General features: G+C 72.9%; 59 protein-coding genes and 1 pseudogene (2 of these 60 only partly in view). 41 read left to right on the top strand and 19 right to left on the bottom strand.

From position 1 onward, the window contains the following. The 10 genes and pseudogenes from IG86_RS0111820 to IG86_RS0111775 form a co-directional block, all read left to right on the top strand. A protein-coding gene (locus tag IG86_RS0111820) for an ABC transporter ATP-binding protein (RefSeq protein ID WP_030830898.1) crosses the window boundary here: on the top strand, positions 1-235 show its 3' portion. The gene continues 749 nt to the left of window position 1, outside the view; 235 of the gene's 984 nt are visible here — the last part of the coding sequence; its start codon lies off the left edge, out of view; the stop codon is at positions 233-235. Beyond that, positions 228-1204, top strand: a pseudogene (locus IG86_RS38600) (ABC transporter ATP-binding protein). Before IG86_RS0111820 ends, IG86_RS38600 begins: the two are co-directional and overlap by 8 nt. A 360-nt stretch (positions 1205-1564) precedes the next feature. Further along, positions 1565-1759 carry a hypothetical protein gene (locus IG86_RS0111810; RefSeq protein ID WP_030036986.1) on the top strand — a complete coding sequence of 65 codons (195 nt, stop codon included), beginning with the start codon at positions 1565-1567 and terminating at the stop codon, positions 1757-1759. Between the two features lie 85 nt (positions 1760-1844). Beyond that, positions 1845-2741 carry an N-acetyl-1-D-myo-inositol-2-amino-2-deoxy-alpha-D-glucopyranoside deacetylase gene (gene mshB / locus IG86_RS0111805; protein WP_030830904.1) on the top strand — a complete coding sequence of 299 codons (897 nt, stop codon included), beginning with the start codon at positions 1845-1847 and terminating at the stop codon, positions 2739-2741. Further along, positions 2738-3121 carry a DUF6113 family protein gene (locus IG86_RS0111800; RefSeq protein ID WP_030830907.1) on the top strand — a complete coding sequence of 128 codons (384 nt, stop codon included), beginning with the start codon at positions 2738-2740 and terminating at the stop codon, positions 3119-3121. The genes mshB and IG86_RS0111800 overlap by 4 nt, the downstream gene beginning before the upstream one ends. A 205-nt stretch (positions 3122-3326) precedes the next feature. Next, positions 3327-5303, top strand: a complete 1977-nt coding sequence (locus tag IG86_RS43550; RefSeq protein ID WP_030896641.1) for a hypothetical protein — start codon at positions 3327-3329, stop codon at positions 5301-5303. Positions 5304-5437: 134 nt separating this feature from the next. Continuing rightward, the gene (locus tag IG86_RS0111790; RefSeq protein ID WP_030830913.1) at positions 5438-6376 is read left to right on the top strand and encodes an ABC transporter ATP-binding protein; all 939 of its coding nucleotides are present in this window, start codon (positions 5438-5440) and stop codon (positions 6374-6376) included. Next, the gene (locus tag IG86_RS0111785; protein ID WP_030830916.1) at positions 6373-7113 is read left to right on the top strand and encodes an ABC transporter permease; all 741 of its coding nucleotides are present in this window, start codon (positions 6373-6375) and stop codon (positions 7111-7113) included. The genes IG86_RS0111790 and IG86_RS0111785 overlap by 4 nt, the downstream gene beginning before the upstream one ends. 4 nt (positions 7114-7117) lie before the next feature. Beyond that, positions 7118-8287, top strand: coding sequence for a sensor histidine kinase (locus IG86_RS0111780; protein WP_030830920.1), 1170 nt, complete (start codon positions 7118-7120; stop codon positions 8285-8287). Then, positions 8284-8901 carry a response regulator transcription factor gene (locus IG86_RS0111775; RefSeq protein WP_030830923.1) on the top strand — a complete coding sequence of 206 codons (618 nt, stop codon included), beginning with the start codon at positions 8284-8286 and terminating at the stop codon, positions 8899-8901. The genes IG86_RS0111780 and IG86_RS0111775 overlap by 4 nt, the downstream gene beginning before the upstream one ends. A 491-nt stretch (positions 8902-9392) precedes the next feature. Here IG86_RS0111775 and IG86_RS0111770 read toward each other — a convergent pair whose 3' ends face one another. Both IG86_RS0111770 and IG86_RS0111765 read right to left on the bottom strand, forming a co-directional pair. Beyond that, a complete protein-coding gene (locus tag IG86_RS0111770) occupies positions 9393-10286 on the bottom strand; it encodes a transglutaminase family protein (protein WP_173429243.1) in 894 nt (297 codons plus the stop codon). Next, positions 10184-11170 (bottom strand): GNAT family N-acetyltransferase, encoded by a 987-nt coding sequence (locus tag IG86_RS0111765; protein ID WP_030830929.1) that lies wholly within the window; start codon positions 11168-11170, stop codon positions 10184-10186. Before IG86_RS0111765 ends, IG86_RS0111770 begins: the two co-directional genes overlap by 103 nt. 117 nt (positions 11171-11287) lie before the next feature. Here IG86_RS0111765 and fdxA point away from each other — a divergent pair, with 117 nt between their 5' ends. Continuing rightward, positions 11288-11617 (top strand): ferredoxin, encoded by a 330-nt coding sequence (fdxA, locus tag IG86_RS0111760; protein WP_030027294.1) that lies wholly within the window; start codon positions 11288-11290, stop codon positions 11615-11617. Positions 11618-11724: 107 nt separating this feature from the next. After that, the gene (gene dapC / locus IG86_RS0111755; RefSeq protein WP_030896635.1) at positions 11725-12822 is read left to right on the top strand and encodes a succinyldiaminopimelate transaminase; all 1098 of its coding nucleotides are present in this window, start codon (positions 11725-11727) and stop codon (positions 12820-12822) included. 68 nt (positions 12823-12890) lie between these two features. Here the strand turns inward: dapC and IG86_RS40515 are convergent, their stop codons facing one another. Continuing rightward, entirely contained in the window at positions 12891-13256 is a 366-nt protein-coding gene (locus IG86_RS40515) for a hypothetical protein (protein ID WP_030660067.1), read from the bottom strand. 296 nt (positions 13257-13552) lie between these two features. Then, on the bottom strand, positions 13553-14542 hold the full coding sequence (locus IG86_RS0111745) for a hypothetical protein (RefSeq protein WP_030830935.1): 990 nt from the start codon (positions 14540-14542) through the stop codon (positions 13553-13555). Between the two features lie 78 nt (positions 14543-14620). Between IG86_RS0111745 and dapE the strand changes: the two genes are divergently transcribed. Beyond that, positions 14621-15700 carry a succinyl-diaminopimelate desuccinylase gene (gene dapE, locus IG86_RS0111740; RefSeq protein WP_030830938.1) on the top strand — a complete coding sequence of 360 codons (1080 nt, stop codon included), beginning with the start codon at positions 14621-14623 and terminating at the stop codon, positions 15698-15700. A 64-nt stretch (positions 15701-15764) separates the two neighbouring features. After that, positions 15765-16532, top strand: coding sequence for an LOG family protein (locus IG86_RS0111735; protein ID WP_030830941.1), 768 nt, complete (start codon positions 15765-15767; stop codon positions 16530-16532). Positions 16533-16570: 38 nt separating this feature from the next. On the opposite strand, the gene folP is transcribed toward IG86_RS0111735, so the two are convergent. Next, a complete protein-coding gene (folP, locus tag IG86_RS0111730; protein ID WP_030830944.1) occupies positions 16571-17431 on the bottom strand; it encodes a dihydropteroate synthase in 861 nt (286 codons plus the stop codon). A 76-nt stretch (positions 17432-17507) separates the two neighbouring features. Between folP and IG86_RS0111725 the strand changes: the two genes are divergently transcribed. Beyond that, positions 17508-17864, top strand: coding sequence for a DivIVA domain-containing protein (locus IG86_RS0111725; RefSeq protein ID WP_030830947.1), 357 nt, complete (start codon positions 17508-17510; stop codon positions 17862-17864). A gap of 8 nt (positions 17865-17872) precedes the next feature. Then, positions 17873-18439: a DNA-3-methyladenine glycosylase I gene (locus tag IG86_RS0111720; protein ID WP_199814457.1), complete on the top strand. Its 567-nt coding sequence runs from the start codon at positions 17873-17875 to the stop codon at positions 18437-18439. Between the two features lie 24 nt (positions 18440-18463). On the opposite strand, the gene chcB is transcribed toward IG86_RS0111720, so the two are convergent. Next, positions 18464-19267, bottom strand: a complete 804-nt coding sequence (gene chcB, locus IG86_RS0111715) for a 2-cyclohexenylcarbonyl CoA isomerase (protein WP_030896630.1) — start codon at positions 19265-19267, stop codon at positions 18464-18466. A 333-nt stretch (positions 19268-19600) separates the two neighbouring features. Here chcB and IG86_RS41070 point away from each other — a divergent pair, with 333 nt between their 5' ends. Both IG86_RS41070 and IG86_RS0111705 read left to right on the top strand, forming a co-directional pair. Continuing rightward, on the top strand, positions 19601-19768 hold the full coding sequence (locus IG86_RS41070; protein ID WP_003966491.1) for a DUF3117 domain-containing protein: 168 nt from the start codon (positions 19601-19603) through the stop codon (positions 19766-19768). Between the two features lie 83 nt (positions 19769-19851). Then, positions 19852-20505, top strand: coding sequence for a hypothetical protein (locus IG86_RS0111705; RefSeq protein WP_244305830.1), 654 nt, complete (start codon positions 19852-19854; stop codon positions 20503-20505). 27 nt (positions 20506-20532) lie between these two features. On the opposite strand, the gene IG86_RS0111700 is transcribed toward IG86_RS0111705, so the two are convergent. Beyond that, positions 20533-21195 carry an O-methyltransferase gene (locus tag IG86_RS0111700; protein ID WP_030032218.1) on the bottom strand — a complete coding sequence of 221 codons (663 nt, stop codon included), beginning with the start codon at positions 21193-21195 and terminating at the stop codon, positions 20533-20535. Positions 21196-21372: 177 nt separating this feature from the next. Between IG86_RS0111700 and sigE the strand changes: the two genes are divergently transcribed. From sigE to IG86_RS0111675, 5 genes are all read left to right on the top strand, one after another. Next, entirely contained in the window at positions 21373-22152 is a 780-nt protein-coding gene (gene sigE, locus IG86_RS0111695; RefSeq protein WP_078848251.1) for an RNA polymerase sigma factor SigE, read from the top strand. Further along, positions 22149-22814 carry a zf-HC2 domain-containing protein gene (locus tag IG86_RS0111690; RefSeq protein WP_030896622.1) on the top strand — a complete coding sequence of 222 codons (666 nt, stop codon included), beginning with the start codon at positions 22149-22151 and terminating at the stop codon, positions 22812-22814. The genes sigE and IG86_RS0111690 overlap by 4 nt, the downstream gene beginning before the upstream one ends. 54 nt (positions 22815-22868) lie before the next feature. After that, positions 22869-24248, top strand: a complete 1380-nt coding sequence (locus tag IG86_RS0111685) for a S1C family serine protease (RefSeq protein ID WP_037942276.1) — start codon at positions 22869-22871, stop codon at positions 24246-24248. 118 nt (positions 24249-24366) lie between these two features. Then, on the top strand, positions 24367-24801 hold the full coding sequence (locus IG86_RS0111680) for a sec-independent translocase (RefSeq protein WP_030896617.1): 435 nt from the start codon (positions 24367-24369) through the stop codon (positions 24799-24801). A 137-nt stretch (positions 24802-24938) separates the two neighbouring features. Further along, the gene (locus IG86_RS0111675) at positions 24939-25691 is read left to right on the top strand and encodes a hypothetical protein (protein WP_234316063.1); all 753 of its coding nucleotides are present in this window, start codon (positions 24939-24941) and stop codon (positions 25689-25691) included. 81 nt (positions 25692-25772) lie between these two features. Here the strand turns inward: IG86_RS0111675 and IG86_RS0111670 are convergent, their stop codons facing one another. The 3 genes from IG86_RS0111670 to IG86_RS0111660 all read right to left on the bottom strand — a co-directional run bounded on the left by IG86_RS0111670 (position 25773) and on the right by IG86_RS0111660 (position 28926). Then, the gene (locus IG86_RS0111670) at positions 25773-26933 is read right to left on the bottom strand and encodes an Mrp/NBP35 family ATP-binding protein (RefSeq protein ID WP_045936628.1); all 1161 of its coding nucleotides are present in this window, start codon (positions 26931-26933) and stop codon (positions 25773-25775) included. Positions 26934-26975: 42 nt separating this feature from the next. Next, positions 26976-27569 carry a DUF1003 domain-containing protein gene (locus IG86_RS0111665; protein WP_045936632.1) on the bottom strand — a complete coding sequence of 198 codons (594 nt, stop codon included), beginning with the start codon at positions 27567-27569 and terminating at the stop codon, positions 26976-26978. Between the two features lie 85 nt (positions 27570-27654). Further along, positions 27655-28926 carry a magnesium transporter MgtE N-terminal domain-containing protein gene (locus IG86_RS0111660; RefSeq protein ID WP_030830981.1) on the bottom strand — a complete coding sequence of 424 codons (1272 nt, stop codon included), beginning with the start codon at positions 28924-28926 and terminating at the stop codon, positions 27655-27657. A 187-nt stretch (positions 28927-29113) separates the two neighbouring features. Here IG86_RS0111660 and IG86_RS0111655 point away from each other — a divergent pair, with 187 nt between their 5' ends. Next, positions 29114-29905, top strand: a complete 792-nt coding sequence (locus IG86_RS0111655) for a hypothetical protein (RefSeq protein WP_045936629.1) — start codon at positions 29114-29116, stop codon at positions 29903-29905. Between the two features lie 436 nt (positions 29906-30341). On the opposite strand, the gene IG86_RS0111650 is transcribed toward IG86_RS0111655, so the two are convergent. Next, complete coding sequence (locus IG86_RS0111650; RefSeq protein WP_030830987.1) at positions 30342-30857, bottom strand: hypothetical protein; 516 nt, start codon at positions 30855-30857, stop codon at positions 30342-30344. A gap of 43 nt (positions 30858-30900) precedes the next feature. Beyond that, positions 30901-32016, bottom strand: a complete 1116-nt coding sequence (locus IG86_RS0111645) for a magnesium and cobalt transport protein CorA (protein ID WP_030830990.1) — start codon at positions 32014-32016, stop codon at positions 30901-30903. Between the two features lie 376 nt (positions 32017-32392). Here IG86_RS0111645 and IG86_RS0111640 point away from each other — a divergent pair, with 376 nt between their 5' ends. From IG86_RS0111640 to IG86_RS0111625, 4 genes are all read left to right on the top strand, one after another. Beyond that, entirely contained in the window at positions 32393-32977 is a 585-nt protein-coding gene (locus tag IG86_RS0111640; RefSeq protein WP_030660105.1) for a suppressor of fused domain protein, read from the top strand. 60 nt (positions 32978-33037) lie between these two features. Further along, complete coding sequence (locus IG86_RS0111635; RefSeq protein WP_030830993.1) at positions 33038-33682, top strand: DUF6758 family protein; 645 nt, start codon at positions 33038-33040, stop codon at positions 33680-33682. A 102-nt stretch (positions 33683-33784) separates the two neighbouring features. Further along, positions 33785-34648 carry a PHP domain-containing protein gene (locus IG86_RS0111630; RefSeq protein WP_030830997.1) on the top strand — a complete coding sequence of 288 codons (864 nt, stop codon included), beginning with the start codon at positions 33785-33787 and terminating at the stop codon, positions 34646-34648. Between the two features lie 75 nt (positions 34649-34723). Then, positions 34724-35329, top strand: a complete 606-nt coding sequence (locus IG86_RS0111625) for a MarC family protein (protein ID WP_030830999.1) — start codon at positions 34724-34726, stop codon at positions 35327-35329. 87 nt (positions 35330-35416) lie between these two features. Here the strand turns inward: IG86_RS0111625 and IG86_RS43545 are convergent, their stop codons facing one another. The 3 genes from IG86_RS43545 to IG86_RS0111610 all read right to left on the bottom strand — a co-directional run bounded on the left by IG86_RS43545 (position 35417) and on the right by IG86_RS0111610 (position 38632). Then, positions 35417-35569 carry a hypothetical protein gene (locus IG86_RS43545; RefSeq protein ID WP_167344722.1) on the bottom strand — a complete coding sequence of 51 codons (153 nt, stop codon included), beginning with the start codon at positions 35567-35569 and terminating at the stop codon, positions 35417-35419. A 96-nt stretch (positions 35570-35665) separates the two neighbouring features. Next, entirely contained in the window at positions 35666-36523 is an 858-nt protein-coding gene (locus IG86_RS0111615) for an alpha/beta fold hydrolase (RefSeq protein WP_030896611.1), read from the bottom strand. A gap of 102 nt (positions 36524-36625) precedes the next feature. Continuing rightward, positions 36626-38632, bottom strand: a complete 2007-nt coding sequence (locus IG86_RS0111610; RefSeq protein WP_244305829.1) for a DEAD/DEAH box helicase — start codon at positions 38630-38632, stop codon at positions 36626-36628. 471 nt (positions 38633-39103) lie between these two features. Between IG86_RS0111610 and IG86_RS0111605 the strand changes: the two genes are divergently transcribed. Beyond that, a complete protein-coding gene (locus IG86_RS0111605) occupies positions 39104-39862 on the top strand; it encodes a ferritin-like fold-containing protein (protein ID WP_030831009.1) in 759 nt (252 codons plus the stop codon). A gap of 101 nt (positions 39863-39963) precedes the next feature. On the opposite strand, the gene IG86_RS0111600 is transcribed toward IG86_RS0111605, so the two are convergent. The 4 genes from IG86_RS0111600 to IG86_RS0111585 form a co-directional block, all read right to left on the bottom strand. Further along, positions 39964-40266 carry a hypothetical protein gene (locus IG86_RS0111600; protein ID WP_030831013.1) on the bottom strand — a complete coding sequence of 101 codons (303 nt, stop codon included), beginning with the start codon at positions 40264-40266 and terminating at the stop codon, positions 39964-39966. A gap of 119 nt (positions 40267-40385) precedes the next feature. Further along, the gene (locus IG86_RS0111595) at positions 40386-40613 is read right to left on the bottom strand and encodes a DUF3107 domain-containing protein (RefSeq protein WP_030831015.1); all 228 of its coding nucleotides are present in this window, start codon (positions 40611-40613) and stop codon (positions 40386-40388) included. 135 nt (positions 40614-40748) lie between these two features. After that, on the bottom strand, positions 40749-41387 hold the full coding sequence (locus IG86_RS0111590) for a TetR/AcrR family transcriptional regulator (RefSeq protein WP_030660116.1): 639 nt from the start codon (positions 41385-41387) through the stop codon (positions 40749-40751). 147 nt (positions 41388-41534) lie between these two features. Further along, a complete protein-coding gene (locus tag IG86_RS0111585; RefSeq protein WP_030831017.1) occupies positions 41535-41750 on the bottom strand; it encodes a hypothetical protein in 216 nt (71 codons plus the stop codon). Positions 41751-41891: 141 nt separating this feature from the next. Here IG86_RS0111585 and IG86_RS0111580 point away from each other — a divergent pair, with 141 nt between their 5' ends. The 12 genes from IG86_RS0111580 to moeZ all read left to right on the top strand — a co-directional run. Further along, positions 41892-42887, top strand: a complete 996-nt coding sequence (locus IG86_RS0111580) for an alpha/beta fold hydrolase (RefSeq protein ID WP_030831019.1) — start codon at positions 41892-41894, stop codon at positions 42885-42887. A 6-nt stretch (positions 42888-42893) separates the two neighbouring features. Beyond that, a complete protein-coding gene (locus tag IG86_RS0111575; protein WP_030896605.1) occupies positions 42894-44348 on the top strand; it encodes a DUF3152 domain-containing protein in 1455 nt (484 codons plus the stop codon). A gap of 69 nt (positions 44349-44417) precedes the next feature. Then, positions 44418-44513, top strand: coding sequence for an Ms4533A family Cys-rich leader peptide (locus tag IG86_RS45305; RefSeq protein WP_312847296.1), 96 nt, complete (start codon positions 44418-44420; stop codon positions 44511-44513). A 184-nt stretch (positions 44514-44697) separates the two neighbouring features. Continuing rightward, complete coding sequence (locus IG86_RS0111565; protein ID WP_030831022.1) at positions 44698-46437, top strand: ABC transporter substrate-binding protein; 1740 nt, start codon at positions 44698-44700, stop codon at positions 46435-46437. Next, positions 46434-47417, top strand: a complete 984-nt coding sequence (locus tag IG86_RS0111560) for an ABC transporter permease (protein WP_030896603.1) — start codon at positions 46434-46436, stop codon at positions 47415-47417. The genes IG86_RS0111565 and IG86_RS0111560 overlap by 4 nt, the downstream gene beginning before the upstream one ends. Further along, positions 47414-48406 (top strand): ABC transporter permease, encoded by a 993-nt coding sequence (locus IG86_RS0111555; RefSeq protein ID WP_030896602.1) that lies wholly within the window; start codon positions 47414-47416, stop codon positions 48404-48406. Before IG86_RS0111560 ends, IG86_RS0111555 begins: the two co-directional genes overlap by 4 nt. Then, positions 48403-50052, top strand: a complete 1650-nt coding sequence (locus IG86_RS0111550; protein ID WP_030831029.1) for a dipeptide ABC transporter ATP-binding protein — start codon at positions 48403-48405, stop codon at positions 50050-50052. The genes IG86_RS0111555 and IG86_RS0111550 overlap by 4 nt, the downstream gene beginning before the upstream one ends. A 192-nt stretch (positions 50053-50244) precedes the next feature. Then, positions 50245-51867, top strand: a complete 1623-nt coding sequence (pelF, locus tag IG86_RS0111545) for a GT4 family glycosyltransferase PelF (protein WP_030896600.1) — start codon at positions 50245-50247, stop codon at positions 51865-51867. Further along, a complete protein-coding gene (locus IG86_RS0111540; protein ID WP_030896597.1) occupies positions 51864-52763 on the top strand; it encodes a hypothetical protein in 900 nt (299 codons plus the stop codon). Before pelF ends, IG86_RS0111540 begins: the two co-directional genes overlap by 4 nt. Positions 52764-52890: 127 nt before the next feature. Further along, a complete protein-coding gene (locus IG86_RS0111535; RefSeq protein WP_030896595.1) occupies positions 52891-53904 on the top strand; it encodes an NAD-dependent epimerase/dehydratase in 1014 nt (337 codons plus the stop codon). Further along, a complete protein-coding gene (locus tag IG86_RS0111530) occupies positions 53892-54647 on the top strand; it encodes a spherulation-specific family 4 protein (RefSeq protein ID WP_030831041.1) in 756 nt (251 codons plus the stop codon). The genes IG86_RS0111535 and IG86_RS0111530 overlap by 13 nt, the downstream gene beginning before the upstream one ends. A 63-nt stretch (positions 54648-54710) precedes the next feature. Then, positions 54711-55857 carry the 5' portion of an adenylyltransferase/sulfurtransferase MoeZ gene (gene moeZ / locus IG86_RS0111525; RefSeq protein ID WP_030831043.1) on the top strand. 32 nt of this gene lie beyond the right edge of the window, so only the first 1147 of its 1179 coding nucleotides appear in the window; its start codon is at positions 54711-54713; the stop codon falls past the right edge of the window.

Here is a 55857-nt window from a genome sequence, read left to right as displayed (position 1 = left end):
GCGCGGCCTGCTGGACTCCATCCCGCGCCTGGACCAGAAGGGCCAGGAGCTGTATGCGATCAAGGGCCTGCCGCCCAACCTGCTGCGCATCCCGCCCGGCTGCGCCTTCAACCCGCGCTGCCCGATGGCGCAGGACGTCTGCCGCAGCGACGTCCCGCCGCTGTACCCGGTGACGGAGTCGCCCGTGCCGCGGTCCAGCGCATGCCACTTCTGGAAGGAGTGCCTCCATGGCTGAGCCCCTCCTCGAAGTGAAGGACCTGGCCAAGCACTACCCGCTCACCCAGGGCATCCTCTTCAAGAGGCAGGTCGGGGCGGTCAAGGCCGTCGACGGGGTCTCCTTCGACCTGCACGCCGGCGAGACGCTGGGCATCGTGGGCGAGTCCGGCTGCGGCAAGTCCGCGCGCTGAAGGCCGTGCGCCGCAACATCCAGATGGTGTTCCAGGACCCGTACACCTCGCTCAACCCGCGCATGACGGTCGGCGACATCATCGGGGAGCCGTACGAGATCCACCCCGAGGTGGCCCCCAAGGGCTCGCGCCGCGGGCGCGTCCAGGAGCTGCTGGACGTCGTCGGTCTGAACCCGGAGTACATCAACCGCTACCCGCACCAGTTCTCCGGCGGCCAGCGCCAGCGCATCGGCATCGCCCGCGGCCTCGCCCTCCAGCCCGAGATCATCGTCGCCGACGAGCCGGTCTCCGCCCTGGACGTCTCCGTCCAGGCGCAGGTCGTCAACCTGCTGGAGAAGCTCCAGGACGAGTTCGGGCTGTCCTACGTGTTCATCGCGCACGACCTCTCGATCGTCCGGCACATCTCCGACCGGGTCGGCGTCATGTACCTCGGCCGGATCGTCGAGATCGGCACCGACAGCCAGATCTACGAGCACCCGACCCACCCGTACACGCAGGCGCTGCTTTCGGCCGTGCCGGTCCCCGACCCGCAGGCCCGCGCCCACCGCGAGCGGATCATCCTCTCCGGCGACGTCCCGTCCCCGGCCAACCCGCCGTCGGGCTGCCGCTTCCGCACCCGCTGCTGGAAGGCCCAGGACCGCTGCGCGACGGAGGTCCCGCTGCTCGCGGTCCCGGAGGTCTTCCCCTCCGGTCCGGCGGCGCATCCTTCGGCGTGTCACTTCGCGGCGGAGAAGCGGGTGGTCCCGCACGTGCCGCCGGACGAGACCGACCGGCCCGGGGGACTGCACAAGGACTGAGACGCGCACCCCACCGACCGATGATTTCCGGCCACCCGCCGCGTTCCGCTTGCGGGCACTGACCCGCCACGTCAACTCGGTTTACCTACAGGCAACTTGACCGTTTCTGCCCCGAGATCTGGGGCATGCAGGCTGGGTGCAGTGCGGCCGTGCGGGTGCCGACAGCCGGCCGGGGGGCGTAAACGCCCCCCGGCCGGCCTTTGCGTGACCCCGACCGTGCGCGGCATGCGCCCCTTGTGCTGCCGGATTTCGATCGATGCGCTGGCACGGATAGTTATGATCCGTAGCGCACGGTGGGTATGACTCTCGCCGAGCACGAATGCGCGTACCGATGTCCGCTCGACGTGGAGGTGAAACGCCGTGGCACTCTCGATCTCTGCCGTGGTGCTGCTGGCGATCATCGTCTTCCTGCTGGTCCGCCGCGCGGGCCTGAAGGCGGGACACGCGGTGGTCTGTGTGCTCCTCGGCTTCTACCTGGCGAGTTCCACCATCGCCCCGACCCTCAGCCAGCTCACCTCGAACGTGGCGAGCATGATCAGCGGCATCAAGTTCTGACGGGCGTCCCGGCGGCCGCCGCCGGGGCCCGCCGGGCGGGGCGGGCAGGCCGGGTCCGGCGCGGGGCACCCCCTACGCTAGGCCCATGAACGGTCTTCCCGCCCGTCGTCTGCTCTTCGTGCACGCGCACCCGGACGACGAGTCGATCAACAACGGCGTCACCATGGCCAAGTACGCGGCCCAGGGCGCCCACGTCGCGTTGGTGACCTGCACCCTGGGCGAGGAGGGTGAGGTCATCCCGCCCGCCCTCGGCCACCTGACGGCCGACCGCGACGACACCCTCGGCGCCCACCGCATCGGCGAGCTCGCCGCGGCCATGGCCGAACTCGGCGTCCACGACCACCGGTTCCTCGGCGGCCCCGGCCGCTACCGCGACTCCGGGATGATGGGCGCCCCGCAGAACCGCCGCCCGGAGGCCTTCTGGTCCGCCGACGTGGACGAGGCCGCCGCGTACCTCGTGGAGGTGATCCGGGAGCTGCGCCCGCAGGTGCTCGTCACCTACGACCCCGACGGCGGCTACGGGCATCCGGACCACATCCAGGCCCACCGGGTCGCCATGCGCGCCGCCGAACTGGCCGCGGAGAAGGCCTACCGGCGCGACCTCGGGGATCCCCACACCATCGGGAAGATCTACTGGAACCGCGTCCCGCTCTCGGTGGTCGAGGAGGGCTTCGCCCGGCTGAGCGCCGCCGGGGACGGGGTGTCCTTCCCCGGGCTGGCCTCGCCCCAGGACGTACCGGGGGTCGTCGGCGACGAGCGGATCACCGCCGAGATCGACGCCGACGAGGCCCTCGTGGCGGCCAAGACGGCCGCTATGCGGGCCCACGCCACCCAGATCGCCGTGGACGGGCCGTTCTTCGCCCTCTCCAACGACCTGGCGCAGCCGCTGTTCGCCCGTGAGTACTACGAACTGGTCGAGGGCCGGCCGGGCGTCGCGGCGGGCGAGCGCGAACACGACCTCTTCGCGGGGGTGGACGCGTGACCGGCACCCTGACGGCGGGCCGGATCGCCGGCTGCCTGGGCCTGCTGGTGCTGGGCGCGCTGACCGGCGCGGCCGGCTGGCTGGTCGTCGACCTGTGGTTCCCCGGTGGGCTGCTGCTCGCGCTGCTGGCGCTCTTCGGGCTGTTCCTCGGCGGCCGGCTCGCCCTCGGGACCGGCCTCGGGGTGGGCGGCGGCGCGGTCGGCTGGTTCCTCGCCTACGTGATGCTCAGCCTCCCGCGCCCCGAGGGGGACTTCGTCCTCAGTTCGTCCGGAATCGGGATGTACGCCTACCTTTTGGGTGGAACGGTGCTCGCTGTGATGTGCGCCACGATCACCCTTCCCGCCGATCGGCCGGTTTCGGCCTCCCGGCCCGTCAAGTGACGTGGTGTCGGACCTCGTAGAGAGTCCGGCCGACCGGTGGAGGCGGGGCCTCTCGTGGCGCTTCAGGGGGGTTTGACGGGCCCCAAAGGGAACCCCTGATTCCCGGCAGTCAGTTGCGCGCGGGCGGCGGCCAGTATGGTGGACGGGCCGCCGAGCTGCCCGCGCACGGTATGACGGGCGGCGGAGCCAACCGGGAGAACCTGCCTTGAGTCGTGAAACCGACAGTTCGTCCTCCGGGCCCAAGGGGCACGGTGGAGCCGCTTACCCCTCGGGTACGCCGCCGTACGGAACCGGCCAGTACCCGTCCACGACTGTGCCCGGGCCCGGCGCGGCGACCGCCCCGGAGGAGAACCCTGTGACCTCGAATCCGTCCACGCCCGAATCCGACGGGCCCAAGACCGAGACCACCCTGACGACCCGGATCCGGATCAACATCCCGGGTTCGCGGCCGATCCCCCCGGTGGTCGTGCGCAAGTCCATGGGCACCAACACCGCCGCGTCCGGAGGCGGGGCACCGACCCCGCCCGAGCCGGCGCCCGGGCAGCAGGCCGAGCCCCCGCTCCCGCAGCGGCCGGGTCCCCGCCCGACCCGTGTCGAGGCCGCACCGGAGCCGGAGACGGCCCCGGCCGAGGAAGCCGCCAGCAACTGGTTCGCGCCCCGCAAGCCGCCCACCCCCGCGCCCGCGCCCGCGGCGCCCGCCGCCGCGCAGATGCCGCCGGCCGCCCCGGCGCCGCCGCTCGCCAAGCGGGTGCCCGGCGCGACGCCGACGCCGGCGCCGCCCACGACCGGCGGCGGCTTCGCGCCCCCGCCGCACACGCAGGCACCGCCCGCGCCGGACGCCGCGTACGCGCCGCCGCGCACCACCGCGCCGCCGCCCGTCGCCGACTACGGCACGGGCTACGCCCCGCAGCAGGCGCCCGCCCCGGCGGCCCCGATGCCCGGCGGCCCCGGCGTCGGCACGACCCAGGGCTTCCCCGCGTACGGGACCGACCACGGCGACGGCGGCCCGTCCACCGAGGCGTTCCCCGTCTACGACAGCCAGGCCGACGGCCCCGCAGGCCCCACCGGCGGCCCCGGCTTCGGCTCCCGTCCCGCCGGCGGCGGCCCGTCCGCCGCGCAGGCCGCGGGCTGGCCCGGTCCGGACCTGGACGGCCCGCTGCCGACCCCCGTACCGGCCCCCGCGCCGGCCGCCCCCCGCCCCACGCCGCCCGCGGACAAGAAGACCGCCGCGAAGCCCGCCAAGAAGGGCCGCTCCAAGCTGGTCCTCATCGGCGGCGGCATCGTGGCGCTCGTCGGCGTCGCCTACGGCGCCGGGCTGCTCCTGAACCACTCCGACGTCCCCAAGGGCACCACCGTCCTCGGCGTCGACATCAGCGGCAGCCGCGACGAGGCCGTCTCGAAGCTCCAGACGGCCTTCGGCACCCGCGCCGCGGCCCCGATCCAGCTGACCGTCGGCGGCAAGCCGGTCGAGCTGAAGCCCGACAAGGCCGGCCTGACCCTGGACAGCCAGACCACGGTCCGCAACGCCGCGGGCAGCGACTACAACCCCGTGACGGTCATCGGCTCGCTCCTCGGCAACGAGCGGGTCGCCGACGCCGTGATGCCCGTCGACGAGGAGAAGCTCACGGTCGCGCTCCAGGAACTCGCCGGCACGGCGGGCTCCGTCACCGAGGGCACCATCACCTTCGACACCGGCAAGGCCGTCGCCGTTCCCGGCAAGGCGGGCACCACCCTGGACGTGGACGGTTCCGTCGACCTCGTCACCAAGGCCTTCCGCGATCAGGTCGGCACCGGCAAGGCGGCCGTCCTGCAGCTGCCCACCGTCAGCAAGGAACCGTCGATCAACCAGGCCGAACTGGACCGGGCGATGAAGGAGTTCGCGGAGCCCGCGATGTCCGCCAACGCCACCGTCAAGGCCGGCACCAAGTCCATCGCCTTCGGCAAGCTGTCGCTCCCCAAGATCCTCAGCATGCAGGCCGTGGACGGCCGCCTCACCGAGAAGTTCGACCTGGAGGCGCTCAAGGCGACCTACGGGAACACCTTCGACGGGGTCATGATCACCCGCGGTACCGGCGCCAAGACGGCGGTCACCCCGCAGGACGTCGTCGGCGCGCTCGCCAAGGCCCTGCGCGGCGAGACCCCGGCCGAGCGGACCGTGGTCATCGACACCAACCCCAGCTGAGACACGGCATCGACGGTGCCCCCGCCCGGGATCCGGGCGGGGGCACCGTCATGTCCGCCGCATGACATCCGTCATGCGGCACGCACGACGCCCGACACTGCCGCGCGGCACCCCCTACGGGCGAACCTCTTCCCATGACGACGACGACCGCGGCACGCGCCGCGCAACCCACCACCGACCCGGCGGTGAGCTTCGAGAACGTGACCAAGAGCTACGGCACGGTCCGGGCGGTCGACGGCCTCTCCCTCGCGCTCCACCCGGGCGAGACCGTCGCACTCCTCGGCCCCAACGGCGCCGGGAAGTCCTCCACCCTCGACCTCCTCCTCGGCCTGCGCCCCGCCGACTCCGGTTCGGTCCGGCTCTTCGGCACCACCCCGCGCGAGGCCGTCGCCGCCGGCCGGGTCGGCGCGATGCTCCAGAGCGGCGGCCTCATGGAGGACGTGACCGTACGGGAGATCGTCGCCCTCGGCTGCGCCCTGCACCCCCGGCCGTACCCGGTCGACGAGGTGCTGACCCGTGCCTCACTCACCGACATCGCCGGCCGCAAGGTCAACAAGCTCTCCGGCGGCCAGGAGCAGCGCGTCCGCTTCGCGCTGGCCACCGCCGGCCACTGCGACCTGATCGTGCTCGACGAGCCGACCACCGGCATGGACGTGACCTCCCGCCAGGCCTTCTGGGCCACCATGCGGGACCAGGCGGACCAGGGACGCACCGTCCTGTTCGCCACGCACTACCTGGAGGAGGCCGACGCCGTCGCCGACCGGGTGCTGGTGCTCCACCAGGGCCGGCTGCTCGCGGACGGCACGGCCGCCGAGATCAAGGCCAGGGCGGGCGCCCGGAAGATCGCCTTCGACCTGGACGGCGCCGATCCGGTGGACGAGCAACTCTTGCGCGCACTGCCCGGCCTGACCCGCTTCGAGCGCCACGGCGCCACCGTGCGGCTCCAGTCCGCCGACGCCGACGAGACCGTCCACGCCCTGTTCGCGCTCGGCATCCGCCCCCGCAACCTGGAGGTCGCGGGCCTCGGCCTGGAACAGGCCTTCATCGCCCTCACCGAGGAGGCCTCGAAGTGAACGTCCTGGTCAAGCTGGAGATCACCCGCGCCCTGCGCAACAAGAAGTACCTCTTCTTCACCGTCCTCTACCCGGCCGCCCTCTTCCTGATGCTGGGCGGCACCCTCGACGGCACCACCAAGGTCATGGGCACCGAACTGACCATGCCCGCCTTCTACATGGTCGCCATGGCCTCCTTCGGCGCCCTGACGGCCGTCCTGATGGGCAACAGCGAACGCATCGCCAAGGAGCGGGAGCAGGGCTGGGTCCGCCAGCTGCGGCTGACCGCGCTGCCCGGCCGCGGCTACGTGCTCGCCAAGACCGCCAGCGCCGGGGTGCTCTCCCTGCCGGCGATCCTGGCCGTCTTCGCGGTGGCGGCCGCCGTGAAGGACGTACGCTTCGACGCCTGGCAGTGGTTCGCCCTCGTCGGCGCCATCTGGGCCGGCAGCCTCGTCTTCGCCGCGCTCGGCGTGGCCATCGGATACCTGGCGAGCGGGGACACCGTCCGGCCCGTCACGATGCTGTTCTACTTCGGCCTGTCCATCCTCGGCGGCCTGTGGATGCCCACCGCGAACTTCCCGCAGTGGCTCCAGGACATCTGCGCATGGCTGCCCACCCATGCCTACGCGGCCCTCGGCCAGGCCATCGAGCTGGGGAACGCACCGCACGCCAGGGACGTGGCGATCCTCGCCGTGTACTTCGTACTGTTCACGGGTGCCGCCGCCTGGCTGTACCGCAAGGACTCACTGAAGGCGTGAAACCGTGGCACTGACGAAGGAAGCCGGGAACGGAGCGGGCCGGGCCGACCTCGCATCGGAGAACAACCGCCACAAGACGGCCCGGGTCGTGTGGACCGGCATCTGGCTCTTCTACCTCAGCGCCCCCGTCACCGATCTGATCGGCGGCGGACACAGCACCGGCGCCCGGGTGCTCGGTGCCCTGGGCCTCGCGGCCTTCGTCGCCTGGTACCTGGTCCTCGTCCTGCGCACCGCCCGCGAGACGGACACCCGCAGGATGCTGCTCGCACTGTCCCTGCTCGCCGCCGAGGCGACGGTCCTCTCCCTGGCCCTGGGGCGCGAATGGCTGGTCCTCTTCGTCTACGTGGCCATCGCCTCCGGAGCCGCCCTGCCCGGTGAGATCTCCCGCTGGACGGTCCCGGGCACCACGGCGCTGCTGGCCGCCACCGCCAACGCGGTTCCCGACGGCGACGCCTACCTGGCGGGGCTGCTGATCCCGGCCCTGATGGGCGGCTTCGCGATGATCGGAGTCCGCGCCATGATCCGCACCACCATCGAACTGCGGCAGGCCCGAGCCACCGTCGCCGAACTCGCGGCCAACGAGGAACGCCTGCGCATGGCCCGCGACCTGCACGACCTGCTGGGGCACTCGCTGTCGCTGATCACGCTGAAGAGCGAACTGGCGGGCCGGATGCTGCCCGACCACCCCGACCGCGCGGCCCAGCAGGTGGCGGACATCGAGCAGGTCAGCCGGCAGGCGATGGTCGACGTACGGGAAGCCGTGAGCGGCTACCGGCGGCCCACCCTGCCCGGCGAACTCGCGGGGGCGCGTACCGCGCTGGCCGCGGCCGGCGTGGTCGCGGACCTCCCCGCGGAGCCCTCCGGGGAACTCCCGGAGGAGGCGGAGTCCGCCCTCGCCTGGTCCCTGCGCGAGGCCGTGACCAACGTGGTCCGGCACAGCGGTGCCCGGCACTGCCGGGTCACCCTGCGGACGCGCCAGACGCTGGACGGGCCCGTACTGGAGCTGACCGTCTCGGACGACGGCTCGGGCGGCCACAGCACCCCCGGCAACGGCCTGACGGGCCTGACGGAACGTCTGACCGCGGTCGGCGGCACCCTGTCGGCCGGCCCCACGGGCCGGACCGGCTTCGCCCTCACCGCCCGCGTCCCCGTCGACCTAGGATCACCCTCATGACCGCACGCCCCATCCGGATCCTGCTGGCGGAGGACCAGTCGATGGTCCGCGAGGCCCTCGCCGCCCTGCTCGGCCTGGAACCCGACATCGAGGTGCTGGCCCAGGTGGCCCGCGGCGACGAGGTGGTGGCGGCTGCCCGCGCGCACGACGTCAACGTCGCACTGCTGGACATAGAGATGCCCGGCATGACGGGCATCGAGGCGGCGGCCGCCCTGCGCACCGAGCTGCCGGACCTGCGGATCGTCATCCTGACCACCTTCGGCCGGCCCGGCTACCTCCGCGGCGCCATGGAGGCGGGAGCCTCGGCCTTCCTGGTCAAGGACGCCCCGGCCGCGCAGCTGGCGGCGGCCGTGCGCAAGGTCCTGCGGGGCGAGCGCGTCATCGACCCCACGCTGGCCGCGGCGGCCCTGGCCGAGGGCGCGAACCCGCTGACGGACCGCGAACGGGAGGTCCTGCGCCAGGCGGAGACGGGCGCGACCAACTCCGAGCTGGCAGCCCGGCTCCACCTCTCCCAGGGCACCGTCCGCAACTACCTCTCGACGGCGATCCAGAAACTGGCGGCGCGCAACCGTGCCGAGGCGGTGCGCGTGGCCCGCGAGAAGGGCTGGCTCTGACCCCCCCCGCACCGCCGCCGCTGCTCTGCCCCGGACCCGGGTCCTCAAGCGCCGGACGGGCTGAATTGCAGCGCGGGCCGGTCCGGCTGGTTCCGGCGGGGCCGGGGTGCATGCCGCGGGCATACGTGCAGGTCGCGGAACGCACCGCCGCCGCTGCTCTGCCCCGGACCCGGGTCCTCAAGCGCCGGACGGGCTGCGCGAGCCGGTCCGGCCGGTTCCGGCGGGGCCGGGTGTATGTCGGGGCGATCCCCGCAGGGCGCCGAACGCACCGCCGCCGTACCTGCCGACCCTGAGCACCGTTCGGCGCCCGAGGAGACGCCCCGGCGTGCGCCCGGCCCCGCCGGAACCCCCTGGCGGGCCTCCGCCCCGGCGGAATGCCCTGGGCGTGCGCCCGGCCCCGGCGGAACCCCCTGGCGGGGCCCCGCCCCGGCGGAATCCCCGCGCATGCCCGCCCCGGCGGGTGCGGCTGCGTGCAGCAGGCGCGGGACCGGTCAGTTCAGGAGGGCGCGGGCCGAGACGGCCTCGGCGCGGATGCGGGCCGCCGCGTCGTCGTCCACCGCCGCGACGACGTCGGCGTACGCGTCGAGTTCGGCCGCCCCCTCCCGGAAGGAGCCCCGCTCCACCAGCAGCCGCGCCCGCTCGTACCGCAGCGACGCCGGATGCGACGGCAGCAGCAGCGACAGCTCCAGCGCCCACAGCGCCACCCCCGACTGCTCGGGGCGGGTGGCGGCCCACGCACGGATGTTGGTCAGGATCCGCAGCACGATGTCCAGCGTCCTGGCCGGCGTGCGCGGCCCCGACGCCAGCTCCGCCGGCCCGGCGCCCAGGGAGGCGCCGCCCGCGAACGGGTCCACCACCACGCCCTCCTCCGGGTCGCCGAAGCCCACCACGAAGTGCCCCGGCAGCCCCAGCCCGTACACCGGCGCGCCCGCCCGCCGGGCGACCTCCAGCCACACCACCGACAGCAGGATCGGCAGGCCGCGCCGGCGCCTCAGCACCTCGTGCAGCAGCGAGGACGACAGCCGTTCGTAGTCCGCCGGGGTGCCGTGGAAACCGAGGCGCCCGCCCAGCAGTTCCGTCACCGCCGAGGCCCACGCCCGCCCGCCCCGCAGACCGTACGGCAGCATCCCGGCCAGCCGGTCCAGCTCGATCTGCGCCCAGTCCATGGCACGTTCGTCCAGCTCCGGATCCGCCTCCGCCGCCAGCAGCAGGCACATCACCGCCAGGTCGGGCCGCTCCGAGCGGGCCTGCGCCGCGAACTGCTCCCGCCGGGCCGACGTGCTCACCGGGCCGCCCGGAAGTGGTGGTAGGCGTGGTGCGTCGCGAAGCCCAGCCCGTCGTACAGCGCCAGCGCCGCCGCGTTGTCCGTCTCGACCTGCAGCCACGCCGCCGACGCGCCCTCCTCCAGCGCGCGCCGCGCCAGGGCGGCCATCACCGCCGTGGCGAGCCCCTCCCGCCGGTGGGCGGGATCGACCGTCACCGCCGCGAAGCCGGCCCACCGGCCGTCCACCACGCACCGTCCGATCGCCCGCCCCCCGGGCAGCGAGGCGAACCACACCGACGGGCCCTGCACCAGGACCCGCCGGGCCACGTCCGGGTCGGAGACCCTTCCGTAGCGCCCGAGCCACTCCTCGTCCGGGGCACGGGTCAGAGTCACGGAGCCGCTCGCGGGCGCGTCCACGTCGCCCACCGGGGCCAGCGCCCCGATCCGTACCTCGGCCGACGCCTCGGACACCCAGCCCCGGCGCTCCAGCTCCGCGCACAGCAGCTCCTGCGTGCCGGCGGCCCCCGTGGCGGCCTGCACATAGGCCGGAAGTCCTCGCTCCGCATACCAGGAGGTCACTCGCGCGAGTGCATCGTCGAGCGGTATGCCCGGGTCGCCCGCCGGCAGCACGGAGTTGGCCCGCCGGGTGAACCCGGCGGAAGCGCGCAGCGTCCAGCCGCCCAGGGGCTCGCTCTCCAGCGGCTGCCAGGCCCGCGCCGAGACCCTCGTCAGCTCCTCGAAGGAGGCCGCCGGACCCCGCCGCCGGGCCGGCGCCGCGGGCACGACCTTGCCCGCCACCAGCGAGGATTCCGGGATGCGGACGGACTGTCCGTTCTTCTTTGTGATCAGCAGCACACCCTGGTCCCAGGATGTGAGAACACCGACCGTGTCCGTGAACTCGGGTGATCCGCTCAGTCCGGTCTCCACCCGTCGTACAGAGACACGTTTACCCACGTCAGCCGGGGTGATTCGGACCTCCAGCAGTCCTCCGGCAGTGATTTCCACAGCTCTGTCCGCCCCTCCTGTTCGGATCGTGCCCGGGAACGGAGATACTAGGTGCGGGCATCGACGACGCCGCGCTCCCGCGCGATATGGAAAGCCCTACCGAGGAGGAACGAGAGCGTGACCTACGTCATCGCGGAGCCTTGTGTCGACGTCAAGGACAAGGCATGCATCGAAGAGTGCCCCGTCGACTGCATCTACGAGGGCCAGCGGTCCCTGTACATCCACCCGGACGAGTGCGTCGACTGTGGTGCGTGTGAGCCGGTCTGCCCGGTCGAGGCCATCTTCTACGAGGACGACACTCCGGAAGAGTGGAAGGACTACTACAAGGCGAACGTCGAGTTCTTCGACGAGCTCGGTTCGCCCGGTGGTGCCTCCAAGCTGGGCCTGATCGAGCGCGACCACCCCTTCGTCGCGGGTCTGCCCGCCGGCATCAACGGCGAGCACTGACCCTTCGCGGCAGAAGCGCCACTCGGTCCCGTACGGCCTGCCCGCCGCACGGGACCGCGGTGTTTTCCGACCCGTCCCACCAGCACTCAGAGAGAGCAGAGACCACCGTGGCCGCAGTATCCGACCGTCTTCCCGCCTTCCCCTGGGACAAGCTGGAGCCGTACAAGAAGACGGCGGCGGCCCACCCGGACGGCATCGTCGACCTGTCCGTCGGCACGCCCGTGGACCCGGTCCCGGAGCTGATCCGGCAGGCCCTGATCGACGCCGCCGATTCCCCCGGCTACCCGACGGTGTGGGGCACCGCGGCCCTGCGCGACGCCATCACGGGCTGGCTGCGCGGCCGGCTCGGCGCGAGCGCGGCCGAGCACCGCAACGTCCTGCCGGTCGTCGGCTCGAAGGAGCTGGTGGCCTGGCTGCCGACCCAGCTGGGCCTGGGCGCCGGTGACCAGGTCGCCTACCCCCGGCTCGCCTACCCGACGTACGAGGTCGGGGCGCGGCTGTGCGGCGCGGAGCCGGTGGTCTACGACGACCCGACCGCCGATCTCGACCCGGCGCGCGTGAAGCTGCTGTGGCTCAACTCCCCGTCCAACCCCACCGGCAAGGTCCTCGCGAAGGACGAGCTCGTCCGGATCGTGGCCTGGGCGCGGGAACACGGGATCCTGCTCTTCAGCGACGAGTGCTACCTGGAGCTGGGCTGGGAGGCCGAGCCCGTCTCCGTCCTCCACGACGACGTGTGCGGCGGCTCGTACGAGGGGATCGTCGCGGTCCACTCCCTGTCCAAGCGCTCCAACCTGGCGGGGTACCGGGCGGCCTTCGTCGCCGGTGACGCGGACGTGCTCCGGGAACTGCTGGAGATCCGCAAGCACGGCGGCATGATGACCCCCGCCCCGGTCCAGGCGGCCACGGTGGCGGCGCTCGGCGACGACCGGCACGTGGCGGAGCAGCGCGAGCGCTACGCGGCCCGCCGGACGGCGCTCCGCGCGGCCCTGGAGGCGCACGGCTTCCGGGTCGAGCACAGCGAGGCGAGCCTCTACCTGTGGGTGACCCGCGACGAGCCCTGCTGGGACACCGTCGCGCACCTCGCGGAGCTGGGCATCTTGGTCGCGCCCGGCGACTTCTACGGCGAGGCGGGCGCCCGCTTCGTGCGCGTCGCCCTGACCGCCACCGACGAGCGCGTCGAGGCGGCGGTCAAGCGCCTCGGCTGACCCGGCCCGTGACAGCCCGAGGGGGCCGGGAGTGTGCAACTCCCGGCCCCCTCGGTGTTTCCCGGATGTCAGCCCTGCAGCGCGCCGCCGGGCAGTCCCGCCGGCAGGACACCGCCCACGGGCAGTGCGGAGACCGGCAGCTCCTGGGTCGTGGGCAGACCGCCGAGCAGGCCGCCCGCCTGGCCGGCCAGGTCGGACGCGGGGGCCGGCAGGGTCTTGGCCGCGGCACCCGCGGTGCCGACGGCGTCGGTGGCCGTTCCCGTGGCCGTGTCGGCGGTCGCCGCGGGGGCGTCCGTGGCGGTGAGTGCGCCCAGCTGCGGCACGGACTCCAGGCCGGCGGCGCTGGCCGCGCCGGCCGCACCGACCACGGGCGCTGCCCCGGCTGCGACGAGCAGCGCGGCACGGGCGATCCGACGGGTCAGGGGGAGGGACATGATGCTCCTAAGCGGTAGCGGCTGAGTACGGCCTGACTAACCGCTCCCGGGGCGGGTGGAGTTGCGGCGCCGCCGGGTAAAGGATCGGTAACGCATCGTTTAATCGGCTTCCGCGACAAGAGCATTGGATGCGCGCCGACCAGGGGTTCCGTCCCTCCGGGGGGTCCGCCGGGCGGGGTGGGGCGCGATGGTGATCACCCCCGCAGGAGTGATCACTCGTACGCGCGGCCGGGTGCCCCCGGCTGACCCTGGGGCGTGTCGTCGGAGTCCCGTCCGGTCGGCGGAGCCCGGGCGGATCAGCGGGCCATGAAGATCCGTACCTCGCCGGGAGCCGCGCCGTAGGGGTCGCCGTCGCCCTTCTTCGCGGCCGCTTCCGCCTTGTCCTGCCACTGGCCCCGGTCCTTGCCCGCGACCCAGCCGCGCAGGTCGTAGGAGACCCGGGCGATCCCCATCTCGCGCGAGTTGGCCACCGCCCAGTGGGCCATCGCCCGGCTGCGGCGCGTCGCGGCCTCGCCCGCGTCCCGCTTCTCCACCATCGTGATCTCGGGCTCGGCGACGGCCCGGCCGCCGGCGCTGCGGCCGGCCTGGCCGCCCTGGCCGCCCTGCGGGCCGAAGGTGTGCATCCCGTCCTCGCCGAAGATCCGTACCAGGCCCGCGCGCACCTTCGCCGGGTCGCCCGGCTGCGTGGGCGCCGGACCGCCGCAGTCGAGGCTGCCGCCGCCGGCGAAGGCCGCGGTCAGCACCGTCGCGTCGGGCTCGTGCTTGGCGTAGGCCTGCGGGAAACCGCTGCGCTGCACCTTCTGCGCGGCCACCGTCAGCGGCAGCCGCGAGTAGCCCGGCACGTCGACGAGGCGGTCGTAGAAGATCCCGGCAGAGTAGACCGGGTCCGTGATCTGTTCCGGCGTGCCCCAGCCCATCGAAGGGCGCTGCTGGAAGAGCCCCAGCGAGTCGCGGTCGCCGTGGTCGAGGTTGCGCAGGGCGGACTCCTGCATGGCCGTCGCCAGGGCGATGGTGACGGCCCGGTCGGGCAGGCCCTTGGCGATCCCGACGGCGGCTATCGTCGCCGCGTTCGCCGCCTGTTCCGGGGACATCTCGTACTTTTCGGAGCCGCCGTCACGACCGGACGCGTCCGCGCTCGCGACGCAGAAGGGGGCGCCCCCGCCGTTCGAAGCGCGCTGCACGGCGAAGTACCCGGCCACCGACAGGAGAACGAGCAGGCCGACGACCACACGGAGCAGCCTGCGGCGGCGAGGACGGGGATCACGGATCTCGGACACGCGGCCCACCGTACTTGAGGCATATGACGCGTCCACCGGCCGGACGAGGGACGCTTCGCCACACCCCGGGGCGTTAGGGTCAGTTCCATGTCCGAATCCGAGCTGGACCTCACCCTGGACGCCGCCGAGCTGACCGCCCGGCTCGTCGACATCCCTTCCGTGAGCGGCGACGAGAAGGTACTCGCCGACCTCGTGGAAGACGCGTTGCGCGGCCTGCCCCACCTCACCGTGGACCGCTTCGGCAACAACGTCGTCGCCCGCACGAACCTCGGCCGCGCCGAGCGCGTCGTACTCGCCGGCCACCTCGACACCGTGCCGATCGCCGACAACGTCCCGTCGCGCCTCGACGAGAACGACGTCCTGTGGGGCTGTGGCACCACCGACATGAAGTCCGGCGTCGCCGTGCAGCTGCGCATCGCCGCGACCGTGCCCGAGCCCAACCGGGACCTCACCTTCGTCTTCTACGACCAGGAGGAGGTCGCCGCCGACCTCAACGGCCTCGGCAAGGTCGCCGAAGCCCACCCCGACTGGCTCACGGGCGACTTCGCGGTGCTGCTGGAGCCCTCGAACGCCGAGGTCGAGGGCGGCTGCCAGGGCACTCTGCGCGTGCTGCTGCGCACCGCCGGCGAGCGCGCCCACTCCGCCCGCAGCTGGATGGGCTCCAACGCCATCCACGCGGCGAGCCCGATCCTGGCCCGGCTGGCGGTGTACGAGCCCCGCAAGCCGGTCATCGACGGCCTGGAGTACCACGAGGGCCTCAACGCGGTGCGCATCGAGGGCGGCGTCGCCAACAACGTCATCCCCGACGCGTGCACCGTGACGGTCAACTTCCGCTACGCCCCCGACCGCAGCGAGGCCGAGGCGATCGCCCACGTCCGCGAGGTGTTCGCGGACTGCGACATCGCCGAGTTCGTCGTCGACGACTCCTCCGGCGGCGCCCTCCCGGGCCTCTCGCACCCCGCGGCCGCGGCCTTCATGGAGGCGGTGGGCGGCCGGGCCATGCCGAAGTTCGGCTGGACGGACGTCTCCCGCTTCAGCGCGCTGGGCGTCCCGGCGGTGAACTACGGGCCGGGCGACGCCCTGCTGGCCCACAAGGTCGACGAGCGCGTGGAGACGAAGGCGATCCTGCACTGCGAGGAACGACTCCGCGCCTGGCTGACCTCCTGAATTCCGCTTCCCGTCACCTTTGTGCGCCTACCCTGATCCAACGATCAGCAGGAGGGAGCACATCATGGGCAACCCCGGCATTTCCGACGGGTCCGCTCGTCGCCGGCCCGAGGAGCAGCAGCTCGGGCCGGTGCTGAGGAGGCGGAGCCAGGTGCAGGCGGGCAGTACGACGGACCAGCGGCTGCTGGACTCCGCCGGGCCCTCCGAGTGGGTCCACACCGATCCCTGGCGGGTCCTGCGCATCCAGTCGGAGTTCATCGAGGGCTTCGGCACGCTGGCCGAGCTGCCGCCCGCGATCAGCGTGTTCGGCTCGGCCCGCACCCCGGAGGGATCGCCCGAGTACGAGGCGGGCGTGCGGATCGGCGGCGCGCTGGTGGACGCCGGCTTCGCGGTGATCACCGGCGGCGGTCCGGGAGCGATGGAGGCCGCCAACAGGGGCGCCCGCGAGGCGAACGGGATCTCGGTGGGCCTCGGCATCGAGCTCCCCTTCGAGCAGGGGCTCAACCAGCACGTCGATCTCGGCCTGAACTTCCGGTACTTCTTCGTCCGCAAGACGATGTTCGTGAAGTACAGCCAGGGCTTCGTCGTGCTGCCCGGCGGGCTGGGCACGCTGGACGAGCTGTTCGAGGCACTGACCCTGGTCCAGACCCAGAAGATCACCCGCTTCCCCATCGTGCTGTTCGGCACGGAGTACTGGAGCGGGCTCGTCGACTGGCTGCGGGGCACGGTGATCGCCCAGGGCAAGGCCTCGGAGAAGGACCTCTACCTCTTCCACGTCACCGACGACGTGGACGAGGCGATCGCCCTGGTGACGAAGGAAGTCGGCAAGTAGGACCGCCACCGCGGGCCGGCCGCGGCCGGCCCGCGGGATCAGGCCAGGCCGCGGCGGGCGACGGCCGGGGGCCGGTGGCCCTGGATCGAGCGGACCATGTCCAGGATCTGGCGGGTCTCCGCGACCTCGTGGACGCGGTAGACCTGCGCGCCCAGCCAGGCCGACACGGCCGTGGTGGCCAGCGTGCCCAGCAGACGCTCCTTGACCGGCTTGTCGAGGGTCTCGCCGACGAAGTCCTTGTTGGACAGCGAGACCAGCACCGGCCAGCCCGTCGCCGTCATCTCCTCCAGCCGCCGGGTCGCCTCCAGCGAATGGCGGGTGTTCTTCCCGAAGTCGTGACCCGGGTCGATCATGATCGCGTCCCGGCGGACGCCGAGGGCCGCGGCCCGTTCGGCGAGCCCGACCGTGACCCGCAGGATGTCCTCCATCACGTCCTCGTACGCGATCCGGTGCGGCCGGGTGCGCGGCTCGACCCCTCCGGCGTGCGTGCAGACCAGGCCGGCGCCGTAGCGCGCCGCCACCTCGGCCAGCTTGTGGTCCACCCCGCCCCACGCGTCGTTCAGCAGGTCCGCCCCGGCCTCGCAGACCGCTTCGCCGACCTCGTGCCGCCAGGTGTCCACGCTGATCACCACGTCCGGGTGGCGGCGGCGGACCTCGGCCACGAAACCGACCGTGCGCCGCGCCTCCTCGGCCGCGTCCACGTGTTCGCCCGGCCCCGCCTTGACCCCGCCGATGTCGATGATCGCGGCGCCCTCGGCGACGGCCTGCTCCACCCGGTCCAGCGCGGGCTCGTCGCGGAACGTCGCGCCCTGGTCGTAGAAGGAGTCCGGAGTCCGGTTCACGATGGCCATGATCACCGGCTCGTGGGTGTCGAACTCGCGCCTGCCCAGTCGCAGCATCCTGGTCTTTCCTCCTTCGGCGGCCCTCGCGCCTCGCCTGCGACCTTAACCTGGTGGCCGGAGTCTCTCAGGGGAGTTGATCGTGTTCTTCTTCTTGATGATCGCGCTGGTCGTGGTCGTGGCAGCGGTCACCCTTGCGGTGATCGGCGGCGGCTCGGAGGCCGTCCTGCCGGAAGCGGAGCCGGACCGGGTGGCGGACGGGCTGCCGGAGACCCGGCCCGTGGTGCGGGAGGACATCGATGCGCTGCGGCTGCCGGTCGCGCCGCGCGGCTACCGGATGGCCGAGGTGGACGACGTACTGGAGCGGCTGGCGGCGGAGCTCGCCGAGCGGGACGCGAGGATCGCCCTGCTGACGGGAACGGCGTCGCCCGGTTCCGCGGCACCGCAGGACGCCTCCGGCCCGGTCGACCTCAGCAAGCGCGGTGAGCGGTGAGCGGGCCCGTGGCGGGTCCGGACGGCCTGCTGCGCTGCCCCTGGGGGCTCTCCACGCCCGACTACGTCGCCTACCACGACTCCGAATGGGGCCGTCCGGTCCACGGCGACGACGCCCTGTACGAGCGGCTGTGCCTGGAGGCCTTCCAGTCGGGGCTGTCCTGGCTGACGATCCTGCGCCGGCGCGAGGGCTTCCGCAAGGCCTTCTCCGACTTCTCCATCGCGGCCGTCGCCGCATTCGGCGACGCGGACGCGGAGCGGCTGCTGGCCGACGAGGGGATCATCCGCAACCGGGCCAAGATCGAGGCGACCCTGGCCAACGCGAAGGTCCTCGCCGGCTGGGAGCCCGGCGAGCTGGACACCCTGATCTGGTCCCACGCCCCGGAGGAGCCCGGCCCCGCCCCGCTCACGGTCACCGAGGTCCCGGCGGTCACCCCGGAGTCCACCGCCCTCGCCAAGGCCCTCAAGAAGGCCGGCATCCGCTTCGTCGGCCCGACGACCGCCTACGCCCTGATGCAGGCGTGCGGGCTGGTCAACGACCACCTGGCCGCCTGCGCCCTGCGCGACCCGGCGTAGGGCCGCGCGGGACGGCGGCGCGGGTCAGCGGCCGAGGTACTCCGGCGGCTGCTTCGCCAGGAAGGCCTGGACGGCGATGGAGTGGTCCTCGGAGGCCCCCGCACGGGTCTGCAGGACGTCCTCGTGCACCAGGGACTCCGCGAGCGTGTGGGAGGCCCCGTACGCGAGGGACTCCTTCAGGGAGGCGTAGGCGACCGTCGGGCCCGCGGCCAGTGCGCGCGCCACGGCCTCGGCCTCGGCGTGCAGGGAGTCCGAGGGCACCAGGCGGTTGACGATGCCGAGCTCGTACGCCTCCTGCGCCTTGATCGAACGCGGGAAGAGCAGCAGGTCCGAGGCGCGGGAGGCGCCGATCAGGCGGGGCAGGGTCCACGAGACCCCGGAGTCGGCGGTGAGCGCCACGCCGGCGAACGAGGTGTTGAAGGAGGCGGTGTCGGCGACGACGCGGAAGTCGGCCGCCAGCGCGAAGCCGAAGCCGGCCCCGGCCGCGACGCCGTTGACGCCGGCCACGACGGGCTTCGGCATCTCGGTGAGCGCCCGCACGATCGGGTTGTAGTGCTCCTTGACCGTGTTCATGGTCAGCGAGGAGCCGGTCTCGCGGTCCGCGGCGAGGTTCCCGATGTGCTCCTTGAGGTCCTGGCCGACGCAGAAGGCCCGGTTGCCGGCGGCGGTCAGCAGGACCGCCCGGACCGAGGTGTCCCCGGCCGCAGCCAGTGCCGCGTCGCGCAGGGCGACCTTGGCCTCGGTGTTCATCGCGTTCATCGCGTCGGGACGGTTGATCGTGATGGTCGCGAGTCCGTCGGTCACTTCGTAGAGCACACTGTCGGCCATGGCAGGGGGTCCCCCTTCGTCGCGGGCTTGGCTACCGGCCGGTACCGGCCGGTGCAAGGGCCAGCATGGCGGACCGGACGCGGAGCGCACATGTGATGTGTGTCAAAGAAAGCTGAAGCGCTTCCCCAGGTGCGGCGGCGAAGTATCGCAGGCGGATCCCCGAAATGAGTGGTTTTGGCCGAGCGCGTTGCCCAAGCGTTCCCGGGTGATGTTGGTCATCGGGTCCTGACATGCGGGATAATGGCTGGGAAGCAATGTGTTCGATGCCGGGTATTAGGCGCCTGAATGGGGCCGTCGGCTGACGATGAGCTGGTTTCAGGAAGGGGAACGAGCATGGCGGCCATGAAGCCGCGGACGGGCGACGGCCCGCTCGAGGTCACCAAGGAGGGGCGGGGCATCGTCATGCGCGTACCGCTCGAGGGCGGCGGTCGGCTTGTCGTCGAGCTGACCCCCGATGAGGCGGACGCCCTGGGTGACGCCCTGAAGAAGGTCGTCGGCTGACCCGCTGACAGCACTTCCACCTTCTGCTTTCGCATTCTCTGCGCTGCCCCGACCGCGATCTGCGGCCGGGGCAGCGTTGTGTCGTGTCCGAGGACCTCGTACCCCCAGCGGAGCCGCACGTGACCTTCTCCCCGCCCGCGCCGCCGGCCTTCGCCGACTGCACTCCCCGCCAGAAGGCGGCCCGCGTCCTGTCCGACGTGCTGGCCCCGGCGAACCTGGTGGTCGCCCTGCTCCTGCTCGTCGGCCTGCACAGCACCGGGTCGTGGGCGGGGCTCGGGTGGGGCCTGCTGGCCGCCCTGTTCTGCGGTGTCGTCCCGATCGGCATCATCGCCGTCGGGGTCCGGCGCGGGGCGCTGACCGACCAGCACATCCGGGTGCGGCGCCAGAGGGTCGCCCCGATGGCCCTGAGCCTGCTCTCCGTCCTCGCCGGGGTGGCCCTCCTGCACCTCCTCGGCGCCCCCGCGCAGGTCTTCGCGCTCGTCGTCGCGATGCTCGTGGGACTGGTCTCGTCCCTGCTGGTGACGGTGGTCTGGCAGATATCCATCCACATGTCCGTGGCCGGCGGCACCGTGATGATCCTGCTGCTCGTCTTCGGCCCGCCGGTGCTCCCGGCGGCCCTGGTCGCCGCCGCCGTCGGATGGTCCCGCCTGGCGCTGCGGGCGCACACGCCCGCCCAGCTGCTCGCCAGCACCGCCCTGGGCGGTACGGCGGCCCTCACCTTCGCGCTCCTGAGCTGACCCGCCCGGACGCCGGGGGGCGGACGGTCAGCGGCGCACGGCGCAGAGCAGGCCGTCGCCCACCGGGAGCAGCGCGGCCTCCAGTGCCGGGCTCTCCCGGACGCTGCGCAGCAGCTCGCGGACGCGGAGCACCTCCACCGGCTGGGCCGCGGAGTCGACCGTACGGCCGTCGGAGAAGACCCCCTCGAAGCACACCAGCCCCCCGGGGCGCAGCAGGCGCAACGATTCGGCGAGGTAGTCGAGGGACTCGGTCGGGTCCCCGTCGCAGAAGACGAGGTCGTACCCGCCGTCGGCGAGGCGGGGCAGGACGTCGAGGGCGCGGCCGGGGATGAAGCGGGCGCGGTTGCCCGCGAAGCCGGCGGCGCGGAAGGCCTGGCGGGCGAAGGCCTGCCGGTCCGCCTCGGGATCGACCGTGGTCAGGACCCCGTCGGGGCGCATCCCGTGCAGGAGGTGGATGCCGGAGACGCCGGTTCCGGTGCCGATCTCGGCGACCGCCTTGGCGTCCGCGGTCGCGGCCAGCAGGCGCAGCGCGGCGCCGGTCCCGGGGGAGACGGAGCGCAGGCCCGCTTCCCTGGACCGGTCGCGGGCCCATCGCAGAGCGTCGTCCTCGGCGACAAACGCGTCGGCGAACGCCCAGCTCGTCTGCCGGTTGCCGGTAATGACCCTCTCCTGTCCCCATAGTTGGCGCAACGGTGACTGTATCCGTTGACGTCGGGAACCCGCAGATGGGACCGGGCGTTGTGAGGGGTGGAGGCGGGACGAGAAGGACGGCGCCGGGCAGATCGGCGGCGGGGACCGCCCCGGGGCCTAAGGCTTGCGTAAAGATACTGCAAAAACCCTTATCCGGAGCTGACAGAGGGGGTGGCTATGGTAGGGACTCCACTGGACACCACCAGAGCCGACAGGGGAGGTGCGGCTGCGCCTGTGGATCGTGGGGGCGTGTTCAGACGCCTCTTCTGGTCGGCGGGTGAGCCGAAATCCGTGACCTACATTGCTGACCGCTTCCACACCGCAGACACCGCAACCACCGCGACCTTTGCCGCAGATGCGGGATCGCAGGCGTGGACCCCTCCCTCGTGGGAGGAGATCGTCAGCACGCACAGCGCGCGGGTCTACCGCCTTGCCTACCGTCTGACGGGCAACCAGCACGACGCCGAGGACCTGACCCAGGAGGTCTTCGTCCGCGTCTTCCGCTCGCTGTCCACGTACACGCCCGGCACGTTCGAGGGCTGGCTGCACCGCATCACCACCAACCTCTTCCTGGACATGGTGCGCCGCAAGCAGCGGATCCGCTTCGACGCGCTCGCCGACGACGCCGCCGAGCGGCTGCCGAGCCGCGAGCCGTCCCCCCAGCAGGTCCTCCACGACACGCACTTCGACGCGGACGTCCAGCAGGCGCTGGACACCCTCGCCCCCGAGTTCCGCGCGGCCGTGGTGCTGTGCGACATCGAGGGCCTGTCCTACGAGGAGATCGCCGCGACGCTCGGCGTGAAGCTCGGCACCGTGCGCAGCCGTATCCACCGCGGCCGCTCGCACCTGCGCAAGGCGCTCAAGCACCGGTCGCCCGCGGCCCGTGCCGAGCAGCGGGCACTGGCGGGTGTGGGGACGGGCGCGCCGGACGCCGGGAGAGAGGGCGGAGCCGAGTGACCGGAGCCAGCCCTTCCCCTGCCGAACAGCACCTTGGTGACCGGCTCGCCGCCCTCGTGGACGGGGAGCTGAAGCACGACGCGCGCGAGCGGGTCCTGGCGCACCTGGCGACCTGCGCCAAGTGCAAGGCCGAGGCCGATGCCCAGCGGCGTCTGAAGACCATGTTCGTGGAGAGCGCCCCGCCGCCGCTGTCCGCGGGCCTTCTCGCGCGCCTGCAGCAGCTTCCGGGAGGCGGTCCCGACGGCCCGTCCGGCCCCGCGGGCCCACCGGGACCGGGCTCCGCACAGCCCGACCCCTTCGAGGCCTTCGCGTACGGGCTGCCCGTGGGCGCCGCCCGCCCGCAGCAGGAGGGCTTCCGCATCCACGAGGTGGGACGCCCTCGCCGCCGGTTCGCCTTCGTCGCCGCCGGAGCGGTGTCGCTGGCGGCGCTCGCGCTGGGCGGCACGCTGCCGCTGGAGGGCACGGAGCCGAACGTCCGGGGTGATTCCCCCGCGCCCACCTCCAGACCCGGCCCCGCGCTGTCCGTGACCGACGCGGCGGTCCGGGACCGGCCGCCCACTCCCGCGGCCGTACCGACCCTCCTGACGGCCGTGGCGAGCCCGCTGGCGCCGCCCCAGCCCTCCCCGCCGGGCTCGGCCCGTCCGGTCTCCCTGCTGCGCTGACCCGGGACCTGGTTGAATCGGCCGGACATGCGCACAGGTACGCGGGGAGCGCCCATGGCCGACAGGCAGCAGACCGAACCGGCTCCGCAGTGGTGGAGCCGGCCCGAGGGCACGGCCGACGGCCGTCGCGACGGGGTTCCGGCCCCGCGGCCGGAGACCGCCGACCTCTCCGTCGACGGAGAGGGTGACGGCGCGGACGAGGGCGAGCGGAACGGGGCCGCCGAGCAGGCGGCGGCCCCTGCCCAGGAGGCCCCTGCCCAGGAGGCGCCGGCCCACGAGGTCCGGTACGACCCCTGGGGCGAGCAGCCCCTCCAGGCCGTGGACCGGGGCCGGGACCGGCGCGGGTTCCGGCTGTGGCAGGTGGCCGCCCTCGCCGCGGGGACGGCACTGCTCGCGGGCGGCATCGGCGGTTACGTCGGCGTGCTCGCCGAGCGGCAGAGCAGCACCAGGCTGGAGCTGCCGCAGGCGGCCGTCGCGGACAAGGGCCGGGCGCCCGACAGCGTGGCCGGGATCGCGGCCACCGCACTGCCCGGGGTGGTGACCCTGCACGTGCGGGGCGCGAAGAGCAGCGGCACCGGCACGGGCTTCGTCCTGGACCCGCAGGGGCACATCCTGACCAACAACCACGTGGTCGCCGACGCCAAGGAGATAGCGGTCACCTTCAGCACCGGCGAGAGCGTCACCGCCGAGCTGGTCGGCCGCGACTCCGGCTACGACCTGGCCGTGGTCAAGGTCAGCGGGGTGCGCGGGCTGCGGCCGCTCAGCCTGGGGAACTCCGAGAACGTGAAGGTCGGCGACCCGGTCGTGGCCATCGGCGCACCCTTCGACCTCTCCAACACCGTCACCGCCGGCATCATCAGCGCCACCGGCAGGCCCGTCACCGCGGGCGGCGACAAGGGCGACGGCAGCGACATCAGCTACGTCGACGCCCTCCAGACCGACGCCCCCATCAACCCCGGGAACTCCGGCGGCCCCCTCCTCGACGCCCGGGCGCACGTCGTCGGCATCAACAGCGCGATCCGCGGCGCCGACAAGGACGACCCCGACCGGCAGGGCGGCTCCATCGGCCTGGGCTTCGCCATCCCCATCAACCAGGGCAAGCGCGTCGCCGAGGAGCTCATCGCCACCGGCCACGCCACGCACCCCGTCATCGGGGTCACCCTCGACATGGACTACACGGGCGACGGTGCCCGGGTGGGGGACAAGGGCGAGGACGGCAAGCCGTCCGTGACCGCCGGCGGACCGGGCGCGCGGGCCGGCATCAAGCCCGGTGACGTGATCACCAAGGTGGACGGACAGCGGGTCCGCGGCGGCGACGAGCTGATCATCAAGATCCGGGCCCACCGCCCGGGCGATCCGCTCACCCTGACCGTGCTGCGCGACGGCCGGGAGCGCACGCTGGGCGTGGTCCTCGGGTCGGCGAACGGCTCGTGATCCCGGGATGACCGGGGGGTGAAACCCTCACGGGGCCGGGACGGGTGTAGGGGCCCGCGGGCAAGGCCGGGTACCGTGTGTTCGGGCCCGAAGTGACAGAGAGCCGAGGAGCGGCAAGGTGTTCAACGACATAGGCGCACTCGAACTCGTCACGATCGTGGTTCTCGCCATTCTCGTTTTCGGCCCGGACAAGCTGCCCAAGGTCATCCAGGACGTCACGGGCTTCATCCGCAAGGTCCGTGCCTTCTCCGACAGCGCCAAGCAGGACATCCGCTCCGAACTCGGCCCGGAGTTCAAGGACTTCGAATTCGAGGACCTGAATCCGAAGACCTTCATCCGCAAGCAGCTGACGGAGAACGAGGACCTCAGGGAGATCCGCACCAGCTTCGACCTCCGCAAGGAGCTGAACGACGTCACCGACGCCGTCAACAACCCGGAGACCGGTCCCGCCCCGGCCTCCCCGTCCGCAGCGGCCACCGGTGCGGACCTGCTGAAGAAGCCCGCGGCCCCGGCCTCCGAGCAGCGCGCGCGGTTCGACGCCGACGCCACCTGACCCAGCCTGCCCGGCGATCCGCGGTCCGATGGCTATCCTCCATCTGTCCGGATCGCGGGACGCCCGAGGGAGGGGGTCCCCCCAGCGCAGCGAGGGGGAGGGCCGTTCCGGACCCCACGGAACGAGAGGCCGCCCAGATGGAGACGACGAGCAGCAGCCTGGTAGGGGCGCAGACCGCCGAGGCGCCCGCCGCCGCAGACCCCGCACAGGAACCGCATACAAGTCCGCATACGAGCCCGCATACCGGCGACCGCGGCGAGGGGCAGCAGCCGGAGGCCGCCGCCCCCGTGCCGGCGGCCCGCCGGACGGCCGACGGCTTCCTGGCCGCCGATTTCCCCTGGTACGGGCTGGACGGGGCCTTCACCGGCCCCCGCTGGCTCATGCAGGTCGGCACCGCCGCGGACGGAACGGTCGAGCACGGCTCCACCGGCCACGGTGACGAGCCGTCCGCCCGGGGCGAGATCGCCACCGGCGAGAAGGAACGGTTCGCGGTGGTCATCACCGTGGCGAGCAACCCGCTGCGCCGCAGCGGTGACGGCACCGGAGTCCTGGAGGCCACCTCGGTCTCCTCGGCGGCCTGGCTGGCCGGCTCCGGGCTGCTGGCCTACAGCTGGCCCGGACAGATGGACCACACCCTGCGCGACGACTGGCTCGACCAGCAGACCGAGGCCGCCTGGGAGCTCGCCGACGACCTCGCCGGCGAGGACTGGTCCACGCTGTCGCTGCCGGTGGACGGGGAGCCGACCACCTTCCACTACCGCGAGTCCGAGTTCGGCTGGGTGCTCGCGGGCTCCACCGGGAGCGGGGTGCACCTGGGCGCCTACGGGCGCGGGATGAGCGCCTACGGCCTCGGTTTCTCGGCGATCTCCGACCTCGGCACGTACGAGTAGCCGCACCGCCCGGTACGGGTACGGGTACGGGCACGGAAAAGGGCACCGCCGGCCGGCGGTGCCCTTTTCCGTACCCCAGAGCTAGAACTTGTTGCGCGGGGTGATGCCCAGGGACATGCCCGACAGGCCGCGCGCGCGGCCGCCCAGCTTGCCCGCGATCGCGCGCAGGGCCGCACCGGCCGGCGAGTCCGGGTCGGACAGGACGACGGGCTTGCCCTCGTCGCCGCCCTCGCGCAGCCGGACGTCGATCGGGATCTGGCCCAGCACCGGCACCGTCGCGCCGACCGTCTTGGTCAGCCCGTCGGCGACCTTCTGGCCACCGCCCGAGCCGAAGACGTCCACCATCTCGTCGCAGTGCGGGCACGGCAGGCCCGACATGTTCTCGACGACACCGACGATCTTCTGGTGGGTCTGCACCGCGATCGAGCCGGCCCGCTCGGCCACCTCGGCCGCGGCCTGCTGCGGGGTGGTGACGACCAGGATCTCGGCGTTCGGAACGAGCTGGGCCACGGAGATCGCGATGTCACCCGTACCCGGGGGAAGGTCCAGCAGCAGCACGTCCAGGTCGCCCCAGAAGACGTCCGCCAGGAACTGCTGCAGGGCCCGGTGCAGCATCGGACCGCGCCACACGACCGGCGCGTTGCCCGGGGTGAACATGCCGATGGAGATGACCTTCACGCCGTTCGCGGACGGCGGCATGATCATGTTCTCGACCTGGGTGGGACGGCCGTCCACGCCCAGCATGCGCGGCACGCTGTGGCCGTAGATGTCCGCGTCGACCACGCCGACCTTCAGGCCGTCCGCCGCCATCGCCGCGGCCAGGTTCACCGTGACGGACGACTTGCCGACACCGCCCTTGCCGGACGCGACCGCGTACACACGGGTCAGCGAGCCCGGCTTGGCGAACGGGACCTCGCGCTCGGCGGTGCCGCCGCGCAGCGTGGCCGCCAGGTCCTTGCGCTGCTCGTCGCTCATCACGTCGAGGGTGACGGCGACGGAGGTGACGCCCGCGACCTTCTCGACGGCCTCGGTGACGTTCTTGGTGATGGTCTCGCGCATGGGGCAGCCCGACACCGTGAGGTAGACCGTGACGGCGACCGCGCCGCCGTCGCCGATCTCCACCGATTTGACCATCCCGAGCTCGGTGATCGGCCGGTGGATCTCGGGGTCGTTCACCGTCGCCAGAGCGTCCAGGATCGCGTCCTGCTCAGGCACGGCGGCGGAGCTTGTGTCGGTAGCCATGCCCCGATGGTACGGCTCGGTAGCAGGGCTCAGGAAAGCCCGTCAGCGGTCGCCTTCATCACGTTCCGCCGGGAATAGACGGCGCTCGTCCATCTCCTTGATCAGGTCCTGGAACTCCGACCTGATCCAGTCGCGCGTGGCGACCTCGCCCAGGCCCATCCGCAGCGCCGCGATCTCCCGCGTCAGGTACTCGGTGTCGGCGATGGAGCGCTCGTTCTGCTTGCGGTCCTGCTCGTGGGTGACCCGGTCGCGGTCGTCCTGCCGGTTCTGCGCGAGCAGGATCAGCGGGGCGGCGTAGGAGGCCTGCAGCGACAGCATCAGCGTCAGGAAGATGAAGGGGTAGGGGTCGAACCGCAGGTCGTCGGGCGCGAAGATGTTCCACAGCACCCAGACGATGATGACCAGCGTCATCCAGACGATGAACCGGCCCGTGCCCAGGAAGCGCGCCACCCGCTCCGAGAGCCGCCCGAAGGCCTCCGGGTCGTATTCGGGCAGCAGGGACCGGCGCGGCGCGCGCGGCAGGTCCAGGCGCACCCGCGAGCGCGTCAGCGCGCTCGACCCGCTCGACGACTTCGCCCCGCGTTCGCCGGAACGTTCCGCCGCCTCCGCCGCCAGCCCGTGCTCGCGCGCCTGCATCCGCGCCTGCTCGCGCCGCTCCCGGATCTGCTCGCGGCGCCGCTCGCGCGCCTGCTCGCCCCGCCCCCGGTCGAAGCGTCCTCGCTCAGCGGCCACCGACGGCCTCCTCGGAATGGAAGTCCGTCTCCCGCCAGTCGTCCGGCAGCAGGTGGTCCAGCACGTCGTCGACCGTCACCGCGCCCAGCAGCGATCCGCCCTCGTCGACCACCGGCACCGCGACCATGTTGTAGGCGGCCAGGTGCGTGGTCACCGCGGGCAGCGAGGCGTTCGGCCGCAGCGGCGGCAGGTCCGTGTCCACGATGGAGCTGACCAGGGTGAACGGAGGGTCCCGCAGCAGCCGCTGGAAGTGCACCGTGCCCAGGTACTTGCCCGTCGGCGTCTCGTCCGGCGGCCGGCACACGTACACCTGCGCCGCCAGAGCCGGCGACAGGTCCGCCTGCCGTACACGGGCCAGCGCGTCCGCGACCGTCGCGTCCGGGCGCAGCACGATCGGCTCGGTCGTCATCAGACCGCCGGCGGTGTTCTCCTCGTAGGACAGCAGGCGGCGCACGTCGGCCGCGTCGTCCGGCTGCATCAGCGTCAGCAGCCGCTCCTTGTCGTCCTCCGGCAGCTCCGACAGCAGGTCGGCGGCGTCGTCCGGGTCCATCGCCTCCAGGACGTCGGCGGCGCGTTCCTCCTTGAGCTTGCCGAGGATCTCCACCTGCTCGTCCTCGGGCAGCTCCTCCAGGACGTCCGCGAGCCGGTCGTCGTCGAGGGCGTTGGCGACCTCGGCGCGCCGTTTCGGCGTCAGGTGGTGCAGGACGTTCGCCACGTCGGCGGGGCGCATCTGTTCGAAGGTGGCGACCAGGTTCTCGGCGCCCTGCCCGTGCTCCTCCAGCGAGAAGCCCGTCACGGCCGACCACTCCACCGTCAGGGCCTCGCCGCGCCGGCGCAGCGCACCCGACTTGCCCTTCCGTACGAAGATCCGGTCGATCTCCCAGTCCCGGCGGGCCGGCAGCTGCTGGATGGCCACGTCCAGGACGGTGACCTCCTCGCCGCTGGCGACCAGCGTCACCCGGCGGTCCAGCAGCTCGCCCAGGACCAGCCGCTCGGTGGGCCGCTGCTCGAAGCGCCGCATGTTGATGACGCCGGTGGTGATGACCTGACCCGATTCGACGCCCGTGACCCGGGTCATCGGCAGGAAGATCCGCCGCCGGCTGACCACTTCGACCACCAGGCCCAGCAGCCGCGGCGGGCGGCCGCCGACCCGGAGCATCGCGACGAGGTCGCGGACCCGGCCGACCTGGTCGCCGTTGGGATCGAAAACGGGCACCCCCGACAGATGCGAGACGAAGATCCGCGGGGCGCCTGCAGCCATCCGAGCGCCTCCTAGAGCGTCTGTCGACAGTCGTGCCGCCCCTCAGGCTAGCCCGTGCCGCGGGAAAGCGTCCTGGTGGGGAGGTCCGCCCGGGGCCGGGCGGACCGCGGGGAGCGGTCGCGGGCCGCCTCACACGGACGGGTACGCTGCCTGCTGGCCGCAGACTGACGACGAGAGGCACCTGCCCGTGACCGCCTACTTCCCCGCCGCGCGGCTGCGCCGGGCCGCCTTCATCGGTGTGCTGTGCGCGGGTCTCGCCGTGACAGGTACGGGTTGCGGGGACGACCCGGACGAGGGCACGAACGGCGTCGGCAAGCTCTCCGCCGACAAGATCGAGGCGAAGGCGAAGGCGGCCGCGACCGAAGCCGACTCGGTGCACCTGTCCGGCACGCTGGTGAGCGGCGGCAAGTCCTTCACCGTCGACATGCGGCTGAAGGCGGACGGCGGCTCCGGCGAGGTGAAGTCGAAGGAGGACACCTTCCAGCTGCTGCGCGTGGGGGAGCAGCTCTACCTGAAGGCCAGCGCGGCGTTCTGGGGCCAGTCCGACTCGGCCGGCAAGCTCGGCGACAAGTACGTGAAGGTGCCCGAGGGCGACCCCTCCTACAAGCAGTTCCGCGGCTTCACCGACATGGACGTCCTGCTGGACGGGCTGCTGGGCCTGGAGGGCAAGCTCGCCAAGGGCTCCTACACCAAGGTCGGGCACACCCGCGCGGTGCAGGTCACGGCTGACGAGGGCAAGGGCGGCAAGCTCTCGGTGTCGTTGGAGGGGACCCCGTACCCGCTGCTCATGGAGCGCGCCGGCGGCGCCGGCCGGGTGGAACTCGCCGAGTGGGGCAAATCGTTCCAGCTCGACCCGCCCGCGCAGGACCAGACGGTCGACTACGGCAGCCAGCTGCCGACGACCAAGGGCGAGGGCGGCGAGTCGGCCCCTGCCCCCTCCAAGGGCTCGGGCCAGGGCGCGAACCCCACCAAGCCCTGAGCCGCCCGCGGGACCCCGGCACCGTCACGTCGCGGAGCCACGGGACATGACCCTGCGGGCTGCCCCCTCCGGTCCACCGGAAGGGAACCAGGGGCGCGGCGAGGTGCACCCCCGCCACCAGCGGGAGTAATCGTGACCCGCAAGATCAGGAAGAACTCCGTCCGTCTCTGCATCGCGGCGATCGCGGCGTCGGCCGCGGCGGCTGCGGCTGCGGGAGGCGGCTTAGCCTCCGCCGCGACGGCCACCTCGGCCCCGACCGCCGAGGTGAACGCCGCCCCCTTCGCCGGCGGCCCCGTGAACCTGCCGCAGGAGGTGGGCCCTATGAGACGGAGGCCCCTGCGGAGGACCCGCCCGAGGAGCCGGAGGACCCGGGGGTTTGAGACCCACCACCGTCCGGAAGGGCAGGGACGGCTGCGGAGCGGTCTCCCGGAACGCCCTAACCCCGCGCGGCCTTCCTGCGCTTGAGCAGGAGCTTCGGCAGGGCCGCGGGGACCGGCCTGCGGGTCGTCGCCGGGGAACCCAGCGGCGCCGCGGCCAGCGAGCCGTCCGGCAGTTCTGACCGCACCGATTCCGGCTCCAGCCGCAGCAGCCGGCACTCCCGCGCCCACCGCTCCGTCATGTCCTCCGAGTCGGGCGCGTTCAGCCGCTTGCCCTTGAGCTCGGCCACGGCCGCGTGCCACTCCTCACTGCGGGGCGCGAGTTCCCGTACGGTCGCCGTCCAGGCCACCAGCCGGCCGCCCTTGTCCTTGCTCCGCACGGTCACCTCGGCGCCCGCGCCGTCCGCCAGCCCCGGGAACGGCTGCTCGCCGGGTCCGTCGCCCAGTACGTGGGCCGCCCCGTCCACCCAGGCGTGCCACAGCGCGCGGTCGGCCCCGGCGCCGCGGACCCAGATCAGGCCGGACTTCTTGGTGGCCTCCTCGACGAGGGCCAGGTCGAGCGTGCTGAGAGTCATGCGGACAGGGTAGGGGGTCGCCGTGCGGGTCCCCCTTCGGGTCCTACAGCCAGCCGTTGCGGCGCAGCGCCCGGTGGATGGTGAAGCAGGCACCGAAGATCGCCGCCATCACCGTCGGGTAGCCGTACTCCCACCGGAGCTCGGGCATGTGGTCGAAGTTCATCCCGTACACCCCGCAGATCATCGTCGGGACGGCGATGATGGCCGCCCAGGAGGTGATCTTGCGCATGTCCTCGTTCTGGGCGACCGTCGCCTGCGCGAGGTTGGCCTGGAGGATCGAGTTCAGGAGTTCGTCGAAGCCCACCACCTGCTCGTGCACCCGCGCGAGGTGGTCGGCCACGTCCCGGAAGTACTTCTGGATGTCGGGGTCCACCAGCCGCATCGGCCGCTCGCTCAGCAGCTCCATCGGCCGCAGCAGCGGCGAGACGGCCCGCTTGAACTCCAGCACCTCGCGCTTGAGCTGGTAGATCCGGCCCGCGTCGCCACCGCGCGCGCTGCCCTTGGCGGGGGCGGCGAAGACCTCGCTCTCCACCTCGTCGATGTCGTCCTGCATCGCCGCCGCGACCGCGATGTAGCCGTCGACGACGTGGTCGGCGATGGAGTGCAGGACGGACGAGGGACCCTTGGACAGCAGCTCGGGGTCGTCCTGGAGGCGGTGGCGCAGCCCCTTGAGGGAGCCCTGGCCGCCGTGCCGGACGGTGATGACGAAGTCCGGGCCGGTGAAACACATCACCTCGCCCGTCTCCACCACCTCGCTGGTGGCGGTCAGTTCGGCGTGCTCCACGTAGTGGATCGTCTTGAAGACGGTGAAGAGGGTGTCGTCGTAGCGCTCCAGCTTCGGCCGCTGGTGGGCGTGCACCGCGTCCTCGACGGCCAGCGGGTGCAGGCCGAAGGTGGCGGCGATCCCCGCGAACTCGGCCTCCGTCGGCTCGTGCAGGCCGATCCACGCGAAGCCGCCGTCCTCGCGGACCCGGCGGATCGCCTCACGGGGCGTCAGACAGGCCGGGCCCAGCACCCGGCGGCCGTCGCGGTACACGGCGCAGTCGACCACCGCGCTGCTCGCCGACGGGTCGCGGGTCGCGTCGTAGCCGGGCTGTACGGGGGTGGACTTGCGCAGGGACGGGCGTACGGCCGCGCGCAGGTAGGGCAGCATCGACATGGCAGGCTCCTTCGCACGCACGGCTGCGGACCGTACGGGTGGGAGACCCTCCGACACGCGGGGCGGGCAGGCCCGGGCAGGCGGGAGGGAACAGGACGGGAGGACAACGTTCTGCCGTCGCTCTTCTACTGATCAGAAGATCACAGAGGGCGGGAAGCGCCCGCCGGAGAAGCGGAAGAGCGATTGGTACTGCACGATCGACTTCGGTCCACCGCAGCCCCACCTCCTCCGGCCGGTCCCCCGTGGGGGACGTCCTGTCTCCGGGGCCTTGAAACAACGCTTCTGCGTGCGGCCCCGAACAGCTGTCAACACTATCAGCCGACGGATGGTCAAGACCCGCCCTTTACCCGGCTGATACGAGTTCTATGCTCGCTGCATGGCAGAAATTCTGGCCCTCGTCGAGGCCCGGCTGCGCACCGCGTTCGGTGAACCCGACGCCCGCGCCGCCGTCACCTTCCTGGGCACCGACCGCATCGAGGTACTCCGTTTCGCCGAGGGCGACCTCGTCCGGTACGCGACCCTCGGGATGTCCGCGAACCCGATGACCGATCCGACCGCCGTGGTCGCCGACCCCGTACGCGGCCCGCGCGCCGAACTGGTGCTGACCGTACGGGCGGGGCTGGCGGACACCGACAAACTGCTCAGGCCGCTCGCGGTGCTCGCCGCCTCCCCCCAGGTCGAGGGGCTGGTCGTGGCCCCGGGTGCCTCGCTCGACGTGGGCGAGCCGCTGTGGGAGGGGGCGCCGTTCAGCTCCGTCCTCGTGGCGGAACCGGGCGGGCTGGTGGAGGACCTGGACCTCGACGAGCCCATGGAACCGGTGAGGTTCCTGCCGCTGCTGCCGATGACGGCGAACGAGGCGGCCTGGAAGCGGGTCCACGGCGCGGCCGCCCTGCAGGAGCGCTGGCTCGCGCGCGGAACGGACCTGAGGGACCCTCTGCGTAGCGCTGTCGCACTGGACTGACAGCCCGGACGGGTGACCGTGCCTTGACTGGCGGCCGGGCGGGGAGGAGCGTGGCTACCTATGAGGGGTGAACCAAGTTGCCCGAAGTGCGGTGGCCGGGTCAGGGCGCCCGGACTCTTCTCCGACTCCTGGCAGTGCGCGGTGCACGGCGCCGTCCACCCCCTGCAACCCGTCATCCCGCCGAGCGTGGAGGGCCTGGGCGTGGTCGTGCACCGGGCGCGGGTGCCCGTGTGGATGCCGTGGCCGCTGCCGCTGGGCTGGCTGTTCACCGGAGTGGCGTCCGCCGGTGACGACCGCAGCGGGGGCCGGGCGACGGTGGTCGCCTGCTCGGGTCCCGGACCGGTGGGCGGCATGGGGGAGCTGCTGCTGATCGCGGAGGAGCTGGGCGTCGGCCTCGGCGCGCGGTACGCGGGGATCGACGGCCCCGACCCCGGCCCGTCCATCAACATGGCCGGGCCGCCCCACACCAAGGTGGTCGCGGCGGGCCGCCCGACACCGCTGTGGCACGTGGGCGGAGGCCCGGACGACCGGGCCGTCTTCGCCGGGGAGGCGCGCGGCCTGTGGCTGTGGGCGATCGTCTGGCCGCAGCAGTCGGGGCTCCTGCTGTACGACGAGCTGGTCCTGACCGACCTGCGCGAAGGGGGCGCCGAGGTCGAACTCCTCCCGTGCGGGGCCCTGAGCCCGCGCATCCTGGGTCCGTCCTAGATCGCTCCGGGCGTCCCCGCGTAGATCCTTCCGGCGAAACCGGACCTTCCGCCCGGTTATCCTGGGGTGTCCCCCCGTACGCACGACCCATGGAGCCCCGCTGTGCGCATCGACCTGCACGCGCACTCCACGGCGTCCGACGGTACGGACACCCCCGCCGAGCTGGTCCGCAACGCCGCCGGCGCCGGGCTGGACGTGGTCGCGCTGACCGACCACGACACCGTGGGCGGGTACGGCGAGGCCCTCGCGGCGCTTCCCGCCGGACTGACGCTGGTGACCGGCGCCGAGCTGTCCTGCCGGCTCGACGGGGTCGGCGTGCACATGCTCGCCTACCTCTTCGACCCCGAGGAGCCCGAGCTGGCCCGTGAGCGGGAACTCGTCCGCGACGACCGGGTCCCGCGGGCCCGGACCATGGTCGGCAAGCTCCGTGACCTCGGCGTGGACGTCACCTGGGAGCAGGTGGCGCGGATCGCCGGGGACGGTTCGGTCGGCCGGCCGCACATCGCCACAGCCCTCGTCGAGCTGGGCGTCGTACCCACCGTCTCGGACGCCTTCACGCCGGACTGGCTCGCCGACGGCGGCCGCGCGTACGCCGAGAAGCACGAGCTCGACCCCTTCGACGCCGTGCGCCTGGTCAAGGCGGCCGGCGGCGTCACCGTCCTCGCGCACCCCGCCGCCGTCAAGCGCGGCCGGTGCGTGCCGGAGTCCGCGATAGCCGCGCTGGCGGCCGCGGGCCTGGACGGCATCGAGGTGGACCACATGGACCACGACGCCGACACCCGCGCGCGGCTGCGCGGCCTGGCGGCGGACCTCGGCCTGCTGACCACCGGTTCCAGCGACTACCACGGCAGCCGCAAGACCTGCCGTCTCGGCGAGTACACGACCGACCCCGAGATCTACGGCGAGATCACGCGCCGCGCGACCGGGGCCTTCCCCGTGCCCGGCGCCGGCGGACGCGAGCGCTGACCGGCCGCGCTGCGGCCCGCTCCACCGGTCCTCACTTCTTCTTCGCGACACCCCTCTCTCCTGCAAGGCATCACTGTGTTCGACTTCGCCGTCTTCGGATCCCTTTTTCTCACCCTTTTTGTGATTATGGACCCCCCGGGGATCACGCCGATCTTCCTGGCGCTGACCTCCGGCCGTCCCGTCAAGGTGCAGCGCCGCATGGCCTGGCAGGCCGTCTGCGTGGCCTTCGGCGTCATCGCGGTCTTCGGCATCTGCGGTCAGCAGATCCTCGACTACCTGCACGTCTCCGTCCCGGCGCTGATGATCGCCGGCGGTCTGCTGCTCCTGCTCATCGCGCTCGACCTGCTCACCGGCAAGACCGACGAGCCCAAGCAGACCAAGGACGTGAACGTCGCCCTGGTGCCGCTGGGGATGCCGCTGCTGGCCGGGCCCGGTGCGATCGTCTCCGTCATCCTGGCCGTGCAGAAGGCGGACGGGGCGGCCGGCCAGGTCTCGGTCTGGGCCGCGATCATCGCCATGCACGTCGTGCTGTGGATCACCATGCGCTACTCGCTGGTGATCATCCGGGTCATCAAGGACGGCGGCGTCGTCCTCGTGACCCGGCTCGCCGGCATGATGCTGTCGGCGATCGCCGTCCAGCAGATCATCAACGGCGTGCTCCAGGTGGTCCAGGGAGCCTGACCGCCCCGCGCCGCCCGCGCGCCCGCAGGCACGCGAACGCCCCCGCACCGGTCCCGGTGCGGGGGCGTGAACGTTTCGCGCGGAGCGTCAGATGGACGCGCTCTCGGCCGGTCGGATCAGGATGCGCTGGCCGACGTAAGCGGCCTGCTGCACGATCCGGTTGACGGAGGCCGCGTCCACGACGGTGCTGTCCACGGCGGTCCCGTCGACGTCGTCCAGGCGCAGAATCTCGAAGCGCACGGGGCTTCTCCCTTCGTCAGTGTTCTCCTTGCACTGGTTCAACGAAGTGTAGGCCGCAATCATTCCCTACGCTAAGGAAATTTTTTGACTGGCTAACTACATGTCGGTGGCGGCGGCCCAGAACGAGGCCAGCGCGGCGGCCGTGGCCGCCGGGTCCTCGGCGTTCGGGGAATGCTCGGTCCCCGGTACGACCACCCGCCGCGCGCCCAGCCGCTCGGCCATCGCGTCCATCAGCGGGACCGGCCAGGCGTAGTCCACGGCCCCCGACAGCACCAGCTTCGCCAGCCCGACCCGGCTGAGCTCGTCCACCCGGTCGGGCTCGCAGATCAGGGCCCGGCCCGTGACGATCAGCTGTTCGGGCACGGTGGCCAACCACCGCTCGCGCAGGAAGTGCGTCAGCTCGGGGGAGTCCTGGGCCGCGTCCTGCGGGTCGTGGGCCCGCATCGCCGCCCAGATCCCCGGCATGTCGTCGCCCATCGCCTCCAGCGCCGCGACCAGCAGCTTCGTACGCGCCTGCTGCTCCTCGGCGATCGCCGCCGGCCCGCTGCTCAGCAGGGTGAGCGAGGCGAAGGGCGCCGGGTCGCGGAGCACGGCGGCGCGCGAGATCAGCCCGCCGAGCGAGTGGCCGACCAGGTGCACCGGGCCGGCGCCCAGCGCGCGGACCTGCGCGAGCAGGTCGCGCGCCAGCTCCTCCAGGCCGTACGCAGACTCCTCGCGCGGGCCGGGCGTCTCGTACTGGCCTCGCCCGTCGACGGCGACGACCCGGTAACCGGCGGCGGCCAGCGGCTCCAGCAGGGCGATGAAGTCCTCCTTGCTGCCCGTGAAGCCCGGGACCAGCAGGGCGGTGCCGCGGACCGGCTCCCCGGCCTCGTGCACGGCGAAGGAACCGCGGTCGGTGGAGAGGCGGTACGCACGGGCGACGGACGGCAGCGTAAGGCGCGGGGGCTTGCTCATGGCCCGAGGTTACCGGCCCGTAGCCCATGGCACAGCCCGGGTACGCCGACGGCCCCGGCCCCCTCGGAAGGGGGCCGGGGCCGTCGGTGCGGTGCTGTGGTCCTACGCCTCCGGCGCGGCCGCGACCTTGCGGGTGCGGGTGCGCTTCGGCTTGACCGGGGCCTCCTCGGCCACGGCGACGGCCTCCGCGACCGGCGCGGCCGCGGCCTTGCGGGTACGGGTCCGCTTCGGCTTGACCGCAGCCTCCTCCGCCACCGCGACGGTCTCGGCGGCCACCGGAGCGGCCTCCGCGACCTTGCGGGTGCGGGTGCGCTTCGGCTTGGCCGGGGCCTCCACGGCCTCGGCCACGGCCACGGCGGCCTCGGCGACCGGGGTCACCGCAGCGGCGGCCGCCGGCTTGCGGGTGCGCCGCGCCCTGACGGGCTCGACGGGCGGAGCCATCTGGAAGTCCGGCTCGGGAGCCGTCTCCACGACCCGGCGCGGTCGTCGCGCCCGGACGGGAGCCGGCTCGACGGGCGCGGCCATCTGGAAGTCCGGCTCCGGGGCGCTCTCCACGGCCTTGCGGACGCGGGCGCGGCGCGGCTTGGCCGGGGCCTCCTCGGCGACCGGGGTCACCGCGGCCACGGGAGCCGCGACCACGGCGGCCTCGGCCACAGGAGCCTCTGCCACCGCCGCCGGGGCGGACTGCACCGGTACCGCACCCACACGGGTCCGGCGGCGGCGCGGCCTGCGCGGCTCGTCACCCGCGGCCGGAGCCTGCGGGGCCTCGGCCACCGGGGACACGGCCTCCTGCTCGGCGCCGACCTCGGACCCGCCGCGCGTGCGGCGGCGCTGGCGCGGCGTACGCGTACGGGCCGGACGCTCCTCGGTCACCACTGCGGCCTGCGCGGAGCGGCCGCCACGGCCACCGCGGCCGCCGGTCTCGCCCAGGTCCTCCAGGTCCTCGGCCTTCAGGCCGGCCCGCGTGCGCTCGGCGCGCGGCAGGATGCCCTTGGTGCCGGCCGGGATGTTCAGCTGCTCGAACAGGTGCGGCGACGTGGAGTACGTCTCGACCGGCTCGTGGAAGTCCAGCTCCAGCGCCTTGTTGATCAGCTGCCAGCGCGGGATGTCGTCCCAGTCGACCAGGGTGACGGCGATGCCCTTGTTGCCCGCGCGGCCGGTACGGCCCACACGGTGCAGGAAGGTCTTCTCGTCCTCGGGCGTCTGGTAGTTGATGACGTGGGTCACACCCTCGACGTCGATGCCGCGCGCGGCGACGTCGGTGCACACCAGCACGTCGACCTTGCCGTTGCGGAACGCGCGCAGGGCCTGCTCGCGCGCGCCCTGGCCCAGGTCGCCGTGGACGGCGCCGGACGCGAAGCCGCGGCGCTCCAGCTGCTCGGCGATGTCGGCCGCCGTGCGCTTGGTACGGCAGAAGATCATGGCCAGGCCGCGGCCCTCGGCCTGCAGGATGCGGGAGACCAGCTCCGGCTTGTCCATGTTGTGCGCACGGAAGACGTGCTGCGTGATGTTGGCGACGGTCGCGCCCTCGCCGTCCTCGGAGACGGCGCGGATGTGCGTCGGCTGCGTCATGTACCGGCGGGCCAGGCCGATGACCGCGCCCGGCATGGTCGCCGAGAACAGCATCGTCTGACGCTTGGCGGGCAGGTAGGCCATGATCTTCTCGACGTCGGGCAGGAAGCCCAGGTCGAGCATCTCGTCGGCCTCGTCCAGGACGAGCGCGCGCACGCGCGACAGGTCGAGCTTGCGCTGTCCGGCCAGGTCGAGCAGGCGGCCGGGGGTGCCGACGATCACGTCGACGCCCTTGTTGAGGGCCTCGACCTGGGGCTCGTAGGCGCGGCCGCCGTATATGGCCAGGACGCGGACGTTGCGGACCTTGCCGGCGGTGAGCAGGTCGTTGGTGACCTGGGTGCACAGCTCGCGGGTCGGAACCACCACGAGGGCCTGCGGGGCGTCGGTCAGCTGGTCGGGCGTGGCCCGGCCGGCCTCGACGTCCGCGGGGACGACGACCCGCTCCAGCAGGGGAAGGCCGAAACCGAGCGTCTTGCCGGTACCGGTCTTGGCCTGGCCGATGACGTCCGTGCCGGAAAGGGCGACGGGGAGGGTCATCTCCTGGATCGGGAAGGGGGACACAATGCCGACGGCCTCAAGGGCTTCGGCCGTCTCGGGAAAGATCCCGAGGTCTCGGAACGTAGTCAGGGTGCTGCCTCTTCTGTGAGACGCGGCGCGAGGCGGCGAGGGGGGTCCTACCGTGCTGTGCTTGCAGTACTGCCACGTACGAAGCTGCGCGGGACCACTAGCCTTCGCTCAAGCGCATCTGCCGCTGAGGGGGCCCCTCGTGGGAGGCGGTACGCATGGACGTACGCACCACACCGAGGGCGGTCGGTTGGAGCCGATCGGGCCACCGACCGGGCATCCTCATTCGGATGGCCCGCCGAGTATTCGGCAGGCGCATTACCACTGTACCCCGGAATCGCGCAGGTGTGTCGGGTGAATTCACCGGGTAGGTGGGTTTAGGTGGACAGGCTATGAGCAGACGTGGTGACTTGAGGCGCCATTCGGCGGGCTATTGTGCGGAGCATGCCGACCGTAGAAAACGCCTCGCCCGCCGACGACAGCACCCCCACCGAAGCCACGGGGATCGCCTCGCAGGACTGGGTGACCGCATCTGCCTCGCCGCAGTACCGGGCCGCCGTCGTGGACCTGCTCGGCGCGCTCGCGTACGGGGAGCTCGCGGCCTTCGAGCGCCTCGCGGAGGACGCGAAGCTCGCGCCCACCCTGGACGACAAGGCCGAGCTCGCCGCGATGGCCTCCGCGGAATTCCACCACTTCGAGCAGCTCCGGGACCGCCTCGCGAAGATCGAGGTCGAGCCCACCGCCGCCATGCAGCCCTTCGCCCAGGGCGTCGACGACTTCCACCGCCAGACCGCCCCGTCGGACTGGCTGGAGGGCCTGGTCAAGGCGTACGTCGGGGACTCCATCGCCAGTGACTTCTACCGTGAGGTCGCCTCCCACCTGGACACCGACACCCGCGCCCTCGTGCTCGGCGTGCTCGACGACACCGGCCACGGCAACTTCGCCGTGGAGAAGGTGCGCGCCGCGATCGAGGCCGACCCGCGCTGCGGCGGCCGGCTCGCACTGTGGGCCCGCCGCCTGATGGGCGAGGCCCTCTCGCAGGCCCAGCGCGTGGTCGCCGAGCGCGACGCGCTCTCGACCATGCTGGTCGGCGGCGTCGACGGGATGGCGGCGGGCTTCGACCTCGCTGCCGTCGGCGAGATGTTCACCCGGATCACCAAGGCCCACACCAAGCGGATGGCGGCCCTCGGCCTCGCCGCCTGACCTGACGGTCCGCTACATCGTCGGCCCCGGCGCGCCCTGTGCGCGCCGGGGCCGACGTACGCGGTCCGGGGAGCCGGCCCTCACGGCCCGGCTTTCAGGGGTCACCCCCGCGACGGGAGCGAAAACGGAGTCCTGTGGGGACGCCTGCGGGGCCCGTGGGCCGGACGGAGCAGCAGGGACAGCACCACGGCCGAGACCAGCACCGCGCCGATGAAGGTCGCCATCAGGGTGTTGTGCCCCGGGCCCAGCGCGAAGTGGGTGAGATAGGCGCCGAACAGCGCCCCCAGCACTCCGCTGACCAGCACCGTCTTCCGGGAAGGAAGCCGGGGCGCGAGCACTCGGACGGCTGCGGCGGACAGGGCGAGGCCCAACAGCGCGGAGCCGAGCACTTCCATCAGCACCATGAGGTCTCTCCCATACGTCAGGGCAAACCGGGTCACTGCGGTCCTACCCGAAGCGGAAGAAAGAGAAACGACCCGGTGGAATCAACCACCGGGCCGTTTCGGACAGTTCTCAGTGCTTCTCAGAGCGCTCCGAAACCGACCTTGCGTGCGGTCGGCTCACCCAGGTCGACGTACGACAGGCGGTCGGACGGCACCAGGACCTTGCGGCCCTTGTTGTCGGTGAGGCTCAGCAGCGGCTCGTTGCCGGACAGCGCGGCGCTGACGATGCTCTCCAGCTCCTCGGCGCTCAGGTCGCTCTCCAGCACGATCTCCCGGGGTGCGTGCTGCACGCCGATCTTGACCTCCACGGCTTTGTCCCTCCGACGATCCGGTTCGCGCGATCAGCCGCGCCGTACGCGGTCCACATTAGCCCGGAGAGGGGACGCGGACCGCGCAGAGCGGACACGCTGGCAGCGAACACCGCGAGGACCGCGCGGCGACCGTCAGGATTCGGTGCCGTGCAGCGGGAAACCGGCGATGCCGCGCCAGGCGAGCGAGGTCAGCAGCCCGACCGCCGTGTCACGCGCGACCGGGCTCTCGCTGGACAGCCAGTAGCGGGCCACGACCTGCGAGACCCCGCCCAGGCCCACGGCCAGCAGCATCGACTCGTCCTTGGACAGGCCGGTGTCCTCGGCGATGACGTCGGAGATGGCCTCCGCGCACTGCAGCGAGACGCGGTCGACGCGCTCGCGCACCGCGGGCTCGTTCGTCAGGTCGGACTCGAAGACCAGTCGGAACGCGCCGCCCTCGTCCTCCACGTACGCGAAGTAGGCGTCCATGGTGGCGGCCACGCGCAGCTTGTTGTCCGTCGTCGACGCCAGCGCGGTGCGCACGGCCAGCAGCAGCGCCTCGCAGTGCTGGTCCAGCAGGGCCAGGTACAGGTCGAGCTTGCCGGGGAAGTGCTGGTAGAGCACCGGCTTGCTGACGCCGGCACGCTCGGCGATGTCGTCCATCGCGGCCGCGTGGTACCCCTGGGCGACGAAGACCTCCTGGGCCGCGCCCAGCAGCTGGTTGCGCCGGGCTCGGCGCGGCAGTCGCGTGCCCCGCGGACGCGCTGCCTCGGTCTGCTCGATGGCTGTCACGCCGCCTCCCACTTTCTCTCAGAACACAGGCGCTCTGCGCCGCGCCGCCATCGTACTTTTCGGTAACCGAATCTGGGGGGTCCAAGCCGAGTTTTCTCGCGGTACGGACGGCCCGGAGGCGCTGGTCAGCGGTCGGTCGGCAGTCGGTCAGCGGTAGTCGTCCTCGTCCAGCGGCACCACCCGCGCCTGCTCGGCGGCATCGCCGTCCGCGGCCTGGCCGGCCTGGTGGCCGTTGTCGGGGTCGTCGTCGTCCGGCCGGAGATCGGCCTGCTGTTCCGCAACATCCGCCTCGGGCGCCTCAGGATCGAGGGATTCCGGAAACCGCTCCCGAAAGGTGTCCGGCTCCGCAGGGTCGACAGTCATCGCCGCTCCCCTCGCTTCCTTGTGTCACTTACGAGCCTAGGAGGATCGCGGGGGCACCGCTATGCGGATACCAGGATCCGCGATGTGTCTGTGACCGCGAACACAACAAGTGGAGCGTGATCCTCTCGTAACATTGCCCGCATGTCTTCGACCGAGCTGCCGGGCGTGCGGTCCACCGCCGAACTGTCCTCCCCCGCGGGAGCGGTCCGGCTGGCCGACGGAGAGCAGCTGCGCACCGCCGCGCTGCCCGGACTGGATCTGGCCGTCCGGGTGCGCCCGCCCCGGCGCACCGGCCTGCCGCCCGCCCTCTTCGTGCACGGGCTGGGCGGTTCCTCGCAGAACTGGTCGGCGCTCATGGCGCAGCTGGCGGACACCGTCGACGGCGAGGCCGTGGACCTGCCCGGCTTCGGCTGGTCCCCGCCACCGTCCGACCGCGACTACTCCGTCACCGCGTTCGCCCGGGCGGTCATCCGCCACCTGGACGCCGCCGGTCGCGGACCCGTCCACCTCTTCGGGAACTCCCTCGGCGGCGCCGTCTCCACCCGCGTCGCGGCCGTCCGCCCCGACCTGGTGCGCACCCTGACGCTCGTCTCGCCGGCCCTTCCCGAGCTGCGCGTGCAGCGGTCGGCCGTGCCGACCGCGCTCCTGGCGCTGCCCGGGGTGGCCGGGCTCTTCAGCCGGATGACCCGGGGCCTCACCGCCGAACAGCGCACCCGGGGAGTGACGGACCTCTGTTACGGAGACCCCTCCCGGGTGACTCCCGAGGGGTTCCGCAACGCAGTGGAGGAGATGGAGCGCCGGATGGCCCTCCCGTACTTCTGGGACGCGATGACCCGCACGTCACGCGGCATCGTCGACGCCTACACCCTCGGGGGACAGCACGGACTGTGGCGCCAGGCGCAGCGGGTGCTCGCCCCGTCCCTGCTGGTCTACGGTGGCCGGGACCAGCTGGTCTCGTACCGTATGGCGCACAAGGCCGCGGCCTCCTTCCGGGGTTCGCGGCTGCTGTGCCTGCCCGAGGCCGGGCACGTGGCGATGATGGAGTACCCCGAGGTGGTGGCCGCCGCCTTCACGGAGCTGCTGCGCGACACCGGCGCGGGGGCTGCGGACCGGGACACCGAAGAGGGCAGGGGCTGAGGGGTCGTGGGACGACACAGTCGAAAATCCGGGGCGCCCGCTCCGGAGTCCGCTCCGGCGCAGGCGCCCGCCGCAGCGCGCCAGCAGGCGCAGCCGGATCCCCTCTCGTACGGGGACCAGTACGCGTACGACGCCTTCGGCAACGACGACGCCTTCGGCAACGACGTCTTCGCCAACGGCGACCCGTTCGCCGGGTGGCCCGAAGCGACCGTCACCCACCAGGGGTACGTCCCGCAGGACCTGCCCGCCGCCGACACGCGTGCCGGCGGCCACCCCCAGCAGTACGAGTCCGGCGGCGCCTGGGGCGCCCGGCCCGACTCCCGCCCCGACTCCCGCCCCGACTCCGGTTCCGTGTACGGGGACTGGCGCGGGGTGCCGCGCCCGCGCACCGAGGCCCCCGCGGCCCAGGTGGCGGCCCACGCCGCGCTCCTGGACACCGGCACCCCGGCCTTCGGCACCCCCGCCGTGGGCTTCCCGCAGGTCGTGCCCGAAGAGGCCGCGCCGGACCCCCTCACCTCCACCGGCTCGCACCGCCGGGTGCCCGGCCCGCGGATGCCGGCCGACCCCGCCGCGGAGCCGGCCGGGTCCGAAACCGAGTCCGCCTCCGGCTCCGGGCGCGGTCGCAAGGTCCGTACCTACACCGGCATGGCCGCGGCCGCCGCCGCCACCGTCCTCGCGGTGGTCGTCGCGGGCCAGTCGTACCTCGACGGCGACACCGACGAGGCCAGGGCCGGCGCGCCCGCCGCCACGGGCAAGGACCGCAGCGACACCGCCGCCTCCCGCTCCGACGGCCGCCCCACTCCGAACGGCGGCGTGGCCGCGCCGGTGGCGCCGTCCGCCGAGGCGCCCGCGCCCGAGCTGACGTACGAGCAGCAGATGGCGGCGCAGCTGCCCCTCGACCCGAAGCTCACCGGGCCCGGGACCTTCGACACCGTGCCCGGCGTGGCCAAGGCCCCCGGCAAGGGCAAGATCGTGCGCTACCGGGTCGACGTCGAGCAGGGCCTGGGACTGGACCCGCAGCTGTTCGCCGAGGCCGTCCACCGCACCCTCAACGACGACCGCAGCTGGGGCCACGGCGGTACGAAGACCTTCGAACGGGTACCGGGCGGCGAGGCCGACTTCGTGATCACCCTCGCCAGCCCCGGCACCACCGGCGTCTGGTGCGCCAAGTCCGACCTCGACACCATCGTCGGCAACGTGTCCTGCGACTCGGCGAAGACCGAGCGGGTGATGATCAACGCCTTCCGGTGGGCCCAGGGCTCCGAGACCTACGGCCCGGGCCAGATGCTCACCTACCGCCAGATGCTCATCAACCACGAGGTCGGCCACCGGCTCGGCCACGGCCACGTCAACTGCCGCACCCCGGGAGCGCTCGCCCCGGTCATGCAGCAGCAGACCAAGTCCCTCAACATCGACGGCATCCAGTGCAAGCCCAACCCCTGGGCGTTTCCGGAGAGTTGACGCAGCGTCGGCGGAACGGGCCGGCCGTCGCGTTGACAAGCCGTCCGATCATCGGTCATGGTTCTCCGCATGTCGCACCGCCACACCCTGACCGCGAGCGCCGCCATTGAGCTGGCGCTCCTCGGTGTGGCCGCGCACAGCGTGGCCGACATCTTCTGTCGCTGACGCCGGCCCGACCGCGCAGCGACCCTCTTCGTCCCTTTCGTGACGCCGCCGCGCCCGGGCACGCCCATGCCTGCAGGCGCGGCTTCCTCCTGTTCGGTGCCGGTCCGGTACCGCCGCTGATCGCTGATCGCCGCCCCTCGCGTGGCCCTTCCGTTCCTCCTTCACGCCGAGAGGTCCTTCTCCGATGCCCAGTCAGTCCCACATATCGCGCCGCGTGGCCGCGGCCGCCGTCAGCCTCGTACTGGCCGGGGGCGCCGCCGCCTGCGGGCCCAAGGACGGCGCTGACGGGGCCGGCGCCGCCGGCGGCAAGCCCGGCGCCGCGGGTGCGCCGCAGAAGGGCGGCACGCTGACCGTCCTCAACTCCGAGCCGCAGAACGACTTCGACCCGGCCCGGCTCTACACCTCTGGCGGCGGAAACGTTCCCTCGCTGGTCTTCCGTACGCTGACCACCCGCAACCGCGAGGAGGGCGCGGCCGGCACCAAGGTCGTGCCCGACCTGGCCACCGACACCGGAAGGCCCAACGCCGACGCCACCGAGTGGACCTACACCCTCAAGGACGGCCTCAAGTACGAGGACGGCTCCCCGATCACCACCGCCGACATCAAGTACGGCATCGAGCGGTCCTTCGCCGCCGAGCTGTCGGGCGGAGCCCCCTACCTGCGGGACTGGCTGGTCGGCGGCGAGAGCTACGAGGGCCCGTACAAGGACGGCGGCAAGGGGCTCGACTCGATCCTCGTGCCCGACCCGAAGACGATCGTCTTCAAACTCCGCAAGCCCGAGGGCGAATTCCCCTTCGTCGCCACCCAGACGCAGTTCGCCCCCGTCCCCAAGGCCAAGGACACCGGCGCCAAGTACGAGGAGCACCCGGTCTCCTCCGGCCCCTACAAGGTCGTCAAGAACGAGAACGACGGCGAGCACCTCACCCTGGAGCGCAACGAGCACTGGGACGAGAAGACCGACGAGGAGCGCAAGGCCTACCCGGACAAGATCGACGTCCGCTCCGGTCTCGACTCCGCCGTCATCAACCAGCGCCTGACCACCAGCGCCGGCCCCGACTCGGCCGCCATCACCACCGACACCAACCTCGGCCCGGCGGAGCTCGCGCAGATCGGCGACAACAAGGAACTCGCCGGCCGCGTCGGCACCGGCCACTTCGGTTACGTCAACTACATCGCCTTCAACCCCAAGGTCGCACCCTTCGACAACCCGAAGGTGCGCCAGGCCGTCTCCCACGCGATCAACCGCACCAGCGTGGTCAACGCCGCCGGCGGCTCCGCACTGGCCGAGCCCGCCACCACCTTCCTGCCCGAGCGCGAGGCCTTCGGCTTCACCCCGTACGACCACTTCCCGGCGGGCAGGACCGGCGACCCGGCCAAGGCGAAGGAACTGCTGAAGGAGGCGGGCTTCCCCGACGGCCTCACCGTCACCCTGACCCACTCCACCGCGCAGAACCGCCAGACCAGCCCCGAGGTCGCCACCGCGGTCCAGCAGGCGCTCGCCGCCGCCGGCATCACCGTCAAGCTGGAGGGCCTGGAGAACAACGCCTTCAACGAGCGCCGCTGGGACGCCAAGAACACCCCCGGCTTCTTCCTCTCCCGCTGGGGCGCCGACTGGCCGTCCGGAGGCCCCTTCCTCGCCCCGATCTTCGACGGCCGGCAGATCGTGACCGGCGGCTCCAACTACAACCACGCGCAGCTCGACGACCCGGCCGTCAACGCCGAGATCGACGAGATCGCCAAGCTGACCGACCTCGCCGCGGCCGGCAAGCGCTGGGGCGCCCTCGACAAGAAGATCGGCGAGCAGGCCCTCACCGTGCCGCTCTTCCACCCGGTCTACAAGCGGCTCGTCGGCAAGGACGTCAAGAACGTCGTCATCAGCGACTGGACCGGCGTCCTCGACATCTCGCAGGTCGCGGTCAAGTGAGCATCGCCCTCGAACGGTCCGCGCCGGCGCCCGGGGCCGTCCCCCCGGGAGCCGGCGCCGGACGCCAGGTGTGGCGGCGGGTGCGACGGCGGCCCTCCGCCCTCGCGGCCGCCGCCGTCCTGGCCCTGCTCGTCCTCCTCGCGCTCGCCGCCCCGCTGCTCTCGCACCTCACCGGACAGGACCCCGGCGCCTACCACGACGACCTCGTGGACTCCGCCCGCGGCGGCGTCCCCCTCGGCTCCTTCGGCGGGATCTCCGCCGACCACTGGCTCGGCGTCGAGCCGGGCACCGGCCGCGACCTGTTCACCCGGCTCCTGTACGGCGCACGGATCTCGCTGCTCGTCGCCCTCGGCGCGGTCGCCGTACAGACGGCCGTCGGCGTGGGCGTCGGACTCGCCGCCGCGCTCGGCGGCCGGTTCGCGGGCCGCCTCATCGGCCTGGCCACCGACGTGATGATCGCCCTGCCGATGCTGGTCATCGGCATCGCCCTCACCGCGGTCGTCCCGCCCGACTTCCCGCGCCCCCTGCTCCTGATCCTCCTCATCGGGCTCTTCGACTGGGGCGGCACCGCCCGCATGGTCCGCGCCCAGACCCTCGCCCTGCGCGGCCTCGACTTCGTGGACGCCGCCCGGCTCTCCGGCAACGGCACCCTGCGGATCGCCTGCCGCGAACTGCTGCCCTCGCTGGCCGCCCCCGTCATCACCATCGCCGCCATCAAGGTGCCGACCGCCATGGTGGCCGAGGCCTCCCTGTCCTTCCTGGGGGTCGGCGTCAAGCCGCCCACCCCCTCCTGGGGACAGATGCTCTCCAGCGCACAGACCTGGTTCCGGGCCGACCCGGCCTACGTCCTGCTGCCCGCCGGGCTGCTCTTCGTCACCGTGCTCGCCTTCACCGTCCTCGGTGACGCCGTCCGCACGGCCCTCGACCCGCGCGAAGGCTCCCGCCTGCGGGTCGGCACCGGAAAGGAGAGCAAGGCGTGACGCGCTTCGTGCTCCAACGGATCGGCGGCGCACTGCTCGTGCTGCTCGCCCTGTCCGTCCTCATCCACGTCCTCTTCTACTTCGCCCCGGGCGACCCCGCCCGCCTCGCCTGCGGAGAACGCTGCAACCCGCAGCAGATCGCCCAGGTCCGCGAACAGCTCGGGCTGAACGAATCGGCCGTCGCCCAGTACCTGCACTTCCTCCAGGGGCTGGTGGCCGGCCGGGACTACTCCGCGGGCGCCGGGCAGGCCCTGCACTGCGACGCGCCCTGCCTGGGATTCTCGTACCAGACCGACCAGCAGGTCACCGGGCTGATCCTGACCAGGCTGCCCGCCACCCTGTCGCTCGCGCTGGGCGCGCTGGCGATCTGGCTGCTGGTCGGCGTCGGCACCGGGCTGCTGTCCGCGCTGCGCCGCGGCGGCATCACCGAACGCCTGCTGACCGTCCTCACCCTCGCCGGGACCGGCACGCCCGTCTTCATCCTGGGGCTGCTCCTGCTCATGGCGGTCTGCGCCTACCTCCAGTGGCTGCCGTTCCCGACGTACGTGCCCCTGACCGAGGACCCCGAACAGTGGGCCTGGAACCTGCTGCTGCCCTGGCTGACGCTCGGGCTCTTCGAGAGCGCCAAGTACGCCCGGCTCACGCGCAGTTCGACCCTGGAGGCGCTCGCCGAGGACCACATCCGCACCTTCCGCGCCTACGGGGTGGGGGAGCGGGCCCTCGTCACCCGGCACGCGGTGCGCGGCGCCGTCGCCCCCGTGATCGCCCTCAGCGCCGTCGACTTCGGCACGATGATCGGCGGCGCGGTGCTGACGGAGTCGCTGTTCGGGATCCCCGGTCTCGGCAAGACCCTGATCGACGCGGTGCGGGTCGTGGACCTGCCCGTCGTCGTGGGCGTCGTCCTCGCGATCGGCGCGGCCGTCGTCGTCGCGGGCGCGATCGCCGACCTGCTCTACGCCGCTGCGGACCGAAGGGTGGCCCTCGCATGACACAGGCACTGGTCGAGGTCGCCGGCCTCGTCGTCGACTTCCCCGTGGGCGGGGCGGGCGACCACGTACGGGCCGTGGACGGGGTCTCCTTCACCCTCCGGGCCGGACGGGCCCTGGGCATCGTGGGCGAGTCCGGCAGCGGCAAGTCCACCGTGGCCGCGGCCCTGCTGGGCCTGCACCGCGGCACCGGCGCACGGCTGGCCGGCACCGTCCGGGTCGGCGGCACCGACGTGTCCGCGGCCACGCCCGCCGAACTGCGCCGCCTGCGCGGCGGGACCGCCGCCATGGTCTTCCAGGACCCGCTGAGTTCCCTCGACCCCTACCTCGCCATCGGCGACCAGATCGCCGAGGTCCACCGGATCCACTCGGGCGCCTCCCGGCGCGCCGCCCGGGCCCGGGCCGTCGAGGTCCTCGACCGGGTGGGCATCGCGGACGCCGTACGCCGCTCCCGGGCGCGGCCGCACGAGTTCAGCGGCGGCATGCGGCAACGGGCCCTCATCGCCATGGCGCTGGCCTGCGAACCGCGGCTGCTGATCGCCGACGAGCCGACCACCGCGCTGGACGTCACCGTCCAGGCCCAGATCCTGGACCTGCTGCACGGCCTGCGCGAGGAGCGCGGACTCGGCCTGCTGCTGGTCACCCACGACGTGGGCGTGGCCGCGGAGAGCGTGGACGAGCTGCTGGTCATGCGGGACGGCGCGGCGGTGGAGCGCGGGCCGGTGGCCTCCGTGCTGACCGCCCCCGCAGAGCCGTACACGCGGGAGCTGCTGGCGGCGGTGCCCAGGCTCGACGGGCCGCGCCGTTCCCGGAGCGGCCACCCGGACCCCGCGCCCCGAACGCCGGGGCCGGATGCGCCCGTCGTCGAAGCCGTCGGGCTGCGGCGGGAGTTCGGCCGGCGGGGGCGGCGGGTCGCCGCCGTCGCCGGGGTGTCCCTCGCCGTGCGGGCCGGGGAGACCCTCGGCATCGTCGGCGAGAGCGGCTCCGGCAAGAGCACGCTCGGTCGGATGCTCGTCGGACTGCTGGAGCCCGACTCCGGGCAGGTCCGGCACGGGGGCGTCCCCGCCACCGGCATCACGGGCGGCGTCCAGATGGTCTTCCAGGACCCCGTCTCCTCCCTCAACCCGCGCCGCTCCGTCGGCGAGTCCATCGCCGACCCGCTGCGCGCGGCCGGGGAACGCGACACGGCGGCCCTGCGGGCCCGCGTCGGGGAACTGCTGGAGCGCGTCGGACTGGAGGCCGGGCACTACGACCGCTACCCGCACGAGTTCAGCGGCGGCCAGCGCCAACGGGTCGGCATCGCGCGTGCGCTGGCGCCCCGGCCCCGGCTGATCGTCTGCGACGAGCCCGTCTCGGCCCTCGACGTGACCACGCAGGCACAGGTCACCGCCCTGCTGGCGGAACTCCAGCGGGAGTCCGGCATCGCCCTGGTCTTCATCGCGCACGACCTGGCGGTCGTCCGGCAGGTCAGCGACCGGGTCGCCGTCATGCGGGCGGGCGAGATCGTGGAGGAGGGCCCGGTGGACGAGGTCTACGACCGTCCGGCCCACCCCTACACCCGCCAACTGCTGGCCGCGGTACCGGAACTCGATCCGGCGCTGGCCGCGGAACGGAGATCGTCCCGCCAGGAGGCCTACGCCACCGCCTAGTTCGAGCCTTCCGGGGCTGTACTTCTAGCGTGCTCGAACGCGAACCGTACGGGAAAGTTACGACTCTTCACCCCTTCCGGTGGCGCGACGGACAACCGTCCGTCGCGCCTTCGGCATATCCGCTTGAGTTCTCCCGCGGCGGGTCGCCTGACCGACGGCGACCGCCTGGACGGGAGATCGGGGGTGCCACTCGTGCGGATCGGACTGCTCACGGAAGGTGGTTATCCGTATGCGACGGGCGAGGCCAGGCTGTGGTGCGACCGCCTCGTGCGCGGACTCCCGCAGCACGAGTTCGAGCTCTACGCGCTGAGCCGCAGCGCCGAGCAGGAGCGCGCCCGGGTCCCGCTGCCCGAGCACGTCACCCACGTCCGCACGGCCCCCCTGTGGGCCCCCGCCGACGACGGACGGACCTACTCCCGGCGCGAGCGCCGACGGTTCGCGGACTGCTTCAAGGAGCTGGTCCAGGGGATCTGCGCCGGCGCACCCGACCCCTTCGCCAGCGGGCTGTACGGGCTCGCCGCTCTCGCCCGCGAACAGGGCGGGCTGTACGCGGCACTACGCTCCGAATCCGCGGTACGGGCCCTGGAGGCCGCCTGCCGGGCCCCCGGCGCGAGCCGCACCGTACAGGCGGCGCAGGTGACCGACCTGCTGGAGTTCGTGGACGAACTGGAGGGCATGCTCCGGCCGCTGTCCCTCGACTGGTACGAGGAGAACGCCCACGGCGAGGGCCTCGGCGCGGTCGACGTCTGCCACGCCGCCGCCGGCGGCGTGGCGGCGCTGCCCGGCCTGCTGGCCAAACGCTTCTTCGGGGTCCCGCTGCTGGTCACCGAGTACGGGGTCCAGCTGCGCGCCCACTACCTGGCCCACCTCGGCGGCGCCGCCGAGGGCGAGGAGCCCCGCCCCGCCGTCCGGGCCCTGCTCGCCGCCTTCCACCTGCGGCTGGCCACCGAGATCTACGCCCGGGCCGACTTCCTCACCCCCGGGAACGCCCACGCCCGGCGCTGGCAGGAGCGCTGCGGCGCCACCCGTGACCGGCTGCGGACGGTCTACCCGGGGATGGAGGCGGACCGATTCACCACCGTCGGAGAGGCCGCCGACCGCGGGGACCCCGACACGCTGGTGTGGGTCGGCCGGGTGGAGCCCGCCAAGGACCTCATCGCCCTGCTGCACGCCTTCGCCGAGGTCCGCAGGGCCGAACCGCGCACCCGGCTGCGGATCTTCGCCACGGCCGCGGACCCCGGCTACCTCGCCGACTGCCGCTCACTCGCCGCGCAGCTGTTCCCCGACGAGGCCGCCGACAGCGTCACCGTCGGGGAGAACCCGGTCTCCTTCGAGGAGATCGGCGGACCGGAGACCCCCTCCGCGGCCGAGGCGTACGGCGCCGGGCGCGTCGTCGTGCTGTCCTCCGTGATCGAGGGCTTCCCCATCACCCTGGCCGAGGCGATGCTCTGCGGGCGCGCCACCGTCTCCACCGACGTCGGCGCCGTCTGCGAGGTCATCGGAGGCACCGGGCTCGTCGTCCCGCCGCGCAACCCGCGGGCGCTCGCCGAAGCCTGCCTGTCCCTGCTCGGGGACGCCGAGCGGGCGGAACGCCTCGGGGCCGCCGCACGGGCGCGCGCCCTGGAGCTGTTCACCGTCGAGCAGAACGTCGCCGCCTTCCGGGAGATCTACCTGCGGCTGCTGGCCAAGGGCTCCCAGCGGCCCGACGGCGGCGTCCCCTTCGCCCGCCCCCCGGAGGCCCGGGTGCCCGGCCACTGGACCAGCCCGACCTGGGCCAAGCCCGCCCCGGACCCGACCTCGGAGGCCGCCGTATGACCACCGTCGACCCCGACACCGCGGCCCCGCCGTCGGCCGGAAGGGCGCGCAGGCGGGCCGCGGGGGACCCCGTCAAGGCCCTGCTGCACCGCCACCGCGAGCTGTGCGAGCGGGCCGTGGACCCCCTGGAGATCGCCGCCGGCCTGGAGGCCCACGGCATCACCGACCGCACCGCCGCCCGCTTCCGGCACCGGGACGTCTTCTCCCTCGCCGAGGAGCTGTACGCCCGCAGCCCGCGCGGAGAAGAACCCGCCGCCGCGTCCGCCCCGGTCCCGGCCGGGCCGTCCGCCTACCGCGCCCTCGGCTGTGCGCTGCTCCCCGGCGCCCTCGCCGCCGGCGCCGCCGCCGCGGGCCAGGCGTGGGCCGGGCCCGCAGCCGTGGCCGCCACCGTCGCCGCCCTGGTGTGGCCCGGCCGGGCCGCCGGGGGCCGGTTCCCGTGGCTCGCCCACCTGCTCGCCGCGGCCGTCGTCGGCTGGGCCGTCCACCGGCACGGCACCGCCCTCGCGGTCGGCCTCGCGCTGGCCGTCGCCCCCGGGCACCTGCTCGCAGCGGCCTTCGCCGCCGGGGCCAGGGCCCGGCTCGACGGGAGCCGCGCGCTGGAGGACTTCGCCGACCGGGCCCGCCCCCTGCTGTTCGCGTCCGTCGCCGGCTCCACCGCGGCCGCCGTCGGCGCCGCCGCCCTCACCGGCGCACCGCTGCCGGTGGCCGTGCCGCTCGCCCTGCTGCTCTTCCTGACCCGGCTCCTGCTGCGGCACGGATCCCGCCGCGGACCCGTCGCCGCCGCACTCGCCCTCGCCCTGGTCCCGCTCCCGGCGGCGGCCCCCGCCGCAGCGGCCGTACTCCTCGTCCACGCCGTCCTCGCCCTGTCCCGCGCATCCGCGCACGCGAGGCCATGACGTCCCCCGGGACCACCACTTCGGAGCCGACGCCGAGGCGCAACTCCCGTACCCCGCCCCATCCGTCCACCCGTCCGCAAGGAGAAACAGACATGACCGGCCAGCCAACCGACCAAGGGGTCTCGCGATGAGGGTGCTGCTGATCGGAGCCAACGGATACCTCGGCCGCTACGTCGCCGACCGGCTGCTCGCCGACCCCGCCGTCCAGCTCACCGCGCTCGGCCGTGGCGACGACGCCGACGTCCGCTTCGACCTCGCCACCGGCAGCCCCGGAGCGCTCACGCGCTTCCTCGACGCCGTCCACCCGGGCGTCGTCATCAACTGCGCCGGAGCCACCCGGGGCGGGGCCCGCGAACTCACCCGGCACAACACCGTCGCCGTCGCGACGATCTGCGAGTCGCTGCGCCGCAGCGGCTGCGGGGCCCGGCTCGTCCAGCTCGGCTGCGCCGCCGAGTACGGGCCCAGCCAGCCCGGATCCTCCACGGCCGAGGACGCCGTCCCGAGACCCGGCGGACCATACGGCGTCAGCAAACTGGCCGCCACCGAACTGGTGCTGGGCTCAGGGCTCGACGCCGTCGTCCTGCGGATCTTCTCGCCCGTCGGCCCGGGCACCCCCGCCGGGTCCCCGCTCGGCCGGCTCGCCGAGGCCATGCGCCGCGCCATGCAGTCCGGTGACGGCGAGCTCAAGCTCAGCGGGCTCGGCGTGCAGCGCGACTTCGTCGACGTACGGGACGTGGCGCGGGCCGTGCACGCCGCTTCCCTGTCCGCCGCCCAGGGCGTGGTGAACATCGGCACCGGCCGTGCCGTCCGGCTGCGTGACGCGGCCGCCGTCCTGGCCCGGGTCGCCGGGTACGGAGGGGCCCTGCACGAGCTCGACGTACCGCACGGCGGGCCCCAGCAGGCGCACGGTCACCCCGGCCGCCCGCCGGCCGGGCTCACCTCGATCGGGTCCCCCCGCTCCGAGGCCACCGCCGAGCAGCTCGCCGCCACGGCCCCCCAGCCGTACCCGTACCCGGACGGCTGCGGGGCCTGGCAGCAGGCCGACGTGCGTACCGCCCGCGACCGGCTCGGCTGGCGGCCCCGGATCAACCTGGAGGAATCCCTCGCGGACATCTGGATGGAGGCGGCGTGCCGCATCTGACCACTCCGCCGGGGGCCCTGACGGCGGCCGCGACCGGGGCCGGCCGCCTCGGACTGGGCATTCCCGGCTACGCGCACCCGCTGCTCGCCCCCGTGGAATGGGCCGAACTGACCCGCCCCGGCACCCCGCTGCACTGGGCCGTGCTGAACGTCGCCGACGGCCCGGGCGGGCGGCCCGATCCGCACTGCACGGAAGCGGCCGCGAAGCTGCACGCCGCGGGTGGCACGGTCCTCGGCCATCTCGCGATGCGGGACGGATCGCGGTCCTTCGGGGAGCTGGTCTCCGACGCCCACCGCTTCCGGGACTGGTACGGGGTCGGCGGCTTCTACCTCGCCGGGGCCCCGGCGGACAAGGCGGAGCTGGCCTCGGTGCGCCGCGTCGCCGACTCCCTGCGGGGCCTGGGGCAGGACCTGCGGATCGTGCTCGGGCACGGCACGCACCCCTACGAGGGCTACGCGGACGCCGCCGACCAGCTGGTCACCTTCTCCGGGGCCTGGGCCGACTACCGCTGGTCGCAGGTGGCGGAGTGGACGGCCGAACATCCGCCGGAGCGGTTCTGCCACCTGGTCCACGGGGTGCCGCGCACGCACCTGGAGGAGGCGATGCGGATCGCCCGCTGGCAGGGCGCCGGCACCATCTGGTTCACCGACCGCCGCGCCGTCGGGGACCGGGACCCGTGGGCCTCCATGCCCGGGTACTGGGACGAAATCGTCTCACGTATCGGAACAGGTGTCTTGGAATGAAGACGGGCGTGGCAGTGTTACGGAGAGAACCACCGTTAAGTCGTAACCATCTACGGAGTCCCCGTGTCGCTGCCACCCCTGGTCGAGCCGGCTGCTGAGCTCACCGTTGACGAGGTCCGTCGGTACTCCCGCCACCTGATCATCCCCGACGTGGGGATGGACGGCCAGAAGCGCCTGAAGAACGCGAAGGTGCTGGCCGTGGGCGCGGGCGGCCTCGGCTCGCCCGCCCTCATGTACCTGGCCGCGGCCGGCGTCGGCACGCTGGGCATCGTGGAGTTCGACGAGGTCGACGAGTCGAACCTGCAGCGCCAGATCATCCACAGCCAGTCGGACATCGGCCGCTCCAAGGCCGAGTCCGCCCGCGACAGCGTGCTGGGCATCAACCCGTACGTGAACGTGGTCCTTCACGAAGAGCGGCTCGAGGCCGAGAACGTGATGGAGATCTTCAGCCAGTACGACCTCATCGTCGACGGCACGGACAACTTCGCCACGCGCTACCTCGTCAACGACGCCTGCGTGCTGCTGAACAAGCCGTACGTGTGGGGTTCGATCTACCGCTTCGACGGCCAGGCCTCGGTCTTCTGGTCCGAGCACGGCCCGTGCTACCGCTGCCTCTACCCGGAGCCCCCGCCGCCGGGCATGGTCCCGAGCTGCGCCGAGGGCGGCGTGCTGGGCGTGCTCTGCGCGTCCATCGGCTCCATCCAGGTCACCGAGGCCATCAAGGTCCTCACGGGCGTCGGCGAGCCTCTGGTCGGCCGTCTGATGATCTACGACGCCCTGGAGATGCAGTACCGCCAGGTCAAGGTCCGCAAGGACCCTGACTGCGCGGTCTGCGGTCCGAACGCCACCGTCAAGGAACTCATCGACTACGAGGCCTTCTGCGGCGTCGTGTCGGAGGAGGCCCAGGAGGCGGCCGCCGGCTCCACGATCACTCCCAAGCAGCTCAAGGAGTGGATCGACGCCGACGAGCAGATCGAGATCATCGACGTCCGCGAGGTCAACGAGTACGAGATCGTCTCGATCCCCGGCGCGAAGCTGATCCCCAAGGGCGAGTTCCTGATGGGCACGGCCCTGCAGGACCTGCCGCAGGACAAGCGCATCGTCTTGCACTGCAAGACGGGTGTCCGCAGTGCGGAAGTCCTCGCGGTCCTGAAGTCCGCGGGCTTCGCGGACGCGGTGCATGTCGGCGGCGGCGTGATCGGCTGGGTCC

The sequence above is a fragment of the Streptomyces virginiae genome (genome assembly GCF_000720455.1).
Taxonomy (GTDB): Bacteria; Actinomycetota; Actinomycetes; order Streptomycetales; family Streptomycetaceae; genus Streptomyces; species Streptomyces virginiae.
This window is presented reverse-complemented; position numbering and strand designations above follow the sequence as displayed.

What these genes read in the sequence shown, in the direction of transcription:
- IG86_RS41070 (WP_003966491.1), top strand. Translation starts at nt 19,601, where the DNA reads ATGGCGGCCATGAAGCCGCGGACGGGCGACGGCCCGCTCGAGGTCACC.
- IG86_RS0111685 (WP_037942276.1), top strand. Translation starts at nt 22,869, where the DNA reads ATGGCCGACAGGCAGCAGACCGAACCGGCTCCGCAGTGGTGGAGCCGG.
- chcB (WP_030896630.1), bottom strand. Translation starts at nt 19,267, where the DNA reads ATGGCCGACAGTGTGCTCTACGAAGTGACCGACGGACTCGCGACCATC.
- IG86_RS0111660 (WP_030830981.1), bottom strand. Translation starts at nt 28,926, where the DNA reads ATGGCTGCAGGCGCCCCGCGGATCTTCGTCTCGCATCTGTCGGGGGTG.
- IG86_RS0111735 (WP_030830941.1), top strand. Translation starts at nt 15,765, where the DNA reads ATGGGCAACCCCGGCATTTCCGACGGGTCCGCTCGTCGCCGGCCCGAG.
- IG86_RS0111540 (WP_030896597.1), top strand. Translation starts at nt 51,864, where the DNA reads ATGACCACCGTCGACCCCGACACCGCGGCCCCGCCGTCGGCCGGAAGG.
- IG86_RS0111635 (WP_030830993.1), top strand. Translation starts at nt 33,038, where the DNA reads ATGAGGGGTGAACCAAGTTGCCCGAAGTGCGGTGGCCGGGTCAGGGCG.
- IG86_RS0111610 (WP_244305829.1), bottom strand. Translation starts at nt 38,632, where the DNA reads ATGACCCTCCCCGTCGCCCTTTCCGGCACGGACGTCATCGGCCAGGCC.
- mshB (WP_030830904.1), top strand. Translation starts at nt 1,845, where the DNA reads ATGAACGGTCTTCCCGCCCGTCGTCTGCTCTTCGTGCACGCGCACCCG.
- IG86_RS0111665 (WP_045936632.1), bottom strand. Translation starts at nt 27,569, where the DNA reads ATGCAGGCGCGCGAGCACGGGCTGGCGGCGGAGGCGGCGGAACGTTCC.
- IG86_RS0111550 (WP_030831029.1), top strand. Translation starts at nt 48,403, where the DNA reads ATGACACAGGCACTGGTCGAGGTCGCCGGCCTCGTCGTCGACTTCCCC.
- IG86_RS40515 (WP_030660067.1), bottom strand. Translation starts at nt 13,256, where the DNA reads ATGTCCCTCCCCCTGACCCGTCGGATCGCCCGTGCCGCGCTGCTCGTC.
- IG86_RS0111645 (WP_030830990.1), bottom strand. Translation starts at nt 32,016, where the DNA reads ATGTCGATGCTGCCCTACCTGCGCGCGGCCGTACGCCCGTCCCTGCGC.
- IG86_RS0111535 (WP_030896595.1), top strand. Translation starts at nt 52,891, where the DNA reads ATGAGGGTGCTGCTGATCGGAGCCAACGGATACCTCGGCCGCTACGTC.
- IG86_RS0111775 (WP_030830923.1), top strand. Translation starts at nt 8,284, where the DNA reads ATGACCGCACGCCCCATCCGGATCCTGCTGGCGGAGGACCAGTCGATG.
- IG86_RS0111670 (WP_045936628.1), bottom strand. Translation starts at nt 26,933, where the DNA reads ATGGCTACCGACACAAGCTCCGCCGCCGTGCCTGAGCAGGACGCGATC.
- sigE (WP_078848251.1), top strand. Translation starts at nt 21,373, where the DNA reads ATGGTAGGGACTCCACTGGACACCACCAGAGCCGACAGGGGAGGTGCG.
- IG86_RS45305 (WP_312847296.1), top strand. Translation starts at nt 44,418, where the DNA reads ATGTCGCACCGCCACACCCTGACCGCGAGCGCCGCCATTGAGCTGGCG.
- IG86_RS0111580 (WP_030831019.1), top strand. Translation starts at nt 41,892, where the DNA reads ATGTCTTCGACCGAGCTGCCGGGCGTGCGGTCCACCGCCGAACTGTCC.
- IG86_RS0111585 (WP_030831017.1), bottom strand. Translation starts at nt 41,750, where the DNA reads ATGACTGTCGACCCTGCGGAGCCGGACACCTTTCGGGAGCGGTTTCCG.
- dapE (WP_030830938.1), top strand. Translation starts at nt 14,621, where the DNA reads ATGTCCGAATCCGAGCTGGACCTCACCCTGGACGCCGCCGAGCTGACC.
- IG86_RS0111675 (WP_234316063.1), top strand. Translation starts at nt 24,939, where the DNA reads ATGGAGACGACGAGCAGCAGCCTGGTAGGGGCGCAGACCGCCGAGGCG.
- folP (WP_030830944.1), bottom strand. Translation starts at nt 17,431, where the DNA reads ATGCTGCGACTGGGCAGGCGCGAGTTCGACACCCACGAGCCGGTGATC.
- IG86_RS0111615 (WP_030896611.1), bottom strand. Translation starts at nt 36,523, where the DNA reads ATGAGCAAGCCCCCGCGCCTTACGCTGCCGTCCGTCGCCCGTGCGTAC.
- IG86_RS0111565 (WP_030831022.1), top strand. Translation starts at nt 44,698, where the DNA reads ATGCCCAGTCAGTCCCACATATCGCGCCGCGTGGCCGCGGCCGCCGTC.
- IG86_RS0111790 (WP_030830913.1), top strand. Translation starts at nt 5,438, where the DNA reads ATGACGACGACGACCGCGGCACGCGCCGCGCAACCCACCACCGACCCG.
- IG86_RS0111640 (WP_030660105.1), top strand. Translation starts at nt 32,393, where the DNA reads ATGGCAGAAATTCTGGCCCTCGTCGAGGCCCGGCTGCGCACCGCGTTC.
- IG86_RS0111600 (WP_030831013.1), bottom strand. Translation starts at nt 40,266, where the DNA reads ATGGTGCTGATGGAAGTGCTCGGCTCCGCGCTGTTGGGCCTCGCCCTG.
- IG86_RS0111650 (WP_030830987.1), bottom strand. Translation starts at nt 30,857, where the DNA reads ATGACTCTCAGCACGCTCGACCTGGCCCTCGTCGAGGAGGCCACCAAG.
- IG86_RS0111605 (WP_030831009.1), top strand. Translation starts at nt 39,104, where the DNA reads ATGCCGACCGTAGAAAACGCCTCGCCCGCCGACGACAGCACCCCCACC.